Origin of the sequence: Pedobacter cryoconitis (assembly GCF_014207135.1) — a bacterium.
In the GTDB taxonomy this organism is placed as follows: domain Bacteria; phylum Bacteroidota; class Bacteroidia; order Sphingobacteriales; family Sphingobacteriaceae; genus Pedobacter; species Pedobacter cryoconitis_D.
The window spans coordinates 403,700-456,647 of sequence record NZ_JACHCC010000004.1 but is presented as its reverse complement, the minus strand read 5'-3'; the positions used below and the strand labels follow the sequence as shown (position 1 = coordinate 456,647).

The following is a 52,948-nucleotide window of genomic DNA, read 5'->3' as shown; positions in this document are numbered from 1 at the left end:
AAAACTGAATTTAAATGGAATGAGCCCGACGGAATATCGGGCTCATTATAACAAATCTAATAATTAAATTTGTCTAACTTTTTGGGGGCAGTCCAGTTTTTGAACATCCCTTTTTTTATATTTATGGAAAGAGATCTGGCTGTGCATCCTGTTTGTAGTAAAAAATAACACACACACAATGAGACAAAATTTAAAGAACTTCAGTACCAAACTAATTTTAACCCTGACATTTTTAACTGCTTTCACACTTTACAGCAAAGCAGAAGACATCCGAATGGTCATCAAAGAGGAACGGGCTAGCTGTACCGGTGTCGGTCCGCAAACCTGCTTCCTGGTGAAATATAACACCAGCACCGACTGGGAATATTTCTACAGTGGCATTTCCGGATTTAAATACCAGCCTGGTTACCGTTATACCCTTCTGGTTACCCGCACCAGAAGAACAAACGTTCCAGCCGACGCTTCCATCTATCTGTACAAACTTAAAAGGATCATCAAAAAGCAAAAAATAGCCTCTTCGCAGACTTCTGCGGCAATGAATTTTGTCTTTAATCATAAGTGGAAACTGATCCAGATGAACGGGATCACTCAGGAAGAATCTCCGGCTTATCTCGTATTCCATAAAGAAGACCAGAGGTTCAACGGATCTGCCGGATGTAATAACTTCTTTGGTGGATATGAACTCAGCAATAACACACTGACTTTTAAACAAGCCGGCAGTACCATGATGGCCTGTTCGGAAGAAGCAATGAAACTAGAAGCTACTTTTCTGAATATGATCAGTGACCGGACATTCAGGTATGACCTGGCCGATCAGACATTAAATCTTTACCAGGGTAATAAACTGGTACTCATGTTTGGCATGTCCCCTCTAGAAACTCAGCAAGAGTAATAGCAATATTAAACTGATAAGACAAAAGGTTATCCCGGATTTGGGATAACCTTTTTTATTGAATCGGGTAACATCTATCTCACAAATACTATGAATCCGCCTTGCCTTTATTATTTTAGCCGATCTAAATTTTCAACATGAAGAATCCTTTACTAATTAGTCTGGCCGTCGGGTTATGTTTCAGCATCAATCTGCAGGCTCAGCAGCGCAGACTTGATTTTGCGCAAACTCAGGGACGTGTCCCTTCACTAACCAACAGCCTGAATGCAGTTACAGGATGGAGTGATGAAAACCATTACATCATCAGCGAAGCTAAAACCCATCAGTTATACACTGTGGATATTAACTCGGGCGCACGCAGTCCTTACACTCCGCCGCCAAAAAGTAATGTCAACGTGATGGTCAGAGATAGTGATGTCTATATTCAGTATGGTAAAGACCAGCCAAAACGTTTAACCACTACACCCGGAGAAGAGAAAAACCCTACGCTTTCTCCAGACGGAAAATATGTTGCCTTTACCCGCAACAATGACCTTTATGCTGTGGATGTAACTACAGGTAAAGAAATCAGATATACGACAGATGCTACCGATGTGATCTATAATGGTTATTCTTCTTGGGTATATTTTGAAGAAATCCTGGGCCGTCCGACAAAATATAAAGCATTCTGGTGGGCACCGGACAGCAAACATCTTGCATTTATGCGGTTTGATGACACCAAAGTACCAATGTTCCCGATCAACGGATCGACCGGACAACACGGTTACGTAGAAAAAACACGCTATCCTAAAGCTGGTGACCCGAACCCTGAAGTAAAAATTGGTTTTGTACCTTCTGCCGGTGGTACAATTGTATGGGCAGATTTTAATGCAAAAGACGATCAGTATTTCGGTACACCTTACTGGAGCTATGACGGCAGTAATATGATGGTTCAATGGATGAACCGTGGTCAGGATAACCTGAAATTCTATGCGGTTAAACCCGAAACAGGTGCTAAAAAAGAAATCTATGATGAGAAACAGCCTTCATGGGTTGACCTGGATTACGATGGTCGCATTACCTATCTGGAGGATAAAAAACACTATATCCTGAAAAGCGACAGAACAGGCTGGGCACATTACTACCTGTATACGCTGGATGGAAAACTGGTTAACCCTTTAACAGGCGGCAAATGGCAGGTGACTAACCTGGTTAATGTAGATGAGAAGAACAAAGTAGTTTATTTCATGGCACGTAAAGAAGCTTCTACAAGAACCGATCTGTACCGTGTAAACTATAATGGTAAAGACCTGAAGAGACTGACTTTCGGTGAATATACCCATCAGGTACAAATGTCTCCTTCGGGCGATAAATTTATAACGACTTATTCCAATGTATCTACACCACAAAAGCAAACCCTGGTAGATCATAACGGAAAGATCATCAAAGAAATCGCGGATAGTAAATCGGCTGATTTTGCAAGTTATGACATTGGAAAAACTGAGATGATTACTATTCCTACAGATGATGGTTATAACCTCCCGGCTGTAATTACTTACCCTGTAGATTTCGACGTTAATAAACAATATCCTGTGGTTTTCAGTATTTACGGAGGTCCGAATGCTGGAACTGTAACCAACACCTGGAAAGGAACAGCAATACAATGGTGGGCAAACGAAGGAATTATCCAGATTGCTGTAGACCACCGTGCTTCGGGACAATTCGGTAAAGAAGGTGTAGCCTTAATGCACAGAAACCTGGGCAAATGGGAGATGAAAGATTACATCACTGCAGCCAAATGGTTAAAAGCAAAACCTTGGGTGAACAACAAAAAATTACTGATTACAGGACACAGCTACGGCGGATACATGACGACGATGGCTTTAACCTATGGTGCTGATTATTTTGATTACGGTTACGCAGGAGCACCGGTAACCAGCTGGGAACTGTATGACACCAATTATGCGGAACGTTTTATGGATACCCCACAGGAAAATCCTGAAGGTTACAAAAATGCTTCGGTATTAACCTATGTAGACAAGTACAAAGGTCTTTTACGTATTATGCATGGAGATATGGATGATAACGTACATATGCAAAATACCATCCAGTTAATCAACAAAATGGAAGATGCCAATAAACACTTTGAACTGATGATTTATCCTGGCGGCAGACACGGATGGACTTCAACTAAAGGAAAACACGATTTTACTGAACGTGCCCGTTTCTATTATACAAACCTGCTGGACAAACCAGCGCCGGCCGAAGTATTGAAATAGATCATCAACCAGTCTGATCCTAAATAAGTAAGAAAGTTCCGTTCTTTCTTACTTATTTAGTTTATGTGCAGTTTAATCCAATCTGTCATCACCTTCAGTGCTTCGGGAGAAAAGGTTTCTTCAATCGTCATATATTCACTGACAGCCCCGGTTTTCGCTGTTTGAAAAAGATGATTTAAGTCGGGTAACAATACTATTTTAAAGTCCTTATTACCCGCCTGCGTCAACAGGCGTTGAAATCCCGCCAGGTTTTCCTTTGCTGAAACCTGTACGTCTTTTCCGCCATTCATTGCTAAAAAAGGTACTTTCAATTTTCCTACTGTAGTTGCCGGATCATACTTCATAAAATAACGTGTCCAGGGAAGGAAAAACCGAGTCGCCATCGCATCGATGTTTTTATCAGAATCACCCCCGGTTAGCGCCGCCTTTTTCAAAAATTCTGGCGACTGTTTCGCCTTCCATGCTGCAAAAGATTTTCCGAATGCCGATCTGAATTCACCTTCATCCGGGTACTCATCACCAAGCCTGACCATCCTGTCAGTCAATTCCTGCATCCGCCCTATCTCTTCCTGATTGAAGCCTATTTTAACATATGCGTCATTCATTTGTTTATTGGTGATATCCATCCCCCTGACACCTACACCAGCCAGGCTAACAATAAATGCGACATCTTTAGATTGTACGGCAACTAACGGCCCGATCATCCCCCCTTCGCTATGCCCCACTAAACCAATCTGATGTACATCTATCTCTTTTCTTGTTTTTAAAAAATCAATTCCAACCAGCACATCTTTAGCAAAATCGGCTGAAGTTGCGCTCATCACATCTCCGGTAGTTTCACCAATACCTCTGTCGTCAACACGTAATACCGCAATGCCATTCCTGCTTAAATGATCAGCTATGATCCAGAAGGGTTTATGTCCAAAAAGGGTTTCATCCCTGTCTTCCTGTCCGGAGCCTGTGATTAAAATCACCACGGGTATTGGTTTATCTGATTTAGGCAAAGTTAGTGTTGCTCCATATTGAATAGACTTATCCTGATTAAAATAAATCAATTTTTGTTCCTCGTATGGAAACGGTGCTTTGGGTGTCTGTGGACGTAAATGTTCTATTTTATCCAGAGTTCTCTTAAAAATGAATGGAAATTCCTGCCCACGTTGTTTCCATATACCATTTATCTCTGATTTATCCTTGTTAAAGGCTCCTGAAAAACCACCACCAATTACGGTAGAATAAGCGCTCAAACTATCATTAGTGATTTTCAGCGAACTTACTTTCAGATCCAGTGCTCCCTGATCCGGGCTATCATAAGCACCGCTTGCCTGATGTGTGAGGCTATCGTTCTCTAACTTTAAAATTAACCTCACCCCTGTCAGCGTTCCCTCCCATGTGGTTTTAACCGGTAAATTCTGTGCTGAAAGCTTTATAGTAAAAGCAAATACTAACGCTAAAAGTAATAAAGGGCGCTTAATCATCATAAAACAAATATAAAAATTAATGCGAATTCAGATCAACAATCCAAACAGAATCAGGAACTTAAGTAAACCCGAACCAACCTAAGGGTTAACCTGTTTCCGCCGCCGTCTTGCTTCCCGTCTCTTTTCCCTGTCACTCTTCATCTTCTCAAATTTCACAATCTGCGCATCAATTTCAGCCTGTTTCTCCGGCGTCAGCCCGACTGTATATTTAATTCCCTGCAACAATGTTTGCCAGATAAAACTGAAGAAAGAACTGGTCGGGCTTCTCTGATAATAAAGGGAAGCAGCAATCATATTCCCTTTCGCATCTGGGTTATCCGGCCGGATAACTAATGAATTGGCCAGCATCGAGAACAAGCCCAGTTTAACCAGCCGGTTTTTACCCTCTACCTTTTTCATCAGACCTATCGAGAGATCTTTATAGGCAAAATTCAGATTGCCACTGGCTTTGGCTTCGTCTGCCACTACATTAAAATCTAGTTTTTTAACACGCCCGCTATTCACCTTCAACATCCCCAGTGGTTTGGTGATCCGGTTCAGATAACCACCATCCATATCCAATAACTGTCCTTTATAAGAAAAGGCCCCATTTTTAGCATTCAGATCAAATTTGAAATCAACCGTTAGTCTCCCCTGTCCCATCATATAGGTACTCAGGTTAGCCAGCATAAAAGGATTTATGGCTTTAACCTTTTCTTCATTCGTCACGTTTAGGATCGTCCCTGATGTCTTTTCAAAAGTAATCCTCCCCTTCTGCTCACTGTCGCTGTCATATTCAGCGTAACTGATATCCACGTCACTCAGGTTTAACTTTTTCACGGTAAGGGGGGCCTGAACCAACTGTAGCAACTGGTGCGGAAACTTACCCATTCTGGCAATCCCAAGTGATGGCAATGCATTATTATTGAACACTGAGACATAGCCATTGGTGATGTTCATCTCACTGGCAACCAGCTCCTGCTTTTTGACATACTGCGGAAGATCAATTCCATTCAGGCTGATATCACTTAACAGGATATTGTACCGCTCTTTAGAATAGCCTAGTTTCTTTCCAAAATCCATTTCTGAATATCTCGGAACCAGACCAAATTTTCTGATATTTAATTTTCCGGTAGAAGCGACAAAAGATAACTCATTCATCTGCACTTTATATAAGCTGTCAGGCGTAGCGTACTCATAATCATTCAGATTGATGAGTACATCTTTCAGTAAATAAAGACGGGTTGGATCTGTAGCCGAGTTTGCATCAATGAGCCAGTCCTTAAGGGTAATATCCAGTTTATTGACAGCAAATACTTCGGGTACCGGAACATTCCTGTTGATATACTGAAAACTCACATCCCTCAGGTCTATCGTATTTACACTTACCTCCTGCAGTAATTTTGAAATGTATTCGAAGGGTGATTTATTTGGTCTTGGCGGCTTGTTTTCATTAAATTCAAACTGCCTGTTAATCATCACAACTTTTGGATGCTCAAATAGTAACCTGCCTACATTGAGCCGTTTATCAAAGTAGATTCTGAAAGGATGAAAATTACGGATAGTGAGTTTCTTAAGACTCACCTCATAGATATTGTTTGGTGCACGTTTAAGCTTAATCAGCTTATTAAAAATATTGGTATCTGGAATAATCCGCACATCGCTGACAGAGGCATTACCCAGCAGGAAATTGGTGTTTACTTTGGAAAATTCAATCCGGTATAAACTGTCTGTAGAATTCAGTACCAGCTCCTTCAGTTCTTTCATAATAACAGGTCTCAGCTTTACGCTGAGATACCACGACATTGCATCCGCTATGACAAATAGCAGGAATACAATTCCGGCAACCCATTTCAATGCCTTTACTGTTTTTCGGGTCCTTTCAATCATGCATTACTCTATGAAAACCACAATATACTATTTTTAATAACGATTAGCGCTTGTTTATAGTTCATCAAATAAAACTAAACAGGACCGAGAGAAAATATTAATTATTTTCTCTTTTCGCAGCCCTGATCTTTTGTCTGTCATATTTATAATTTCTCGCTCTAATTACTCACAGATGCTTATACTATTTTCGATATTTGAATCAGGAATTTTAAATTCTGCCAATTTGTCATTTACAAATTAAATTTAGTATTTTTGTTCCCCTTAAGAATGTTACCCATTTATGATTGATTTACAGCTAACGGACAAGACACACGATGAAGAGCGCCAGGGTGAAGCCCTGATCATTGACGCACCTAAAATGCAAAATGCGAGAAAGCTATACATTGAAAGTTATGGTTGCCAGATGAACTTTGCTGATAGTGAAATTGTTGCTTCTATCCTGTTAGACCAGGGTTTTGAGACCACAGGTGACTATCATGAGGCTGATGCAATCTTTATCAATACCTGCTCTATCAGAGAAAATGCAGAGCAGCGTGTCCGTAACAGGTTATCACAGTTCGGTATTGAAAAACGTAGAAATCCTAAACTGATTGTAGGGGTTTTAGGCTGTATGGCTGAGCGTTTGAAATCAAAATTCCTGGAGGAAGAAAAGCTGGTGGATATGGTTGTAGGACCTGACGCTTACCGTGATTTACCTCAGCTGATCGAACAGGTTGGTGAAGGTCAGAAAGCGATTAACGTTTTGTTATCCAGAGAAGAAACATATGCAGATATCAGTCCGGTCCGCTTAAACGGGAATGGAATCACCGCATTTATTTCTATTATGCGTGGTTGTGATAACATGTGTTCATTCTGTGTGGTTCCTTTTACCAGGGGGCGCGAACGCAGCCGTGATCCGCATTCTATTCTGGCTGAAGCACAGGACTTACATGACCGCGGTTATAAAGAAGTTACTTTATTAGGTCAGAATGTAGACTCTTATAAATGGAAAGGAACAGAAGAAGCAGCTGATGGCGCTGAGATTATGGTTAATTTTGCCCAGTTATTGGAAAAAGTAGCCCTGATCAGCCCTGAATTACGTGTTCGTTTCTCTACTTCTCATCCAAAAGATATTACTGACGAAGTTTTATATACCATCAAAAAACACGATAACATCTGCAACAATATCCATTTGCCTGTACAATCAGGCAGCAGCAGGGTATTGGAGCTGATGAACCGTACTTATACCCGTGAATGGTATATCAATCGAATTGACGCCATCCGGAATATTATCCCGGACTGTGCAATTTCCACGGATATTATTGCAGGTTTCTGTACTGAAACAGAAGAGGAACACCAGGAAACCCTGAGTATGATGGATTATGTAGGCTATGATTTTGCCTTTACCTTCAGCTATTCGGAAAGACCCGGAACAATGGCAGCCAGGAAACTGGAAGACGATATTCCTGAAGAGGTAAAAAAACGCCGTCTGCAGGAGATATTGCTTAAACAACAGGATTCTTCCTATAAAAGGTTACAGGAATCGGTTGGTAAAAAGGTAAGGATACTGGTAGAAGGCTTCTCTAAGAAATCTGATAAAGACCTGTGCGGAAGAAATGATCAGAATGCAATGATCGTATTCCCTGCTGTGGAAAATATTAAACCAGGACAATATGTAAATGTCATCATTGAGCGTTGTACATCAGCGACACTGTTAGGCAGGATTACAGATTAAAAAAGACCCAATATTTAAAATATAATTATTTTGGACGTACAGGATATTAAAAACCGATTTGGAATTATTGGTGGATCTCCACTTTTAAACCGTGCTATTGATATTGCAAGGCAGGTAGCACCAACGGACATGTCAGTATTAATCACTGGGGAAAGTGGAAGTGGGAAAGAGGTTTTTTCTCATATCATCCATCAGATGAGTACCCGTAAACACGGTGCATTTATTGCTGTAAACTGTGGTGCGATCCCGGAAGGAACGATAGATTCAGAATTATTCGGACACGAGAAAGGGTCCTTTACCGGAGCTCATGAGGCACGTAAGGGATATTTTGAAGTGGCAAACGGAGGAACAATCTTCCTCGATGAGGTTGCTGAATTACCTTTGGGTACTCAGGCCCGTCTGTTAAGAATACTGGAAAGCGGAGAGTATTTACGTGTCGGTTCTTCTAAAGTACAGAAAACTGATGTACGTATTATTGCAGCTACGAATGTAGATGTATACAACAGGGTAAAATCGGGTAAATTCAGAGAGGATTTATATTACCGGTTAAATACCGTGCCTTTACGCATTCCGGCTTTACATGAACGGAAAGAGGATATTTTCCTGTTGTTCAGAAAGTTCTCTGCTGATTTCAGCGATAAATACCGCAGCCCGGGTATCCACCTGGAACCGGATGCAATACAAATGCTGAGCAACTACAGCTGGCCTGGAAATGTAAGACAGCTTAAAAATATAGCTGAACAGATCTGCGTACTGGAGAAAGACAGGAATGTAACGGCCAATGCTTTGTTAAGCTACATCCCTAATGAAGGCGGCAGTAACCTGCCAATGGCAATGAACGGAAATAACAAGGAAGATTTCTCTGAGCGTGATATTCTTTACAAAGTCCTTTTCGACATGAAAAAAGATATGATGGACCTTAAAAAACTGGTCGCTGAAATTATCCAGAGTGGTGGAAATACTTCTCATATCATGGCCGAAAACCCGCATTATATTAATCAGCTTTACCAGGAAGTAGATCAGACTGTTAGTAACGACTCTACTTTCACGATCAAGAAGTCTCCTCAGAACGCACCTGTTGATTACAACTATACACATGATGCCGAGGAGGTAGAAGAATCACTTTCGCTGATTGACAAAGAATCTGATTTAATCAAGAAAGCACTGAAAAAACACAAAGGCAAACGTAAATTTGCTGCCCAGGAACTGGGAATTTCTGAGCGTACCTTATATAGAAAAATCAAAGAACTAAATTTAAATTAGGCATGAAACGAATCTGTTTATTACTGCTTTTCCCTGTACTGACTTTACTAAATTCCTGTTCAGTAAAGCTAAGCGGGGCTTCTATTCCCCCGGAAATGAAATCGGTAACGGTCATGTTTTTCGAAAACAATGCCCCACTGGTTATCCCGACCTTAGCACAGGATTTTACGGAAGCTTTAAAACTACGTATTCGTAATCAAACCCGCCTGGCGGTTAGTCAGAGTAACGGTGATGCCGTATTCGAAGGAAGAATTACCGGCTATGATATCAAACCTATCGCCTTGCAGAACAATAATCAGCCAAGTGCAGGAGGAAACAGACTGACTATCAGGATAAGTGTAAAATACACAAATAACCTGAACCCTAAACAGAGTTTTGAAGAATCTTTTGAAAGGTTTAAGGATTTCAACATGGGCTCACAATCTCTGGAAGCGGTGCAGCCCCAGTTAAATAAAGATATTAATGCCATGCTTACAGAAGATATATTCAACCGGGCTTTTGCTCAGTGGTAGATAAATCTGACAGATTTTAGAGCTTATTTAAATTTAAACAAGCTCAATAAAAACCGAATTTCAATTATTAACTTAGTCTCGTGGAGCTGGATAAAGACATTAAACAACAAATCACTGAATTGATTGCGGACCCTCAAAAGGTTTCCCCGCAGGATACAGCTATGCTTGTTGATTTGTTAAAAGTGTACCCTTATTACCAACCTTTACATTTATTACTGGCTAAAGCTGATCCAAAGCTGGCAAAAGAAACAAACCAGCTGGCCAAGGCTGCTCTGTATTCAAACGGGATGACACTACACGGTTTTCTGTTCAGGAAAGAGAATATCCTGACGAATTTCCTGATTGTCAATGGATGTACAGGTATAAGAGAAGAAGTGGACGACCATGGCCCTGCGGATGATGCAGAAGAAATCTTTTATGATGAAGAGGTCTTTGAAGAAATCGCTGAGGTTGACCACACCAATTATCGTCCCTTTAAAAATTCGGACGATCAGTCGGAATCCGCAAAACCTCAGGAAAATCACGAAACCGTAGAACGTAAACATTCGCTCGGGGATAATTTCGTCTTTGAGAATATCGCCTCTACAGATTTCTTCGCTTTTGAACAAAACTTTAGTACTGAAGTAACCGAACCGCAGGAAAAACCCCAGGTAAATGAAGTTCCGGTTATCGAAGAGCATGAAGCTGTTGCCGCTGCTGAGGTCGAAAACAGTCAGGTGAGTAATTATCATGACGAGAAACTGCCTTATACTTTCTTATGGTGGCTGGCCAAAACCCGTAAAGAGCATCAGAGTATATTTCAGCCTTATGCGCTGCCGAAAACAAATACTAATTCACAGGAATTACAGCAACAGTATGTAGAGCATATTTTCCATATGCAAAGCCATCTGACCGGAAGTGAGACCTTACTGGATTCGGAAGAGTCTGCAAAGCCGGTAACGAAGGATTTTGAGATCATAGATAGTTTTATCAAAAATGATCCGCAGATCCTGCCACCTAAAGCTGAGCAGATCGATAATGAGAACAAGGCGAAGAAAAGTGCAGAAGATCAGAATGACCTGGTATCGGAGACACTGGCCAACATTTACATCGAGCAAATGCTTTACGACAAGGCTATAGATACTTATGAAAAATTAAGTTTGAAGTTTCCAGAAAAAAGACGTTACTTTGCCGACCTTATCCAATCTATAGAAAAGAAAATTTAACCATTTAACATACTATGCTTTTTTTAATTATTTTATTGATCATTATTTGTGTTGCATTAGGACTGTTTGTTTTAATACAAAACCCTAAGGGCGGTGGTCTGGCAACAGGCGGATCGGGTAGTAATATGTTCGGCGTACAACGTACGGGCGATGTACTTGAAAAAGGCACCTGGATACTTTTAACTTTAATCGTAGTAATTTCACTGGCTGTTACAGCTATTGGAAAAACAGGCGGAAAGAATGCAACTGGAAGCGGAGATTCTAAAATCCAGGAGCAACTGGACAAAACACCGACTCCTTCACCATTGGGCGGTGGCTTAAAACCAGCTACAACTCCTCCTCCTGCAACTCAGGAAAAACCAAAAAAATAAGCTTAATTAAATATTTTTCAAAAGCCCGTCCGGATAAATTCCTGACGGGCTTTCTGCTTTTATCCCTGCCAGTCTGACACAAAAAATTTAGGTGCATAATCTATTAGCTGACAAGGCTGTGTAAATTTGGCAAGCCTAAGGGCCTTGGCATAAAAACTGATGTGTCGTTAATGTTATTATACAATTTATACGTTAACCTTTAAATTAAAACAATAATTAAGTTATGGCTTTAAACATTAAACCCATCGCAGATAGAGTAGTTGTTGAAGCTGCTCCTGCCGAAGAAAAAACTGCTTCGGGTATTTATATTCCGGATACAGCTAAAGAAAAACCTCAGCAAGGAACAGTAGTTGCAGTTGGCCCGGGTAAATATGCCGAGTTAACTGGAAACTTAGTACCATTGAGCGTTAAAGTTGGTGATGTAGTTTTATATGGCAAATACGGGGGTACTGAAATTACTTTTGAAGGTAAAGAGTATCTTATTATGCGTGAAACTGATCTTTACGCAGTTCTTTAATTGCTGGTTTAATCCGGCTAATCCCACCAAATATTAAAAATTTTAAAAATGGCAAAACAAGTAAAATATAACGTAGAAGCCCGTGACGCCCTGAAAAGAGGTGTAGATACTTTGGCTAATGCAGTGAAAGTAACTCTAGGTCCAAAAGGACGTAACGTAATTATTGATAAAAAATTCGGTTCACCAGCAATCACTAAAGATGGTGTTACCGTTGCTAAAGAAATTGAATTAAAAGACCCAATCGAAAACATGGGTGCACAAATGGTTAAAGAAGTTGCTTCTAAAACTGCTGATATCGCAGGTGACGGAACAACAACTGCAACTGTATTGGCTCAGGCTATCGTTACTGCGGGTATTAAAAACGTTGCTGCTGGTGCAAATCCAATGGATTTGAAACGTGGTATCGATAAAGCTGTTACTGCAATTGTAGCTAACTTAAAATCACAGTCTCAGACTGTTGGTGAAGATAATAACAAAATCAAACAGGTTGCCTCTATCTCAGCAAACAATGACGAAGTTATTGGTGCACTGATTGCTGAAGCAATGGGTAAAGTTGGTAAAGATGGTGTAATCACTGTTGAAGAAGCAAAAGGTACTGAAACTGAAGTAAAAACAGTAGAAGGTATGCAATTTGACCGTGGTTATTTATCACCGTACTTTGTAACTAACGCGGATAAAATGGAAGCGGAATTAGAAAACCCTTACATTTTAATCTACGACAAAAAAATCAGCAACATGAAAGAATTGCTGCCGATTTTAGAAAAACAAGTTCAGACAGGTAAACCATTATTAATCATCGCTGAAGATTTAGATGGTGAAGCTTTAGCTACTTTGGTAGTGAACAAAATCCGTGGCTCTCTGAAAGTTGTTGCTGTTAAAGCTCCAGGTTTTGGTGATCGCAGAAAAGCTATGTTAGAAGATCTTGCGATCCTAACTGGTGGTACTGTAATCTCTGAAGAAAGAGGCTACAAATTAGAAAACGCTGATCTTACTTACTTAGGTACTGCCGAGAAAGTAATCGTTGATAAAGACAATACTACTGTAATTAACGGTGCTGGTTCATCTGATGATATCAAAGCACGTGTTAACCAGATCAAAGCGCAGATCGAAACTACAACTTCTGATTACGATAAAGAAAAATTACAGGAACGTCTGGCTAAATTAGCTGGCGGTGTTGCTGTTCTTTACGTAGGTGCTGCTTCTGAAGTGGAAATGAAAGAGAAAAAAGACCGCGTTGATGATGCTCTACATGCAACCCGTGCTGCGGTTGAAGAAGGTATCGTTGCTGGTGGTGGTGTTGCTTTCATCCGTGCTATCGAAGCTTTAGAAGGTATGAAAGGATCTAACGAGGACGAAACTACTGGTATCGCAATCGTTAAACGTGCTATCGAAGAACCATTACGTCAAATCTGCCAGAACGCAGGTATTGAAGGTTCTATCGTAGTTCAGAAAGTTAAAGAAGGAAAAGGTGATTTCGGTTACAATGCCCGTACTGATGTTTATGAAAACTTAATCAGTGCTGGTGTTATCGATCCAACTAAAGTTGGTCGTGTAGCTTTAGAAAATGCAGCTTCAATTGCAGCGATGTTGTTAACTACCGAGTGTGTGTTAGCTGATGATCCTGATGATAATGCTGGTGGTGCAGCTATGCCTCCTATGGGCGGCGGCGGTATGGGCGGAATGATGTAAGTCAATTTCGTTAACCACCAATTAAAACCCTCAATCTAAAAATTGAGGGTTTTTTATGTTATAGAAATTTTAAGTATTTGTATTGTAGTTGTTTGGAAAATGGGATTCTATTCTCTAAATTGATGTAACGATACGATATGAGGAATACTCTAAAGGTATGTTTCGCTCTCTTCCTTAATATTATATCCTTTCATTCCAATGCTCAGATTACTATTGGAATGGTGGATGGTGGACCTTATACGCCCGGTTCAACCATAGCAGCAACCTTCACCGCCAGCAGCACAAGCTGTATCAAAATTGGCAATTCTTATAACCTTTATTTAGTAGACCCTGCCGGAAATGAGCTCAACATTGGCAGCTACAGCGGCTTCTATGCCACTTTTGTGAATGGTATTATCCCCACGGGCACATTAGCCGGAGCTGGTTATAAAGTCAGAGTTAAATCTACTAATCCAGCCATGACCCCTGCAGACTCTGCGCCTTTTATAATTCAGGCCGGCAGTCCGGTAACCGCGGCTTTGAGTTCTGTCAGTCAGATCAGCACCAATCCGCTTACCTTCGGAAGTTGCAACAGCAGCCCTAACAGCAAGTTCAGTTTCACTAACGGGTCTACATCAGCCAATGTAACCGCAACTTTTAATAATGAACTGAACCCTGCACCCGTCACTACTTTAACCTATTCGGCGGCTACAACTACAAATCTCTTTACCGCAGATCAGGCTCATTATACCATTTTTGTGAAAGCCGTCATGCCGGATGGAACAGTAGGCACCCATGCTTATTTCCTAATCAACAACCTCGCAGTTACACCCTTCACAACAACGAACAGTAATACGGTCTGTTATCCTATCGGTGCTTTTGAATATACAGTTAATACCACTAGTCAGGGGATTCAGGCTAATTTTCCGGGAAATACTTACAGGATTGACTGGGGAGACGGGAATGCGAATGAATATACTTATTGTGATATCCAGACCAACAACAGCAAGGTACAGCATACTTATACCAGATCGTCTTGCGGTTTAACTTATACCACGGGTAACCAGACAACTTATAATGCTTTTGGGATTAACGTCGGGATCTACAGCCCTTACTGCGGCCCAATAGGTACACCGCTTTCCACTACTGCTAAAGTAGTAGGCAGGCCCATCAATAAATTCAATGCACCTCCTGTGATATGTGTGGGTGATCCTGTCGTTTTTCAAAACCAGTCTACGACCGGAGATAACCCAAATGCCAACTCTCCGGGCTGCACGCAGAACATAGCCTATTATACCTGGTCGGTAGATGGAACTGTAATCGCACCTAATGAGCCCCTGAGTTATAACCCATCCTATACTTTTACAACCAAAGGCCCACATCAGATACTGCTCTCCTCCTCAACCAACGGAAACTGCCAGGCCGATGATATTACCATGAATGTCTGTGTACAGGATCCGCCTAAACCTGCCTTTACGATTAGCACCCCGCTAATCTGCCTGAATCCGGGTACACTAACCACTGTCAATACTTCTGTACTGGACAATACCTGTTCGGCGGCTACACCTGCTTATACCTGGGCAGTCACGCCTTCAACCGGGGTTACTTTTAGTCCAAACAGTCCTGCACCGCAATTTAAATTCACTCAGCCGGGGATCTATAATATTACACTGACTGTTCAATCGGGAACATGTGCTGTGACCAGTGCTGCGCAACGGGTTGTAGTCAACACAGATCCGACCGCCACTTTATCTCCCGATGTCAACCTGTGTGCTACAGGAAACCTGACTTTTAATTCTGCAGCTGGCCCGACGCAGACAACGCTGAGCGGAACTTCGGATGAAATAGCGGGAACCTATAAATGGGATGTGACAGGTGGCCCGTTTTCCTTTGTCGCTCCTGACAATCAGAACACCAAGTATCCAACGATTAATTTCACGGATTATGCAACCTATACCATAACACTTACGCATCAGAACAACTGTAATACTGTAGTAAAGACGCAAAAAATCACTTTTTCACCTTCTCCCATCCCTAAAATAACCGTTGACCCTAATCCGATCTGTAATCAGGCAACAGTAAATTTACAGGGGACTATAACCAATGGGACTTATACTTCTTTTATATGGTCTGGCAATGGGGGGACATTCTCAGCTCCTGGCAGTTTAACAACAACTTATACACCTTCGGCTGCCGAGAGAAATGCAGGTAGTACAACAATCTTACTACAGGTAAACACGGGCCTTACAGGCAACTGTGCCCAGGTGCAAACCACCGCAGTAGTTCAGATTCTGCCGGCCAATACAGGAACAAATACCACGCAAAATATCTGCTCTGGCCAAAAGGCATTTTACAGCCCTGTTTCCAGCGTAACCGGAAGTACTTTCAGCTGGACAGCTGTCAATACAGATGGACTGGCAACCGGTTACACCGCAGCAGGAACCGGTGAGATCAATCAAACCCTCACCAATAGCAGTACTACTGCAAATGCTGTGGTCATTTATACTATTACACCTAAAAGTAATGGTTGTGATGGCACTCCTTTTACTTTTACAGCTACGGTTACACCAATACCTGTATTAACAGCGACTACAGCCCAACCGGTGATCTGCGGCAATGAGCCGGCCGGAATAACTTTAGCTTCAACAATAACCAATACACAATATACCTGGACAAGTACAGCCCCGGCGGGTATAACAGGAAATACCAATCAGGCAACGCCGGTTGCAGTGACCGCTATCAATGATATTTTGCTAAACAATAGTGCAGTACAGGGAACTGTAAGTTATACGATAACCCCTGTCTCTGCAACGGGTTGTACTGGTACGCCGGTAGTAGCAACAGTGAGTGTCGGCTCTGCGATTACTATTGCAAATGCCGGACCGGCTCAGACATTATGCGCGCAAAGCCAGACAGTACTCAGCGCGAATTCACCTAAAGCGGGCGAAACCGGCCAATGGTCTGTAGTTTCGGGGACCGCGACTGTCACTGATCCGGCAAACCCGGCAAGTACAGTAACAGGATTGACAGCAGGACAAAATTATATATTGAGATGGATGATCAAAGGAGCCGCGACCTGTGCCCCTACAACTGCCGATCTGACGATTACAGATTTACTACCTGTAACCAACACCATCAGTAATACCACACCAGTAGTTTGCTACGGGCAAACCATCACAGTTACTGGCAGCACCCCTACCGGCGGTGATGGCAACTACATTTATCTCTGGGAAAGTAGTACAGACAATGGGACTACCTGGACCGCAGTCAGTGGACAGACAGCCAAAGATCTGAGTTTTAAAATGCTGGCCAATCAGGTTTTCAGAAGGACAGTCATCAGTAACAGCTGTACGCAGTTAAGTAACCTTATCGGCATTACAGCCCAACCACCCATTGATAATAATACAATTGCTGCTGCGCAGACCATCTGTGCTGGTTTAATCCCTAATCCTTTAACTGGCAGCACCCCTACAGGAGGTGATGGTCAATATAGCTATCAATGGCAAAACAGCCCCGACAATACAAACTGGACAGATATCAGCGCTGCTGTCTTTTCTGGTTATACACCACCTGCGCTGAACACAACAACTTATTACAGGCGCCTGGTCAGTACGCAGGCTTGCAGCGGAGCTTTACAAAATATCAGCCCGGCTGTCACCATAACTGTTAAACCAAATGCAAAAGCCAACTATACTTATAGTACTGATCAGGGCTGTGTTCCATTAGTACTGGATGTAAAAGCAGTCCCTTATCCAGACCGAAATGATATTTATACCTGGTATGCAGATGGCGTACAAATTGGCACAGGAGTTAATTTTCCGGGATATACGATTAAAACCAGTAATGCCAGTGTAGTCATTAAGCTGGTTACAACCAGCAGTCAGGGTTGTTCATCGGATGAATTCAGTCACACTTTCACCACCGTTGATAATGTAGTCCCTGCATTTACACAAAACATTTTACAGGGATGCGGACCACTGACAGTCAGTTTTATCAATACTTCCAGTTCTTTAACGAATGCAACTTTTAAATGGGATTTCGGGAATGGGACCACTTCTTCTCTGATCATGCCTGGCCCGATAACCTTTCAGCCAAACCCACTGGGCAGGGATACAACCTATAACGTCTCTCTGACAGCAACAACGACCTGCGGGAAGACTATAATTACCTCGGGTGTGCTGGTTAAAGCAAAACCAATCTCAGTTTTTTCTCCGGATAAAACAGTCGGCTGCTCGCCAATGAAGGTCACTTTTACCAATACTTCTCCCGGAACTGCTGATACTTATTACTATGATTTCGGGGATGGGACATTGTTAACAAAGACAGATAAATCCAGCGTACAGCATACTTATACGACAGGAGCAGTCCAAAATTATGTCGTCAAGATGGTCGCGCAGAATGACTGCGGCAGAGACGAGAGTTCTTATACCATCCAGGTCTCACCAAACACGATCCTGCCGGAATTAGTGGTTAATGCACCGGAAAAACAGGGCTGCGCGCCGCTTAAAGTCAATTTTTACAACAACAGTAAGGGGGCAGGCTCCTTTAAATATGATTTTGGTGATGGAAGTACCATGGTTACCAGAACTGCACCAGAGGTTGTCACCCATACTTTCACCACCGCAGGCACCTTTACAGTAACGCTGACCGCATCAAACAGCTGCTCTGACACAACAGCCACCGAAACGATCCAGGTCCTTCCTCAGCCGTCTATAGCCTTTAGCGCTGATGTTACCCTGGGGTGTCCTGGCTTACCGGTACAATTTAAAAACACCAGTACCGGAGGTGTTGGTTATTTATGGGATTTCGGAGACGGGACTACCTCTGCCGAATTTGAACCGAAGCATATTTTTGATGGCAGTCAGGAGTTTTACACGGTTACCTTGCAGGGAACAAATAGTCTGGGCTGCACCAATTCGGTCTCTATGAATCAATATATTCATATTGTTCCTCCGCCAGTTGCCCAGTTCAGTGTATCTCCCTCTACGCTGATCAATATTCCTGATTATACCTTCCAGTTCCAGGACCAGAGTACCGGAAGTCCTGCAATCTGGAGCTGGGATTTTGGCGATAAGTCTTCTTCTTCCCTGCAAAGCCCTAAACATACTTATCCTGACACAGGAACCTATGTCGTGACCCTGAAAGTCACCAATCAGCAGGGATGTTTTACAACCACTTTTAAAAAGGTGACTATAGTAGGCGTACCTGGTTATCTGTATCTCCCTAATTCTTTTATGCCTGGAAGCCAGACACCCGAACTCAGGGTCTTCAAAGCTAAAGGTTCGGGTATCAAAAGCTGGAAAATGAGCATTTTCAATAAATGGGGACAGGATCTTTATGAAACAACTAAACTGGATGACGGCAGTCCGGCCGAGGGCTGGGATGGTATTTTAAACGGTGTCCCCGTCCCGCAGGATGTCTATTTCTGGAAAGTTGAAGTTGAATTTATTAATGGTACGGAATGGAAAGGCATGAGTTATGGTACTTCTGCACCGAAAAGAACCGGAGTTATCCACCTGATTAGATAATTGGAAAATGAAGCAATTTTTAAAATGTATATTATTCCTGAGCATTTCCATCGGTCCGGCCTATTTACACGCCCAGGATCATATTTATTCTCAGTTTTTCAATGCCCCATTATATCTTAACCCCTCTCTGACCGGACAGTTCGACGGGGATTTCAGGGTGAATATGATTTACCGGAACCAATGGACAGGACTTAGCGGTACCCTTTCTTATCTTCATGCCTCGGCCGACCTGAACATCCCGCGTCTGGAAGGTGGTTTAGGCCTGCAATTTAACCGCAGTACTGAAGGGACCGCCTATCTGTTGAAAAACAATGTCGCAGCTACTTATTCCTATAGCGTCGGGGGTGATAATTTTGTGCTGTCTTTTGGCATTCAGGCCGGATTCACCAACAGACAGATCGACTGGAGCAAACTGGTTTTCTCAGACCAGATAGATAACCGCCTGGGTTATATCCCCGGTAGTGTAAGCTCGGCCGAACCTCCTGCCCAGTCCCAAAAATTTTACTTTGATCCGGGCGGAGGTATAAACCTGGTCTTCCGGAACTTTATGGGTGGTATCGCGCTGCATCATATTAATCAGCCGGACGAATCTTTTAGCGGCGCCCAGGCTAAATTACCTATGCTGATTACAGGTAATGCCAGTTACCGGGTTCCGCTGACACAAAGTTATACCTATGGTGTGGACGAAGGCTCTTACCTGATTCCATCTATCGTTTATTACAAGCAGGGCAATGTATCCTCTATGAGTGCCGGGGCACAATATAAACGCAAAGGGGTAAATGCAGGGCTCTGGTACCGGACTGCAGGGGAAGGCGGCCCCGATGCTTTTGTAGTCTCATTGATCTTTGACATCTTCACCGGTTACCGGAACGGGGAAAAACTCAGGTTCGGGATCAGTCATGATGTGACCATCTCAAAAATCAATTACACTAATACCAACGGGACTACAGAAGCTAGCGTCGGATATCAGAAGTATTTTCAAAACAGCTCCAGTTATAACAAATTTAATGGGCTGAGGTGTTATGACTTCTACTAGTACAGGATAAAGACTCTGATATTCTTTCAGTATATTTATCTTTTTGATGAGAATGGAACAATTAATTGAAGGCAGTCACTTTATTACCCAGAGTGAAGTATATAAATTTTTACTTACTATAGTACTCTGCGGGCTCATTGGAACAGAACGTGAGTTAAGGGCTAAACAGGCAGGATTGAAAACCATGATTATGATTGGTCTGGGTTCTACCTTATTCACTATTTTATCTATTAAAATTGGTTCTGCGGGCACCCCCGACCGGATCGCGTCTAACATTGTGACAGGTATAGGTTTCCTTGGGGCTGGTGTCATTTTCAAAGAAGATAACCGGATTAAAGGTTTAACCACAGCCTGTGTGATCTGGATTGTTGCCGCTATTGGTATGGCTGTTGGAGCTGGTTATACAGAGCAGTCTATCGGGGTCACGATTGTGGTTTTGCTAGCCCTTATTTTCTTTCCTTATGTCGAAGAAATGGTACAGAACAGATCCACCTCAAGGGAATACAAAATCGTCAAAAAATATGAAAACGAAGGACTGGACGATTATGAAGAACACTTCAAAGTAGCTGGCTTAAAGTTAAACCGCGGACAGCAAAAGCTGTCGGATGGAATTATCAGCGGTAGCTGGACAGCCGTTGGCAGCCCTGAAAATCATAAATTATTTGTCGATCACATCCTTCAGGATGAAAAAATCCTCGAATTTCAGTTTTAACCTCCCTTTATTCATCATAACTATTTAGCTTTGCATTATGCATAGAGAACAAATCTCCGTATTTGATATTTTTAAAATTGGGATAGGCCCGTCAAGTTCACATACTCTCGGACCATGGAGAGCCGCCCAACAGTTTACCGCTTCCTTAAACAGTCACCATTTATTGAATGAGGTGGAACAAATAAAAATATTGTTATATGGTTCTCTTGCAAAAACTGGTCATGGCCACGGTACTGACATCGCTATTCTGTTAGGAATGGTAGGAGCTGACCCAGTCACATTTGATGTCAATGCCATTGACTCTACCATCGAATCAATTAAAACAGAACAACATTTATTACTGGGTGGCATCCGTCCTATAACTTTCAGCTATACAGAGGACCTCATTTTCTTATTTAATGAAAGCCTGCCTTTCCATCCCAATGCTGTTACCTTTCAGGCATTCCTGAATAATGGTAAAGCATTTTCTGAAACGTATTACTCTATCGGTGGCGGCTTCGTCGTAAAAGAAGGCGAAAACGGAGGAGATAAAGAACAGGTGGAACTACCCTTTCCTGTTGAGGTTGCAGGAGACCTGTTACACTGGTGTCTGACTACAGGCCTGAAAGTCTCTGAAGTAGTCATGGAAAATGAACTGATGTGGCGTCCGGAAGCAGAGACCAAACGCGGGATCCTCGAGCATTTCAAAGTTATGAAAGAATGTACTTTCCGTGGCTGTCATACAGGGGGCTTTTTACCAGGCGGATTAAACGTTGGCCGCAGGGCTGCTTCACTAAATAAAAAATTAATTGCCGACAGGCCCTATACAGATTATGAAAGCTGGATTGAAGCAATCCGGGCTGGCGGAAACAGTTTTAACTATACGCTCGACTGGGTAAGTTGTTTTGCTTTGGCAGTCAATGAAGAGAATGCTTCATTCGGCCGGGTAGTTACAGCACCTACCAATGGAGCAGCAGGGGTTATCCCAGCTGTACTGCAATACTATATTGCTTTCTGCGATGGTTTCCATGAAGCAAAAATCATACAATTTATAGCCTGCGCTTCTGAAATCGGAAGTATTTTCAAAAAAGGGGCAACTATATCTGCCGCGATGGGTGGCTGTCAGGCTGAAATCGGCGTATCTTCTGCAATGGCTGCCGCAGCATTAACTGAATGTATGGGCGGTTCTCAGCGACAAGTAATGATGGCCGCAGAAATAGCTATGGAACATCATTTAGGCTTAACCTGTGACCCTATCGGTGGACTGGTTCAGATCCCTTGTATTGAAAGGAACACAATGGGCGCGATTAAAGCGATCACTGCAAGTCAGCTGGCGCTTCAGAGTAACCCGGATAAAGCAAAAGTAAGTTTGGGTGCAGTTGTCAACACCATGTGGGAAACCGCACTGGATATGAATTCTAAATATAAAGAAACTTCGGACGGCGGACTGGCGACTAATATCCCGATCAGCTTACCTGAATGTTAATCCTTATTTAAAACTCGAAATAACGACCGGAATAAGGTTATTTGCCCAGTTTTTATACATATTTCCCGAAGGATGGAGCCCGTCAGAAGCAACCAGTAAAGGGTTAGCTGATGCATCTCTTGAACCAGGGGTAATATCTGTGAAGCTGGCTCCGGCATCTAGTGCTTCCTCTTTACCCACAGCATTAAATGCATCAATTTCACTGGAGGTGGCACCGAGGTCTCTTCCGCTTTGTTTACCAAATGGCGTGGCTCCCCAATCTGGTATAGAGACTACAAATACATGTGTTTTATCTCCCCCGGCAAAAGAGATCGCAGTTTGTAGCAGTTCCCGGAACTCTGTACGGTAGGTATCTATCGGGTATCCCCTGTATTGATTATTCACGCCAATGAGTAAGGTGACAAAGTCAAATTTTGCACTCAGGCCTTCAGCCTTTATAGCCGCTTGCAACTCGTCTGTAGTCCATCCTGTTTTGGCTATAATTTCAGGCACAGCTACATTTAATCCTTGTTTACTCAAACCTGCACTCAGCTGGTAAGGGAAACTCTGATCCTGGCTTACTGCTTCTCCGATCGTATAGGAATCTCCAAGAGCCAGGTAGGTCAGTTGCTTTGTCTTTACTGGGGGTATGTTAGTGTTATTCATGCCATTCATTGTGCTTTTTTCACATCCCAGCAGAAAAATCAGCAAGACAAAAATTGTCGTTAACTTCATTTAGAAATCTACGGGAATAATGAGTTATTGGATGTTGAAGTTACTGATTTCAGGAGTTCTCAATGAACAACAGGCGTAAAAATTTTAAACAGATAACTGATCATAATGATTGATCCTGTAATCATAAACAGCACATTAATCAGTATTTTACTTTTCGACCCCCAGAAATAGTTGGCGGACAGACCAATGATCAGGGTCAGCAGGATAGGAACTGTCGGGGGATACAAATGAAAACTTTCCTGAAAATTTCCTTTGAGTAAGGCCAGTAAAGAACGCTGGAAACCACAGCCGGGACAATCATAACCGGTAAGATACTTAAAAGGACAGGGAAGCAGATAATGATCCGCTTTCTCCAGTAAAAAAGAGAAAGCGGATAATATAAATATTTTAGGCATACTAAATTTAAGCCTCTGGTGGAGTCGGAGGTTGATTAAAAGGATTGTTGCCAAAAGGGTTATTTTGTCCGAATGGGTTATTCGGGCCAAAACCTTGTGCTTCTCTAGCAGATGGGCCAAGGTACCTGGCATCGGTAAATCCTAATAAAGGATAAAATATAAATGGCAGAATTACCAGCCCAACAGTAAATCCTTCGGTTTTACCAAAACTTTTAGCCAGAAGGTTAAGAGACCAGATATAAAAAACGATGTTCGTACATGGAAGGATTAACCATAAAATCCAGATGGTAGGTTTGCCGATAATCTCCAATATGATAATCAGATTGTAAATTGGTATGATGGCTGCCCATCCCGGTTTTCCGGCTTTCTCAAAGGTTTTCCACATACCAGCTACAGCCAGTACGATAAAAACCAGATACATTGTTCCTCCGAATATGCCTACGCCGGCTGATACTGCAGAAGATGCTGAAGAGTTATAATCCATAATTTATTTTTTTAGTTTATGGTAAGATAAGGAAAAAATAAATTATTTGTTTTAGAAAAATTAATTGGATAACAATTACTTAACGTAGATCCATTTGAAATAAAGCAGCAATATGTTTTTTGAGCACATTTTTCACTTCAGACAATTTTAATTCGTGACCAAGCTCACGCTGCATAGAGGTTACATCCTTATCATCTATCCCACAGGGAATTATATTTTTAAAATAATCCAGGTCTGCATTTACGTTAAAGGCAAAGCCATGCATAGTGACCCACCGGCTGCAACGTACGCCTAAAGCACATATTTTCCTGGCTTTTTCGTTATCTGCATCGAGCCACACACCGGTAAATCCCGGATATCTGCCCGCAGCAATCCCATAATCATTTAAAGTCAGGATCACCGCTTCTTCAAGCGTTCTCAGATATAAATGGATATCGGTAAAAAAATTATCCAGGTCAAGGATAGGATAACCCACTATCTGACCAGGCCCGTGATAGGTAATATCCCCGCCCCTGTTAGTTTTATAAAATGTAGCATGTTTTTCTTCCAGTCCTTTTTCATCCAGTAAAAGATATTCCTGATGACCACTTTTCCCCAGAGTATAAACATGCGGATGTTCACAGAACACGAGGAAATTTGGTGTTTCTTCGGTTGTTTCATTCGTACGGTTACTTGTTTTAATAGCAATAGTATCCTTAAAAATAAGTTCCTGACTGTTCCATGCCTCCTGATAATCCACTAACCCCCAATCAACAAATTTTACTTTTTTATTCATTTCTATTCAAATTAAGCAACTACGTAACCTAACATATACCCATCTGCCGTTTTAAAATAATTGGCCTCCAGGCTTTTTGTTCCCTCAGGCAAATCCACGCTGGCCGTCAGCGATCCTTCTTCTTTCAGATCAAATGGCTGTATATGGATGTCCCTTCTGAATTCCAGTCCTTTTTTACCATACCATTTATAAATAGCTTCTTTTACACACCAGCAAGCATACAATGCATCGGTATCGTCTTTGACATGGGCCAGTTCGGGTGCTGACAGGAACTTATGGCTGATACGATGGATCTTGGGCTTGATCAGTTCAATATCTACCCCTACCGCTCTGTTTTTGCTGATCATTACAGCGGCGTAATCAAAAGAATGACTCAGCGAAATACTGGAAGCAGAATTAACCAGATAAGGTTTCCCATGTTCGTCCATCCGGCAGTCGATATAATCTGCTGTATTCAGCATCGTCCGTAAAAGCAACCTGGTACTCAGCCAGTGCAGCAGGCGTTTACCATTATTCAGGGTAGCCAGAAAATCAAGCTCATGAGCCTTTAACTGCAGGCCGGAGATCAGGTCTTCTTCCCGTTCTTCGATTTTCCACACCGCAAGTGTAGTCTGATCGTCAACATCTTTATTATAGATTACAGGCATCGTATTTAAAAAATCAATGCAAAAGTATCTTAAATTAATCATAATTTCGCCCAAAGACTTTACGAGCTATTACAAATGATACTTTCCGATAAGCGTATTCTAGAAGAAATTGACAGGGGAACAATAATTATTGAGCCCTTTAACCCCAACTGTTTAGGCACAAATTCCTACGATGTTCATCTTGGGAAATACCTGGCAACCTATACTGACAGGGTACTTGACGCCAAAGCGCATAATAAAATTCAGCATTTTGAAATCCCTAAAGATGGTTTTGTTTTACAGCCGGGTACTTTATATCTGGGCGTAACACTTGAATATACGGAGACGCATGCCCATGTTCCTTTCCTTGAAGGAAAATCAAGTACCGGACGTTTAGGAATCGATATCCACGCTACGGCCGGAAAAGGGGATGTAGGCTTTTGCAATACCTGGACACTGGAAATTTCGTGTGCACAGCCTGTAAGGATTTATGCAGGTATGCCTATCGGACAATTGATCTATTTTGCAGTAGAAGGAGATATTGAGAAAATGTACAACGCAAAAGACGATGCAAAATATAGCAACAAAACTACCAAGCCTGTAGAGAGCATGATGTGGAAGAACAGCTTTTAAAATTGCATGAATTGATATAGCATTTGAGCCTCAATATCCCTATATTGAGGCTCTATTCTTTTGCTATATTTATGAAAACCAAATTACTGTATGTATCTGTCCTGCTACTGGCATGTGCTTCTTTTTTCGCATTCCGCTTAGCAGATGACCCTTTCGAGGCCCTTCTGAAAAAACTTACTGATTATAGTAACGATCACCCGGTGGAAAAAGTCCATCTGCATCTGGACAAACCGTATTATGCAATCGGGGATAATATCTGGTTTAAAGCCTATGTGACCGACGGCCGGACTGATGAACTTTCCAAAATCAGTAACATTTTATATGTAGAACTGATTAATGAAAATGACTCTGTCAAGAAACAGATTAAACTTCCGCTGGAATCCGGTCTGAGCTGGGGTGATTTCAAATTAGCGGATACGCTAGCCGAGGGAAATTACAGGATCAGGGCTTATACGCAATGGATGAGAAATGCCGGTCCTGATTATTTCTATGATAAAACGATTAAAATAGGCAATGCCTGGTCAAACAAAGTTTTAGTCAATACCAATTATACATACAACAAAAAAGATAATGAAGAAAATGTAAATGCTGCAATTACATTCAAAGACAAACAGGGAAATCCTTATGCAAACCTTCCTGTTGCTTATAGTGTGCAGCTGAATGATAAAACGGTAGAAAGAGGAAAAGCGACAACCAACGCACAGGGCGAGGTTAGCCTTTCTTTTAATAATCCTAAAAAAACTCCGCTGATCAAAGGACAGATCACTGCCACACTAACTTTAGCCAGCAAAGAAAAGGTAGTTAAAACTATTCCGGTTAAGACACTGTCATCTGCTGTTTCTGTCCAGTTTTTCCCTGAAAGCGGAAACCTCGTTCAGGAACTTCCTTCAAGGATTGGTATCAAAGCTATTAATTCGTCCGGCCTGGGAGAAGATGTTACAGGGACTATAATGGACAATGATAACGCAGAAATTCTTTCTTTCAGCACAACTCATCAGGGAATGGGTAGTTTGATCTTAAATCCACAGCCTGGTAAAAGTTATACCGCCAGAATTAAGTTAAAAGATGGTTCAGCGCAGACCGTTGCCTTACCCCAGGTATTGCCTGCGGGTTATGTGCTGACAGTAAATAATACGGATACGACTAAACTCAATGCGAAATTGATTGTCAGTGAATCTTTGTTAAATAAAGGAGAGCTGAAATTGGTTATCCAGCATAATAATACTGTTCTCTCGGTATTAAAAACAAATACCTCAAAACAACTGACCACATTTTCACTGAATAAAAAAGACCTGCCTTCGGGTATCATCCATTTCACTTTATTTAATACGGAAAATATTCCGGTTTGTGAACGCCTGGCTTTTGTCACTAATCCCGTTGAACAAATAGAGCTGAATGTACAGAACCTGAAAGATTCTTACGGCATAAGACAAAATGTGCCTTTGGAGTTCAGGGCTACTGACGGAGGGAAACCCAGTATCGGCAGCTTTTCTATTGCAGTTACCAATTCTAATATTGTTACCCCTGATCCTGACAATGAGAGTAATATCCTGACTTCTTTATTACTGACTGCTGATTTAAAGGGATATATCGAAAAACCCAACCAATATTTCAGGGATAATACGAAGGAAACACGGGAGAATTTAGAGCTATTGATGCTGACGCAAGGCTGGAGCAGGTTATTGTGGAAAGACATCATGGGAAATACTGCCGCGCAACCACCTGTATTTCAGGCCGAAAAATCTTTAAAGATCAGTGGCATGGTCACCACCCCGGGTGGAAAACCAATAGTAAAAGGTAAGGTTTCTCTATTTTCAAGTGCCGGTGGTTTCTTTATGATTGATACCTTAACTGATGACAAAGGCCGCTTTAATTTTGATAACCTGGCTTTTGGGGATAGTACAAAGTTTATTGTTCAGGCCCGCAATGCGAAAGACAAGAAATTTGTGGAGATCAAACTGGATCAGGTTGCCGGACAGATCGTTACTAAAAATAAAAATACTGGCGATATTGAGGTTAATGTCAATGAGGCTATACAAGGTTATATCCTGAAAAGTGAAGGTTATTTTAATGACCTGATGAAAAGAGGTTTACTGGAACGTAGTTTCACGCTTGACCAGGTAAATATTACGCAAAAGAAAATCCAGGCAAAGAATTCAGCCAATTTAAATGGGGCCGGACATGCAGACTTTATTCTCAAAGCCTCTGACCTGTCTTATTGTATTAACTTATCCCAGTGTCTCCAAGGCAGGGTAGCAGGTTTAAGTATCCGTGACGGAAAAGCATACTTGTTGAGGAATAATGGTACCCCGATGCAGATCATTATAGACGGAACAAATGTCGGGGATGATTTTCTGGACAATATACAACCAATGGATGTGGAAACTATAGAGGTTCTGAAAAGCATTGGTAATACTGCAATATATGGCATGCGCGGAGGCGGGGGAATACTCGTCATTACCACTAAAAGAGGTGGAGGAGCCGCCATTACAAGATATGCACCCGGAATTATCACTACTACGGCTTCCGGGTATTATCCTGTACGACAGTTTTACTCTCCTAAATATGATACCGGGCAGGCAATCAGGGCAGCAGATCTGCGAACTACCGTGTACTGGAACCCTCATCTGATCACAGATGCTAATGGGTCTGGTAAATTTAATTTCTACAATACAGACGAACCGGGCACTTATAGAGTTGTTATAGAAGGAATCAATGTTGAAGGCCATCTGGCCAGAAAAGTATTTACTTACGACGTAAAATAAAAAAGATATGAATACCATAAATGTGACCATCAAAGATCGTTTAGCACTGATCACACTAAACCGCGGAAAGTCTAATGCCCTGAACAGGGAAATGATCACCGAGCTGAATGATATACTGCATAATATCTCCAATGATGACAATATTGGCGGAGTGATCATTACAGGAAGAGAGCACTTCTTTTCAGCCGGACTGGACCTGATCGAGCTCTTTGGTTATAATGAAGAAGAGATCAAATCTTTCTGGCACCTGTTCCTGGATTTCACAGCTAAAATCACTGCTTTTAAAAAACCACTGGTGGCTGCAATCAATGGTCACTCCCCTGCTGGCGGATGTGTTATTGCGCTGGCCTGTGATGCCAGGGTTATGGCCGAAGGGAAATATATCATCGGACTGAATGAAGTTCCTGTAGGGATCATTGTACCGCAAAGTATTTTTGACCTGTACGCCTTCTGGTTAGGTAAAGGTAATGCGACAAGAAGTTTACTGGAAGGTAAACTGTTTAGTCCGGAAGAAGCTTTAAATATTGGCCTGGTTGACGAACTGGTTAATCCGGATAGTATTATGACTGCTGCTGAACGCAGGATAAGAAAATACATGGCGCTGGAACCGAATACCTGGCAACAGAGTAAATTGAATATCCGCAAGGAACTGATCGCCGGAACAGCTGCTGATCAGACGGAAACACTTGAAGTTATGCTCGCTCAATGGTGGTCGCCGGCTACCAGAAATATTTTGAAAATGATTATTGATAACCTTCAAAAGAAATAAGTTATGTACAATCAACCGATGTTAAGAGATGATGCTTTAAAGGGCAAAACAATTGTAGTTACCGGAGGCGGTACCGGTTTGGGTAAAGCTATGGGTACTTACTTCCTGAAATTGGGTGCAAATTTAGTGATCACGAGCAGAAAAGCTGATGTATTGCAAAAAACTGCCGAAGAACTGGAAAAAGAAACAGGTGGAAAGGTACTTGCAGTAACCTGCGATGTCCGTGACTATGAGCAGGTCGAACATGTATTGGCCGAAACACTCAAAACTTTTGGCAGGGTGGACAGTCTGCTGAACAACGCAGCAGGAAATTTCATCTCTCCGACGGAACGTCTGTCGGCGAATGCTTTTTCTACGGTAATTGACATCGTTTTAAAAGGATCGGTAAACTGTACACTGGCATTTGGCAAACACTGGATCAAGGAAAAACAGGCTGCCAGCATTTTAAATATTGTCACTACTTATGCTTTCACAGGATCTGCCTTTGTCGTGCCCTCAGCCTGTGCTAAAGGAGGGGTTTTAGCAATGACACGCTCTCTTGCGGTAGAATGGGGAAAATATGGGATCAGGACGAATGCCATTGCGCCGGGACCTTTTCCAACTAAAGGGGCATGGGAACGTTTACTTCCGGGAGACCTGGCAGAAAAATTTGATTTTAAAAACCGTGTTCCACTGAAACGTGTGGGTGAACATCAGGAACTGGCGAACCTTGCAGCATTTTTAGTGAGTGATTTTTCTGGCTATATCAACGGCGAGGTAATTAGCATTGACGGAGGTGAATGGCTACAGGGAGCCGGACAATTTAATGGTCTGGAAGCTATTCCTACAGAGATGTGGGATGCTTTTGAGCAAATGACCAGATCGGCTAAGGGCAGCTAATCAAACCCTTTCAGCAAAAATAATTTTAAAGCTGAATTATTTTTAATAATAGCTTATTTTTGTATCATGTCAACACAAACAAAAGAAGAAACATTTACGCTGGAAGAGATCTTAACCTCTCTTAAAACCTCCCACAGGCTCATTTTATGGAATGATGATGTAAATACCTTTGACCATGTGATCTTTTGTATGACAAAATATCTTGACTATACAGACTCTCAGGCAGAGAAAATTGCCTGGGAAGTACATAATAAAGGCAAATGTGCAGTATTGGAAGGTTCTTTCACCGAAATGGAAGTTTACCGGAAAATACTTCAGCAGGAAGGATTAACTGTAACTGTGGATTAACCTTCGAGGTTATTAAACAGTACAGCTAATTCTTCCTGGGTTGTCTGGGTTCTGTCCCTGGCATACCACAGATGCAGCCGCTCTGCAAGTTCAAACATATCAGAGATTTCCATTTTCCATTCTCCTAAAAGGTGTTGAAGCACCTCAGGTCTCGGCCCCCATTTCGCCAGGAGTTCTCCCTGAGCATCGAGCACCAACAGAACCGGGATGGCTCTGCCACCATTAGTCAGATGTGCATCAATCAAAGGCAGGTTTTTATCTCTGAGTACAAAACGTAAAGAGAATTTATCAGGCGCAAGTTGTGTCATTTTATCAAACAACGGAACAATCTGCGCTGCGTCCCCACACCATCCTTCAGAAATCACGAGTAAAGATAGCTTGTTATTTAATTTATTAATGGCCTGTACAAAGTGTTCATTGAGGACAGCAGTCTTGTCTACTCTGTTCATCCGCTGCACATTCATCTTGCTGTAATGCAGCATGGCTTCACTATGATCATCTCCTGTTGTCTGTCCGTTTTTAAGCAGAGAATCAATTAAATCCCGGTACTGGACATAGCTTAATCCTTCATTCACAAAAATATTACTGTAATTACCCATAATCGCGCTGTAATAAAATAGTTACCCCCCGTTTTTTTCAGTTCAGAGGCCGTTACTTTGCCGCTACAAAAACACACCTAAAACGTTATTACCTAAAAATGAAGCAATACCTTAATAAATTTCTGTTTGCAACAATCCTCATTTGTACTACAATCTTTCAACTCCACGCACAAAATCCGACTACCGGTAAACTTACTGGAAAAGTTGTAGACATCCAAACGCAAGAAACAGTTCCTTTCGCTACGGCGGTATTAATTAATAAAAAAACAAAGGCAACCGTAAAGGTAGCTCAGACTGATGTAAACGGGATGCTGGTCATGAATGACCTCCCCACTGGTGTATTTACATTTAAAGTGAGTTATGTAGGTTATCAGACTATGGTAAGGGACTCCATCTCAATTACCAAGAGCCAGCAGTCGGTAAATCTGGGCATAATTAAAATGAAAGCATCTAAAGGAAATATCCTGAGTGAGGTAACCATTACCAGCCAGAAAAGTCCTATACAGCTGGGCATTGACAAAAAAGTTTTCGCAGTAGATCAAAGTCTGGTCAGCGAAGGCGGATCTGCAGGTGACTTACTGCAAAACGTTCCTTCGGTACAAACAGATGTGGACGGTAATGTGAGCCTGAGAGGATCGACGGGTGTAAAGGTACTGATCGATGGTAAACCTTCTTTAATTGCCGGAGGTAATATCGCACAGGTGCTGGCATCTATCCCAGCCAGTTCTATCGAAACTGTAGAGGTAATAACTAATCCTTCTTCAAAGTATGATGCTGAAGGGAATTCGGGGATTATTAATATCGTCCTGAAAAAGAATACGAAACTGGGCTTCAACGGAAACGTAGCGCTGACAGCAGGAAACAGGGATAATTATAATGGAAACCTGGCGCTGAGTTTCCAGAATAAAAAAATCAATATTTACGGAAATTATGGCTATCGCTATGGTAACCGTCCGGGTGGTGGTTATAATAATATCAGATACCTGACACCCAGGGATTCATTGACTTCTGCAGATCAGCTGAGCCACATCACATCGGTGGATAAAAGTCATAACCTGAAAGCGGGACTGGATTATTATCTGACGGATAAGGATATCTTAAGTTTTTCAGGTGGTTTTAATACCAGGGATAATGACCGTACGGAGAACCTGAATATCAATAAATATATGCAACAAAGGGTTCCCCTGGAATTCAGCGACAGGATAAATACAACCAATGGCAGTGGACATAGCTATGATTTAAACTTTGACTATAGCCATAAGTTCAAGCCAAGCCAGGAACTGACTTTTAACTTTGGCTATTCGGATGGAACAAATGACAATTTCCAACTTTATAATACCTCGGTTTATAGTGTGAATGGTCAACCGGTAAGTTCGCCCGCCGAAATACTGAATAATACGAATGACGGAACGAATAGGAATTATAATATCCAGCTTGATTATACCATGCCTTTAGGTAAACTGGGTAAAATCGAAACTGGTTACCGGAGCCAGATCAGGTATTCTGATGCGAATACTGTAGCAATGAAACTGAATAATGCGACGGGACAGTATGAGGATAATTTCTTATTGTCGAATACATTCACGAGTAAAGATCAGGTACATGCCTTATATTTTAATTACCAGAACCAGATTAAGAATTTTGGCTACCAGATTGGTCTGAGGGCAGAGGATGCATCATTAGATACTAAATCAGGTGGATATGACCAAAATAACCAGCCGGTTTCAGCTCCTGCACGTATTTCTTATAAAAGACTGTACCCAAGTATATTCCTGACGCAGAAATTTACGGGTGAACAGCAATTACAACTGAGTTATACAAGAAGGGTAAACAGACCAAGACCATGGGATACTAATCCTTTCATAGATTACTCTGACCCGCTGAACTGGCGCAAGGGTAACCCGAATTTGTTACCTGAGGATGTTCACTCTTTTGAATTGAGTTACAGCAAATTCTGGCCAAAGGTAACGCTGATCTCGAGTGCTTATATACGCCAGACCAATGACCTGATTCAAAGGGTACGCTCTGTTCCTGATGCGGATGGTGTGGTTATAACTACACCGCTTAACCTAACTAAAGACCTTTCGAGCGGATTGGAATTTATTGCTAAGGTTGATGTAGTGAAAGCCTGGAATTTTACAGCGAATGTGAATGTCTATCATAGTAAAATTGATGCTGTTCCGGCTTATAATATTGCCGGTAACTCGGGCTTCAGCTGGAACGCCAACCTGACGAATAATTTTGTGCTTCCTTATAATATTACGCTGCAAATCAGAGGGGACTATAGTTCTTCACAGGTACAGGCACAGGGTACACGTAAAGCAATGTACGGAATTGATGGCGGCGCAAAGTATGACTTCAAGAATAAGAAGGCTTCTCTGAGCTTAAATGTGAGGGATATCTTTAATACACGGAAATGGGGATCGACTACGCAAGACGCAAATACAATTGTTGACTTCCAGAGATATCAGCAAGGCCCTGTCGGAAACCTGACCTTTTCTTACCGTTTTGGAAAAACTAGTTTTATGAAAAAACCTAAGAAAACAGAACAACCTGAGGGCAAACCAGACGAAGGTTCCTTTTAAGGAACCTTCGTCTGAAAGGTATCCAGGGATGGTTAAAATATAAAGCTCTGCTTTTTTTGCCCGGATTCATGAAAAATGAATATGGCAAAAAAAACAGAGCTTTATATTTTAAGGCCATTGGATACAGCCAGATCAAATTCACCCTTAATGCGGTTATCCAAAAAAAGATATCCGATCTGACGCTTTATATCCCCCGACTACTTATGCTGATTTACCAGGTACAATTTGTTTAATTGCTCTTCGAGCTTACCCAGTCTATCCTCCTGCCTGGACAAAGCCTCCTGCTGCTCCCTGACTTCCTTATCTTTCGCTATCAGATATAAGGTCAACTCCTCCACTTTCTGAACAAGTAACCTATTCATCTCGCCAAGATTCAATCCGTTCTGACCCACATCCTGCGCTGAAGGCATACCTGGCAAATGCTGGTTCTGATCTATATAAGATTTGACCTCAGCGATAGGTAAAAGGTTATAGGATGGTTTAAAAACATAATCAGGCCAGGTACTCTTTAATTTCACATTCACTTCCTCAGCAATAAATTTCCCGGCAACTGCCAGTTTATAATTTGCCGTTGCCAGATTAAAGTTTACCTGATCATCCGTACCAATGCCTACATTACCGTTTGACAGAATAGTTAATCGCCTGCTACCTCCTAAATAAGTAGTCAGGTAATCATCTCCTGCCTCAATACTCGTCGCAGACGTCACACCCTGGAAAATAAGGGCAGGAATATGGGTAGAGTTCTTTTGAAGGGTCAAAGTACCCCCGCTTATATTATTTATTATTGCAGAACCATCGTTTCCTATAAATAACAATGGCCTGGTAGGGAAATCAGTCCAGTTATACAAGGCAAATCCATGTTCAGTAATCATATTCGCTCCGGCACTAAGCGCCCAGTTTTTCCCTTCCCCATAATTGTTTCTTATAAATAGCTTGGTGGTATTACTGTTTACAGCACTTCCTCCAACCTGCAATGGGCCAGTAAAATTACCACTCCCGTTCACGTCCAGTTTTGCAGCAGGGCTTGTTATCCCTATACCTATATTACCGGATGGATCAGTTGTAATTTGTGCCTGGGAATAACATACAAATGCGAAAACAGCAGTCAGGCTTAAGTAGACTTTTTTCATAAAAAGAGATTATTTAAATGGAATTTGCTTAAATAAACAAACCTAAGTAAATAACCCTACTATTTTTTATAAAGACTCAGATCCACAAAATGGATCGATGTATCATCCTTTTGTGGAGCCGACTTTTTACTGATACTCTGATCTCCGACCGAAATAACGGATTTGACATTCTGCAAAGGACCGGATACTGAAATTGCCAGCCTGGCTGTATCTAAATCCATAGCTTTAACCTCCTGTAACCATTTACCAACTACTGTCGTCTGCTCATCCTTATCATTCGAGGTACTATATTTTACCTGGCAATTATTGCACTCTACTTCGTATTTTATAACTAACTCTTTGGGAACAGCTGATTCACCTGGACTCCCAGACTGATGTTTAGCGCAACTCGTAAACGCAAGGACCGGAAGGATAAATAATATTAATTTTGCACGCATAGCCGTAAAGGTAAGGTCATTAGCAGCTGAAAATACATTAGAAGTACTTAATCTGGACAATACACGATTCCTGTATCAATATACAATTTCGTTTTTTTAGAAATTTTGTACCTTGCAGACATGGAAAATACAAATCCCTGGACTATTATAGACAGCCGGAAAATTTATGAAAATAACTGGATCGGACTAACTGAATATAATGTCATTAACCCATCGGGTGGAAAGGGAATTTATGGAGAAGTCCACTTCAGGAATTACGCCATCGGCATCCTGCCGCTGGATGAGGAAATGAATACCTGGCTGGTTGGACAATATCGCTTTCCACTCAAGGCTTACAGCTGGGAGATCCCTGAAGGTGGAGGCCCCCTTGAGCTACCACCACTGGATAGTGCCAAACGTGAGCTTCAGGAAGAAACGGGCCTGATCGCAACTGACTGGACAGAGATCCAAAGGATGCACCTGTCTAATTCTGTCAGCAACGAACTGGCGATTATTTATGTGGCAAAAGGGCTAACTATGGGGATTGCTGAACCGGAAGAGACTGAAGAACTGGTGATCCGTAAGCTACCATTTGAGGAGGCTTATCAAATGGCTATGGACGGAAGGATCACGGACAGCATGAGTGTAGCCGCACTGTTAAAAACCAAAATATTATTACTCGAAGGCAAATTATAATAGTCATATGAACAAATTCCTGGGATATATCTTTACTCCTGTCTTTTACATTTTCTTTCTTTTAACACTGATTGTTTTTCAACCTATCCAATGGATATGTTTTCACCTGTTCGGTTATAAAGCGCATAAGGTCTCGGTAGACTGCCTGAATTTCTTCCTCACCTACTGCCAGATATTTCTGGGGAACTCAACGACTTTCATCAATCACCAGGATCTACCTGTCGGTCAGCCCATCATCTTTGTAGCAAATCACCAGAGTATGTATGATATCCCGGCACTGATCTATTTCTTAAGAAACTATCATGTTAAGTTCATCTCAAAAATTGAGCTTACCAAAGGTATACCATCCATATCTTTTAACCTGAAACATGGTGGCGGTGCTAATATTAACCGTAAGGACAGCAAACAGGCGGTATCCGAGATCATCAAACTGGGCCGCAGGATGAAAGAGCATAACTGGTCAACGATGATTTTCGCAGAAGGTACGCGTGCTAAGGACGGAAAGATGAAACCCTTCCAGGTCGGAGGAATTGCAACTTTACTCAAAGCAGTGCCTAATGCACTGATCGTACCTGTTGCTATCGAGAATTCATGGAAAATTGTTCAATATGGTACCTTTCCTCTGACTTGCGGTATAAAGATCAGATGGACAGTACTGCCCCCAATTCCAACAGCTGGCCAGAATCCGGAAGAACTGACCCTGGCTGCTGAACAAGCTATCAGGAAAGCTCTGAACCAATAATTAAATATTTTTGTTTTCTATGCGTTTAAAGAACTCATCTCTATAGGTATCACCTATAGGAATGATCTTACCGCAAATCGTAATCCGGCTTCTCTCAATACTCTCTATTTTATCCAATGCGATAATATAGGATTTATGAACTCTGATGAATTGGGCAGATGGCAATGTTTCTTCCATCTTTTTCATATTCTGCAAGGTGATTACTCTCTCCGCCTTGGTAAAAATGGAGATATAATCTTTCAGCCCTTCTATATAGAGAATATCATCCAGCTCAATCTTCTGGATCTTATGTTCTGTCTTCACAAAAATAAAGTCCTGAACCGACTGAACTGGATTAACAGGTGCCGCAACAGGTGCCGGAACGACCGCTGCAACAGGCTCTGAATTATTATTTTTATGCTGATTGTGTACCTTTTCCACTGCTTTATAAAACCTGTCAAATGCAATCGGTTTCAATAAATAATCGGATACGTTTAAATCATAACTTTCCAATGCATATTGTGAATAAGCTGTAGTCAGAATATAACTCGCTTTATTATTAGCAATTTTAAGAAACTGTATCCCTGTCAGATCAGGCATCTGGATATCCAGAAATACCAGATCTATCCCACCAGCCTGAACAAGCTGCAAAGCTTCGATCGCATTTTCTGTTCTTTTCACCAGTTCCAGGAAAGGCACTTTTGAAACATAATCTTCAATGATATCAAGCGCCAATGGCTCGTCATCTACTGCTATACATTTTAGTGTCATTGTATTTGTTTTAGCGTTTAGGATTTTTATATATCAAGCATCAGCTCGCTTGTATAATGGGTAGCCGAATTTACAATATTTAACTTATACCTTTCCGGATAAAGTAACTGCAGACGGCGTTCAACGTTATTTAAGCCTACTCCCCCCATTTGATCCTTATTGGAATTATTTTTTCTATTGGTAATGCTGAAATGCAATATCTTCTGGTTAGCGATGATGTTTATCCGGATAGGATCCTTTGGATCGTTTGCCACACCGTGTTTAAAGGCATTTTCCACAAAAGAGATCAGGATTAAAGGGATAATCTGCTGATCGTCAATTTCACCGTTAAGTGTCATTTCAACAGCTGCACCATCCTTGAACCTTAATTTTTGCAACTCTACATAACTTTTCAAATATTCAATCTCCTTACTCAAAGCTACCCAGCTGTCGTTACTCTCATAGATCATATACCGCATAATTTCGGATAGTTTTAATATCGCATCAGCTGCTTTATCAGACTTCTGATAGGCCAGGGAATAAATGTTATTTAAGGAATTAAACAGAAAATGTGGATTTAACTGTGATTTCAGGAATTGTAATTCCATATCTTTTTTCTCTGTTTCCAGACTGCGCTGGATACGGATATTACTAAACCAGTCAAGCATAAACTTAATCAGACAACTGGAGATGATAAAAAAGCCGGACGTAAATATCGTCCCTACCATATATAAAGTAATATCTCTGTATTTAATTACCCCTGTTTTGGGATCGTTATACTGAAGGATTACATCTCGGTAAAGAACAGCCATAATTGTCTTTACAGCTGCCATAACAGCAATCAGTATAATAATAGACAAGATGTAATACCAGTATTTTTTGAGGAGCTGGGGAATAAGCAGGGTATAATTAATATAAAATATAGATATATTAATGATCGAAAAATAGCCAAAACTTACGAGCAGCTCACCAGAAGTAAACGATTTTTTTTCCCCAAAGAGCAAGATCAGTAAAATCATTCCTCCAATAAATGCCCAGTATATGAAGTGCGCTAATAACTCTCTTTTGTCTTTCATTAGTATATATATTGTTTTTTATCGGTGATGAGGCTATAGCTGTTAACCCAATTCGGGAGCCAGTTTATGCCCGCGAACCAAAGTAATGAAAGTAACGTTTTTCGACCACTGGTTTCGACAAACTGGCTTTTTTTTTCTACCAACAGGAAAAAACAGGGTAATATCCTGTTTAACCATCAAAAACCCCGTTGATCTAGGATTTTATCCACTTGGTATAAAACATTTTAGCCTGATTATTTTTATAGCTCTATTTGTTTCATCAAAACGAAACGATTATGAAAACTGCATCTGTTCAACACCTGAATACTACAATCAACAATGAATTATATGCTTCATATCAATCGGGAGTAACTAAACTGACTAATATAAATACCTATATCATGAATAAATTAACGAATGTCTCTCCATTTCTACTATTGTTAATCCCGGTCTTTGTAATGATGGTTTTTACAATCACCACAAGCACAACTTTAAATAACAGCAGCGAAGTAGCCATGAAAGCTGCACCTGCTACTGAAATGGCAAAACTTACTACTTACCAGGCTAAATAAAGCCTGTCTCTATATATATTTTACCAGATCCTTCACCGGTGACGGTTTCACCCCAAAATTTAGTTTTTAGTTAATAGTTATATGGCAGCTGGATGGCTGCCATATTTTTTTTGCCCGAAAACGACCCAGCTCTCTCTAAACGGAACGTTACTCATATTTCTTGAAATTTATTTTGAAACTAAATAATTAGTTTATACATTTATATAACTACAAAATTAGTTATCAGCTTAAACCAAAGAATACCAGCCTTATGGAAATAAAAGATTTAACGAAAGCCGAAGAACAACTCATGCAGATTGTCTGGCAAATAGAAAAAGGATTCGTCAAGGATGTGATGGATTTCCTACCTGAACCTAAACCAGCTTACAATACGGTATCGACTATAATCCGGATACTGGAAGTTAAAGGATTTATTGGTCATGAGGCCTTTGGTAAGGCTCATCAATATTATCCACTGATTTCTAAAGAGGACTACAAGCGCCACGCTACAGAAAAACTATTGGGTGGTTACTTTGAGAACTCTGTAGAGAGCATGTTTTCCTTTTTTGTGAAGGAGGAGAAAATGGAACTCAGTGATGTGGATGAGATTCTTAAAATGATCAGCAAACTTAAAAATAAATCAAGATGACCTGGGCGCATTATCTTCTGCAAGTAAACATATACCTGGTTATATTTTACGCATTCTATAAATTGTTACTGGATAAAGAGACCTACTTTATGCTGAACAGAATCTACCTGATTGCAGCGGGAATGCTGTCATTGGTTATTCCTTTCTTAAGACCAGAATGGTTTATCAGACAACCGGCCACACAGCAGATCAAAATCAGTGTGGACCAGTTAAATATGATGATGGCACAGGGAACGGTATCCCCTGATGAAGGTTTAAATCTCAACCCGGTTCAAATACTGGTAGGGATCTATCTGATAGGTATCCTGTTTTTTCTCGGCCGGTTCATCTTTCAACTATTCGCTGTTAGAAAACTAGTGAGAACCAAGCCCTCAGGCTCTGCTTTTTCCTTCTTCAGTAAGAAAATAATTGATCCGGAAATCCAGGAGTTCGAAACTATTCAGACGCATGAGGAAATTCATGTGCGTCAGTATCATACTGCCGATGTACTATTTTTTGAGTTATTGGGCATCCTGGTATGGTGTAATCCGATCATCTATTTCTATAAAACTACTGTAAAAAACATTCATGAGTACCTGGCAGATGAAGAGGCAGTACGCATCCAGGGGGATGCTGAGAGTTATTCTATACTGTTATTAAGTCAGGCACTCGGAGTTGATCAGCACATACTGACCAACAGGTTTTTCAACAAATCTTTAATTAAAAAACGAATTTTTATGCTACATAAACAACGCTCCAGAAAAATAGCAATACTGAAGTACGGCTTATTTTTACCCCTGTTCGCAGTTACTTTGCTGCTTTCTTCAGCAACAATCAGCAAAAATGAAAATTTAAAAGCAGTAGCCGAAGAAATAACGGTACCAGTTGCTCAGGCCGCATCTTCCATCCAGCTCTTTAAACCGAAAGCTATTATCCAACCTGAAAACAAAGGAGGATGGAATAAATTTTACAATTATCTATCAAGAACAGTTAAATACCCTAAACTCGCGTATCAGTATCAGCTACAAGGCAATGTGCTGATCAAATTCACACTGACCAGCGGAGTTGTAAGTGGGATCAGTACAGGAGCTCTTTTAGGCCAGGGATGCGATGCTGAGGTAATGAGAACTATAATGAATTTTGACGATTTCAAATCCGTTGACAATGGACACTACACCATTAAGGTAGCTTTCCGTTTACCAGGCGTGAACACAAGGGTAAAAAACAACGTTTCCAGTACGCCAAAGGGCTATACTGCTTTAAACACGATCACCATTACCAGCTCAGCTAAATCAGGAGAGATCGCCGAATTACCACAGGACCAGCGGATCTACGATTTTGTTTCTCTCGATAAACAACCTGGTTTTCCTGGTGGGATGGATAAATTCTATACTTATATTAAAGCAGGTATCAGATACCCTAAGGAAGCAATAGAAAAAAATATACAGGGAAAAGTCTTTTTATCATTTATAGTAGAGGACGATGGTCAGTTGAGTGACATCAAAGTAACAAGAGGTATCGGAGGCGGAGCAGATGAAGAAGCGGTGAGGTTATTAAGTGCTTCTCCCAAATGGACTCCAGGTACCGCCGAAGGTCATCCGGTGAAGGTAAAATATAACATCCCTATTACCTTCGCCTTAAATAACGGATCGGGCTCTTCAGTTACCGCCATACAAATCACCCCTAAACCACTTTATGTAATAGATGGTAAAATAGTTTCTGACCAGGAGGATTTTAAACTCAAGAACATAAATCCAAACGATATTGAGTCCATGTCCATACTGAAAGATGAAGAAGCTATAAAGAAATTCGGTGATGCCGCAAAAAACGGGGTAATCCTGATTACCACCAAGAAGAAAAACTAAGTTATACCCTGCGAGGTATACACCAGATACTAAATAGGTAGTATTGTTAAGAATTCCCGTTGGCGTATCGCTGGCGGGATTTTCTTTTTTACGCAAAAACCCCAGCCAAATAGCCGGGGTCTTTGCATAAAATCCTTGTCTCGTTATCTAAATTTATTAAACTTCTTCCTCAGATACAAATTTTGCGGAATAAAAGTCTCTATTCATTCTGGCAATATTCTCTAAAGAAATTCCTTTAGGACATTCTGCTTCACAAGCACCGGTATTGGTACAGTTACCAAAACCTTCAGCATCCATTTGAGCCACCATACTCTGTACACGACGGTAACGTTCTGGCTGACCCTGGGGCAATAATGCCAGCTGAGAAATCTTAGCTGAAGTGAACAGCATTGCTGATGCATTTTTACAGGTCGCAACACAAGCTCCACACCCAATACAAGCTGCAGCCTCGAATGATGCATCTGCCTGTAATTTAGGGATCGGCAAATTATTCGCATCCTGGGCATTTCCTGTATTCACAGATATAAATCCACCCGCAGCAATAATTCTGTCAAATGCAGTACGGTCTACAGTTAAATCTTTGATTACCGGAAAAGCTTTCGCTCTCCATGGTTCAACGACAATAGTATCTCCATCTTTGAAAGAACGCATGTGCAGCTGACAGGTAGTAATACCTTCTTTTGGTCCGTGTGGTCTTCCGTTAATATACATTGAACATGCACCGCAAATACCTTCCCTGCAATCATGATCGAAAACGATTGGTTCATCTCCCTTATTGATCAGCTGTTCATTTAAAACATCGAACATTTCTAAGAAAGACATATCAGGAGAAATCTCCGATAATTTGTAGTCTACCAAATTACCTTTGGCTTTGTTATTCTTCTGACGCCAAACTTTCAGCGTTAAATTCATATTTCCTGTACTCATGGTATTGAGATTTTAGTACTAGATTATTTATAACTTCTTTGTGCAATTTTGATATTCTCGAACTTCAGCTCTTCTTTGTGAAGTTCAAAAGATATACCTTCCTTGAATTCCCATGCAGATACGTAAGCATAGTTTACATCGTCTCTCAGCGCTTCTCCTTCTTCAGTCTGATATTCTTCTCTGAAGTGACCACCGCAAGATTCGTTTCTGTTCAATGCATCCATACACATTAATTCACCTAACTCGATAAAGTCAGCCACACGGCCTGCTTTCTCCAGTTCAGGGTTGAATTCATCTGTTGAACCAGGAACACGTACGTCCGACCAGAAGTCTTTACGTAATTGCTGTATCTCTGAAATTGCTTCTGTTAACCCTTTTGCATTACGGGCCATTCCGCATTTCTCCCACATGATCTTACCTAATTTCTTGTGGAAATGGTCTACAGATTTAGTTCCTTTAATCGCAATGAATTTATCTAAAATAGATTTAACACTTGCCTCAGCCTCCACAAATGCAGGATGATCTAAAGGAATTGGTTTAGTAGCCAGTTCTTTCGACAAATAAGAACCAATAGTGTAAGGAATTACAAAGTAACCATCGGCCAGTCCCTGCATTAATGCAGAAGCTCCTAAACGGTTAGCACCATGGTCTGAGAAGTTAGCTTCACCTAAAGCATATAAGCCCGGTACAGTTGTCATCAGGTTATAATCTACCCATAATCCGCCCATTGTATAGTGAACTGCAGGATAAATACGCATTGGCAATTCATAAGGATCTTCACCGGTAATCTGTTTATACATATCAAACAGGTTTCCGTATTTCTCTTTCACCACCTCACGGCCTAAACGCATGCAGGTTTCTTTATCCGGGTTATGAATATTATGTTTCGTCGCTTCAATACGTCCGTAACGTTCTGTATTTGCAGCAAAATCAAGATAAACAGCCAGTTTAGATACACCGACACCATAACCAGCATCACAACGCTCTTTAGCAGCTCTTGAAGCCACATCACGTGGTACAAGATTACCGAAAGCAGGATAACGACGCTCTAAATAATAATCTCTTTCGTCCTCTGGAATATCTGTTGCCTTACGGGGATCATCTTTTTTCTTAGGAACCCAGATACGTCCGTCATTACGTAATGACTCGGACATCAGGGTTAATTTTGACTGGTGATCTCCTGATACCGGGATACACGTAGGGTGAATCTGGGTAAAACAAGGATTACCAAAGAAAGCTCCTTTTTTGTGTGCCTTCCAGGCTGCAGTAACGTTACTTCCCATTGCATTGGTAGAAAGATAGAATACGTTTCCGTAACCACCGGTTCCTAATAATACAGCGTGACCAAAATGACGTTCCAGTTCACCAGTGATTAAGTTACGGGCGATAATACCACGTGCTTTACCTTCTATCACCACTACATCAAGCATTTCATGACGGGTAAACATCTCTACCTTACCCATACCAATCTGACGCTCTAAAGCACTATATGCACCTAACAGCAATTGCTGACCAGTCTGACCAGCGGCATAAAATGTACGTTGAACCTGTGTACCACCAAAAGAGCGGTTATCCAGTAAACCACCATACTCTCTTGCCAGAGGAACTCCCTGGGCAACACACTGATCAATGATGTTTGCACTTACCTCAGCTAAACGGTGTACGTTAGCTTCACGGGCACGGTAATCACCACCTTTAATGGTATCATAAAATAAACGGTAAACACTGTCACCGTCATTCTGATAGTTTTTAGCTGCATTGATACCACCCTGAGCAGCAATAGAATGCGCTCTTCTTGGTGAATCCTGGAAGCAAAAACATTTAACTTTATATCCCATTTCGGCCAGGGTCGCTGCTGCCGAAGCACCTGCAAGTCCTGAACCTACTACTACTATTTCTATACTTCTTTTATTCGCCGGATTAACCAGAGGCATTGAAGACCTCAGTTTAGTCCATTTTACGGTCAGTTCCCCTTCCGGTATATTTGCATTAAAATCTGCCATTTTATTTAGCGTTTGATACGTTCGAAATTCTAATTAATAAGCCCTATGTGCATTGCGATAGGCATAGCTGCAAAAAGTAAGGCGATGATAATCGAATACCATACTCCGAATCCTTTGATCAGGGGAGTGTATTTTCTGTGATTCCATCCTAATGTCTGAAATGCAGAAGCAAAACCATGTAATAAATGGTAAGCCAGTGATACCATGGCAAGGACATATAAAACCACGATCCAAACATTCTTGAAAGTTTCTTTCATCACTGCGAATAAATCTTCATGACCATTTGCATCCTGAGTCGGAATCCCTGTAAAACGTGATACTACCCAGAAATTTGATAAATGCACAATCAGGAAGATCAGCAATAAAGTACCTAATAAACCCATTGAGCGGGAATACCATTTACTATTTGCATTTCCATCATTCACTGCATATTTTACCGGACGTGAAGCCTGATTTAAAAATGTCAGGCGAAGTCCCTGTACAACATGTAATAGCAAACCAACCATCAAAATTACCTCAGAACCTCTGATTAACCAGTTAGTAGCCATAAAATGAGCACCAATGTTGAATGTTAATCCACCGTCATTCAGAAATATCAATGAATTGATAAAGCAATGCACAATGAGAAATAAAATAAGAAACAGGCCGGTGATACCCATTATTAATTTTTTTCCTATAGACGAGGAAAAAGCGTTTCCGAAACTAGCCATTAGATTTATATTTTTGAGTTCTATTCCTGCAAAAGTATTTAATAAATGACTTAATTTATACAAGAATTACAGTAAAAATCAATAAATAAACTATTTAGAAACGTTCTACGTTTAGCCTTTTTCGAAGTCTTCCGGCCAAAATACCGCAATTACAGGGCATAAAAAAAACGGGAAACGATTGTCATCGCTTCCCGTTAAATTTGCTTAAATGCTAATTATTAATTAAAACTGAAGGTGTAATTTCCATTAGGTCCTATTCCTGATACAGTTGTTTTTCCATTTTTAGAAGTTGGCAATGCAGCTTCCACATCTTTTGCCGTATTAACTGGTTTACCGTTGATGGTGGTCACCAATAATCCTTTTGGAATATCAAGGTTATCAAAAGCCTTACCTGGCTCAACCGAAGTTACAACAACTCCACTTTTAACCCCATACTTCGCTTTGGTAGCAGGGGAAGCCGGCGCAAATGACGCACCCAGTTTGCCCATTGTTGTTCCGGTTGTTCTGCCTGCATAAACCTCTTTCGGTTTGGCAACGCTTTCATCCCCTTTTAAAGTTACATTCAGGTTCTGCTCTTTTCCGTCTCTTGAAATAGTCAGCTGAACTTTATCTCCAGGGCTCAAACGGCCAATTCTCTCCTGCAGATCAGGTGAAGCGAATACTTCTTTACCTTCAACCCTTTTGATAATATCTCCTTTTTTGATACCCGCAGCAGCACCGCCCCCATTTGGCATTACATCATTCACATACAGACCGGAAACATCATTAATTTTAAGGCTTTCTGCTACATCAGCATTTAGTTCCTGAAAAGTAACGCCTACATAACCGCGTTTTACACTACCGTATTTCTTAAAATCTTCCAATATTTTTTTAGCCAGGTTAACAGGAATCGCAAAACCGTATCCTTCATTCGTACCAGTCTGAGAAGCTATGGCAGCATTGATGCCAATCAGCTCTCCACTGGCATTAACTAATGCACCACCACTGTTTCCAGGATTAATTGCAGCATCAGTTTGAATATAGGATTCTATTGCACTATTTGTTTTCGTAGGGGCTTTACCGGTACGCTGAAATTCTTCGTACTCTTCTTCAGTTGGCTGCTGATCTCTGTTTAAAATACCGATTGCGCGTGATTTAGCACTGACAATACCAGCAGTAACTGTTGTTTGCAGATCCAGAGGAAACCCAACTGCCAATACCCACTCTCCTACCTGAACATTATCAGAATTTCCCATTTTTACGACCGGAAGGTCTGTTGCATCAACTTTGATTAAAGCCAGATCTGTATTAGGATCTTTACCAATTACTTTGGCTTCTACTTTACGGCGGTCTGATAAGATTACCTGTATTTTATCTGCATTATCCACGACATGGTTATTCGTTACAATATATCCGTCCGGGGTCAGAATTACCCCTGATCCAGATGCTGCCCTTGGAATACGCATTCTTTTACCACGGCCTCCAAAAAATTCTTCCATCATATCCATTGGAGAACCGGAGCCTCCATCTGAATTATCCGATTTAAAAGTGGTTTTTATATGTACTACCGCCGGGGAAACTGCCGCTGCCGCCTGAACGAAGTCGATTGCTCCTGTTGAGGAAATTTTAGATGGGTTACTGGCAAAAAGAACATTCTGCTTTTCAGCCAGCGTCATTCCGTTGGCATTTCGCTCCAACATTTTATAACCGCCAATTGCTACTGCACCTCCAATGAATGCAGCTAAAACTATTAATGCTATTTTTTTCATTAGTTTGTATATTTATATGGTTAAAGATAATGAAGACTACGGAATCTTGTTTCCTAAATCAGAAAACTAATTCATGCAGGCCTCACATTTGTGTGCATATTTAATTTCTTTTATCAAACTATTCAAAGTTAATACCAATACGACGATATTTGTGTCACCAAGGCATCCCTTAATTGTTAAAAAATGTTAAATACTAAACCAGCGGATTCATTAAAGACCCATTTCTATAAATACCAGGGAGCGGGCAATGATTTCGTTTTAATAGACAACCGCAAACAAACGTTTGAAGATATAGATAGTAATCTTGTACACCAGCTGTGTGACAGGCGTTTTGGTGTTGGAGCTGACGGCCTGATGTTATTGCAGAACCATGCTGAATATGATTTTGAAATGCTTTATTTTAATGCTGACGGACAACCGGGCAGTATGTGTGGAAACGGAGGGAGATGTATAGTCGCTTTCGCTAAATACCTGGGAATAATTGGCAATCAAACGAACTTTCTGGCAGTTGATGGTCCTCATCATGCCAAAATTACAGCCAAAGGCGACTGGGTTGATTTACAAATGATTGATGTTAGTAAAATTGAAAGGGACGGGAACGCTTATGTGCTCAATACCGGCTCTCCGCATTATGTACAACAGGTGACTGGATTGAAAGCAATGGATGTCTTTAAAACCGGAGAAAAAATCCGCAATAATTCTACTTACAAAAAGGATGGAATTAATGTGAATTTTGTCGAAGACAAGGGTGATCATCTGTTTGTCCGTACTTTCGAACGTGGTGTGGAGGATGAAACCTATGCGTGTGGAACGGGTGTGACCGCTGTGGCCCTCGCAATGGCTAAACATCATGGTAAAACAGGAAATCAGACTACTGAGATTGAAGTACTGGGTGGAAACCTGCGCATAGGCTTTAACTATGACGGAGAGAAATTCACCAGCGTATTTCTATGCGGCCCGGCTGAACTGGTATTTGAAGGAAATATTAAAGCTTAGAGTCTGTTTAATTTTCAGCAAGATGGGCAGCAATGCCTATCTTGATTTCGCCGAAAGTAAAACTCTTCCCTAAATGCTCCCTGATAGGGTTTAAACTCATAGTCTGTAATTCTTTGATAGCCTCAAGAATCTTATTCAGCTTCTTACTGCCCAGAATATCTTTCGCAGAAATCTCCTGTAAAGCTACGTAATGTGCCAGGTGCCCTTCTATAGTACCAACCACCATTTTTCGCTCTGCTGCAATTTCAGTAATACTTTTGCCATTCTGGAAGAGCTCCAGAGAAACAACTTTAGTATCTTCTTTTGGCTTCTTAGGCGCGGCAGTTTTTTTAGTCCTCTCCTTTTTAGCAGTGAAATCCAGTTGATTAGGCATCGCGTAAACCGTCTTCATCTGCGCTTCACGTTCGGCCTGGTTCAACAATGAACCTACATCAGTCTTCGTAAAATCAGTTCCATTGATCGTTGCCTGCAACAATCCAGTGGCTTTTCTTATCTTTTTAAACTGCTCGTAAAAAAGGGATTCCATTTCCAGCAGCTCGGTCAGGAAAGCGGTAACCTGTTTATCCTGTTTAACTAACTCCATCCGTTCGAAAATACGGCGTGAAAGTGCCAGCAACAAAGGGTTAAAGTAGTTCTCAGCAGCAGTTGTCCTGACCAGTAAATTCGCCAGGCCTTCGGGCGTCTGATCATGGCTTAAACGCTGGATCTGTGCAAGGAATTTATTAGCATTAGCTTTAATTTCACTCAGATCTTTTAATAATTGCTGCGCCCATTTGACGTGTTTCTGCTTGGCTGATTTATTAATATCCTTACTGTAGGAATGCACATGCTCATAAACATAGTTATCCAGGGTATTTAAATCGAAACAAGTCAGAAGATAACTTCTCAGGAAGACTTCACTCTCCAATTTGATCTGGTTGTTCAGTTCTTCTTCCTGCTGCTTATTCTTTGAGAAATGGGCTACATTCTGATCCTGCCTGATACCAGTTCCTGAGATCTGGGAAGTTAACACCAGTCCGTCGAGTGAACGCAAACGGGAAAGTGCCACATAAATCTGACCGGGAGCAAAGGCGTTACCAATATCAATAATTGCTTTATCAAAGGTCAGGCCCTGACTTTTATGGACTGTAATTGCCCAGGCCAGTTTGATCGGGTACTGGATAAACTTACCTATTACTTCTTCTTCAATCTCATTGGTAACCTTATGATTGCTATACCTGATATTTTTCCAGGTATACTTCTCCAGGATAATCTTTTCTCTTTCCCCTTCTGTCTCTACCTCTATAGCGTCCTGCTGAAGACGGATCACCGTAGCTATCTTTCCATTAAAATAACGGCGGTCACCACTCTGATCATTTTTAATAAACATAATCTGAGCTCCCAGTTTCAGTTCCAGAATATGTTCTGCCGGATAAGAATTTTCGGAAAACTCGTCCTCTACGGTAGCCTTAAAGAAGTAGGACTGACCACCAAGTTCTTCCAGGCTTTTTTTATTTAAAGTATCTGCGCGCTGATTATGTGTAGTCAGTGTGATGTACTTATCGTCTTTTGCCGGCTCAAAACCAGCCTTATAATATTTATCAAGCAGCTTAATATCTTCTGCTGTAATTTCATTATTTCTCAGGTTATTCAACAGATTAATGAATACCGAGTCAGCCTGTCTGTATATTTTCTCGAGCTCTATATATACGGGTGGATTTTGTTGCAGGGCATGGGCATCAAAGAAATATACACTATTGTAGAATTCTCCTAAAAGCTGCCATTCATTAGATTTGACTACCGGGGGCAACTGGTGCAGGTCTCCGATAAACAAAACCTGTACCCCACCAAAACTATTATTGTTTCTTCTGATATAACGCAACACCATATCGATTGCATCCAGCAAATCTGCCCTTAGCATACTGACCTCATCAATGATCAGTAGTTCCAGGTCCTGGAATATCCTTCTTTTTGTCGTGTTCATCTGTAAATGACGAACTATGGATCTTGGCGTATTGTACTGCTGATTAACAGGCTCTACAGTAGGTTGTTTTGGCAGATAGGTTCCAAATGGCAACTGAAAAAGCGAGTGGACAGTAACCCCTGCGGCATTAATTGCCGCAATACCTGTCGGTGCAACAATAACTGCCTTTTTATGAGTCAGCTCAATTAAATTTCTCAAAAAAGTAGTCTTCCCGGTTCCGGCCTTCCCGGTCAGAAAAATGTGCCTGGAAGTATAATTGATAAATTTAGCCGCTATCTCAGCAGGATTGTATTCAGACATAGATTACACCAGTTTTTGAAAAACAAAGGTACTAAAGCTTTTCATCAGAGTGTATATTTGTTTTTTATCGGTGATGAAGCTATCATGATTTTATCTTCATTTCGTTGTGTGATTTGAAAAATCATGATGGTTTCAGAAACTAATTAATCAAAAGTTTGTAGCCCTTACCATGTACATTCAGGATCTCTACGTTCGGGTCTTCTTTTAAGTACTTCCGGAGTTTGCTCAGAAATACATCCATGCTTCTTCCATTAAAGTAATTGTCATCATGCCAGATACTTAACAAAGCTTCTTCACGGGTAAGCACTGCATTCTGCTTTAAACAAAGTAATTGCAACAATTCTGCTTCTTTAGTAGAAAGTTTCTGCTGCTGTCCGTTATGCTGAATCAGCTGAGTGGTATAATCAAAAGTATAACTGCCAATCTGAAATTGTGACTGAACCGGCTCTGCAGGTTTAGTTTCTTTAGCAGATACACGTTTAAGTAACGCGTTTATTCTAAGCAGTAATTCTTCAATACGAAAAGGTTTGGTAATATAATCATCACCTCCAAGATCATAAGCCGAAGCCTTGTCTTCCATCATTGCTTTTGCAGTTGCAAAAATAATCGGAACGCTCTCATTGACCTTTCTGATCTCTTTACCTAATGCAAACCCATCCTTTTTCGGCATCATCACATCCAGGATACATAAATCGAAAGTGTGTTTGTTAAAGGCTCTCAAACCTTCTTCACCGTCCACGCATAGTACGACGTCAAACTTACCCTTCAGCTGCAAATAATCTTGCAGCAACATTCCAAGATTAGGATCATCTTCCACCAATAGAATTTTCTTCATGTTATTTTAGGGGTATAATTATTTCAAACAGGGTTCCTTTTTCCTTTTCACTTTTCACCTTAATTGTACCGTTCATCTGTGTGACAATATCCAGTACATAGTTTAATCCAAGACCAAATCCTTTGACATCATGCAGATTCCCAGTAGGGACTCTGTAAAACTGATCAAATGCCCGTTTACTTTGTTCCTTGGTCATCCCGATTCCTTTATCCTCTATCTCTATAATGAGATTATTACCAGAGTTCTTTGTATTAATGGTTATCTGAGGCGGGTCAATACTGTATTTATTGGCATTATCTATTAAGTTATAAATTACATTTGACAAATGCAGCTCATCGCCTACAACTACTGGATAAACAGCATTAAGATTTAAAATCAATGTCGCTTCTTTCTTTTGCAGCTGAAGGCTCATGCTATCTGCCACCGCAGCAATAAGCTCATTCATATCCACGTCTTCCGTTTCCAGTTTTAATTCCTTCTTGTCCAGTCTTGCAATACTAAGCACCCTTTCAATATGGTTACCCAAACGCACATTTTCATCATAAATGATTCCGGCAAGACGGCCAATTCTCTTTTTATCTTCGAGAATTTCAGGGTCTCTGAGTGCTTCGCTGGCAATCATAATTGTAGAAACAGGAGTTTTGAATTCGTGCGTCATATTATTGATGAAATCTGTCTTCATCTCTGCAATTTTTTTCTGTCTCAATATCGCATAAAGTGTGTAAGAGAAGATCGAAATCAGCACCAGCAGTAATCCCGCTGAAGAAGCCATCGTCACACTCAGATTACTGAAAATCAACGAATTTTTATGCGGAAAATTAATATAAAGCATTCCCGGGTCTCTGATCACGTCATTACTGAAAAGTGTAGTTTTATAAGTATTAGCTGGCAAAATTTCACCGGTAACTGCAGAGACTTTACGGAATAATACAGAATCACTGGTCATACTTTTCAACCAGAAATCATAATTAAGATTGATATTTTTATTAATCAGCTCTGCCCGTAGCAGTGTATCCAGCTCCGCTTTAGAAATACGTTTATTTAATGGAACATCCACCTGGCTCATTTCCTTAGCCGCCTCTTCCAGTACATTAAAGCTATTTTCATTAATCAGACGGACAGTGTCTGCCCGTAACTCCTTTAATTCATTATGTCTTCTTCTTGCGGCAATTTCATCTTCTATTTTGAATTTCGCACGCATATCCCCGTTAAGACTAGGCAGAGAAACCCTTAAAGGCTGACTATCATAACGGCTATACACTAAATACCTGATACTGTCCGGCAACTTTTTAGGTTCCACAGTAAAGGTTTTAGCTGATCCAATTTTAAAGGTTTTTTTGACATCGCTTCCGATCACATTCAGATTTGCATCAAACCCTACGTTCACATCCACATTCAGCGGGGTAGTAGCCTGATTAGCCAAAGCGTAGAAATCTGCTTCAGAAATTATAGTTGGGCTCAGGTAAATTTTTCTGATCATCCCATCCTGATAATTGAGCTCATCAATCATCTGTTTCTGTTGTTCGTATTTTCTTTTCCGTTCTTCCTCTTTGAACTTCTGATCCAGGCCGATCAGTCTCCTGGTTCTGTCACG

44 protein-coding genes (1 of these 44 only partly in view) are annotated in these 52,948 nt (G+C 41.1%); 25 read left to right on the top strand and 19 right to left on the bottom strand.

Annotated elements, in window-relative coordinates:
• The first annotated feature begins 178 nt into the window (after window positions 1-178).
• Entirely contained in the window at window positions 179-892 is a 714-nt protein-coding gene (locus HDF25_RS09650) for a DUF4377 domain-containing protein (RefSeq protein ID WP_184624534.1), read from the top strand.
• A 137-nt stretch (window positions 893-1,029) separates the two neighbouring features.
• Window positions 1,030-3,150: a S9 family peptidase gene (locus HDF25_RS09645; protein WP_184624533.1), complete on the top strand. Its 2,121-nt coding sequence runs from the start codon at window positions 1,030-1,032 to the stop codon at window positions 3,148-3,150.
• Between the two features lie 56 nt (window positions 3,151-3,206).
• On the opposite strand, the gene HDF25_RS09640 is transcribed toward HDF25_RS09645, so the two are convergent.
• Both HDF25_RS09640 and HDF25_RS09635 read right to left on the bottom strand, forming a co-directional pair.
• A complete protein-coding gene (locus HDF25_RS09640) occupies window positions 3,207-4,628 on the bottom strand; it encodes an alpha/beta hydrolase family protein (RefSeq protein WP_184624532.1) in 1,422 nt (473 codons plus the stop codon).
• A 78-nt stretch (window positions 4,629-4,706) separates the two neighbouring features.
• Window positions 4,707-6,497 (bottom strand): hypothetical protein, encoded by a 1,791-nt coding sequence (locus HDF25_RS09635; RefSeq protein ID WP_184624531.1) that lies wholly within the window; start codon window positions 6,495-6,497, stop codon window positions 4,707-4,709.
• A 280-nt stretch (window positions 6,498-6,777) separates the two neighbouring features.
• Between HDF25_RS09635 and miaB the strand changes: the two genes are divergently transcribed.
• The 11 genes from miaB to HDF25_RS09580 all read left to right on the top strand — a co-directional run bounded on the left by miaB (window position 6,778) and on the right by HDF25_RS09580 (window position 22,488).
• Window positions 6,778-8,211, top strand: a complete 1,434-nt coding sequence (gene miaB, locus HDF25_RS09630) for a tRNA (N6-isopentenyl adenosine(37)-C2)-methylthiotransferase MiaB (protein WP_184624530.1) — start codon at window positions 6,778-6,780, stop codon at window positions 8,209-8,211.
• A gap of 30 nt (window positions 8,212-8,241) precedes the next feature.
• On the top strand, window positions 8,242-9,474 hold the full coding sequence (locus HDF25_RS09625) for a sigma-54 interaction domain-containing protein (protein ID WP_184624529.1): 1,233 nt from the start codon (window positions 8,242-8,244) through the stop codon (window positions 9,472-9,474).
• Between the two features lie 2 nt (window positions 9,475-9,476).
• On the top strand, window positions 9,477-9,986 hold the full coding sequence (locus HDF25_RS09620) for an LptE family protein (protein ID WP_184624528.1): 510 nt from the start codon (window positions 9,477-9,479) through the stop codon (window positions 9,984-9,986).
• 80 nt (window positions 9,987-10,066) lie between these two features.
• Window positions 10,067-11,191: a hypothetical protein gene (locus tag HDF25_RS09615; protein ID WP_184624527.1), complete on the top strand. Its 1,125-nt coding sequence runs from the start codon at window positions 10,067-10,069 to the stop codon at window positions 11,189-11,191.
• A gap of 14 nt (window positions 11,192-11,205) precedes the next feature.
• Window positions 11,206-11,562, top strand: coding sequence for a preprotein translocase subunit SecG (gene secG, locus HDF25_RS09610; RefSeq protein WP_184624526.1), 357 nt, complete (start codon window positions 11,206-11,208; stop codon window positions 11,560-11,562).
• Between the two features lie 223 nt (window positions 11,563-11,785).
• Window positions 11,786-12,079, top strand: a complete 294-nt coding sequence (gene groES, locus HDF25_RS09605) for a co-chaperone GroES (RefSeq protein ID WP_041878207.1) — start codon at window positions 11,786-11,788, stop codon at window positions 12,077-12,079.
• Window positions 12,080-12,127: 48 nt separating this feature from the next.
• The gene (groL, locus tag HDF25_RS09600; RefSeq protein WP_184624525.1) at window positions 12,128-13,768 is read left to right on the top strand and encodes a chaperonin GroEL; all 1,641 of its coding nucleotides are present in this window, start codon (window positions 12,128-12,130) and stop codon (window positions 13,766-13,768) included.
• Between the two features lie 137 nt (window positions 13,769-13,905).
• The gene (locus HDF25_RS09595; RefSeq protein WP_184624524.1) at window positions 13,906-19,275 is read left to right on the top strand and encodes a PKD domain-containing protein; all 5,370 of its coding nucleotides are present in this window, start codon (window positions 13,906-13,908) and stop codon (window positions 19,273-19,275) included.
• A 7-nt stretch (window positions 19,276-19,282) separates the two neighbouring features.
• A complete protein-coding gene (locus tag HDF25_RS09590) occupies window positions 19,283-20,311 on the top strand; it encodes a PorP/SprF family type IX secretion system membrane protein (protein ID WP_184624523.1) in 1,029 nt (342 codons plus the stop codon).
• A 52-nt stretch (window positions 20,312-20,363) separates the two neighbouring features.
• Entirely contained in the window at window positions 20,364-21,023 is a 660-nt protein-coding gene (locus HDF25_RS09585; RefSeq protein WP_184624522.1) for an MgtC/SapB family protein, read from the top strand.
• Window positions 21,024-21,060: 37 nt separating this feature from the next.
• Window positions 21,061-22,488, top strand: a complete 1,428-nt coding sequence (locus tag HDF25_RS09580) for an L-serine ammonia-lyase (RefSeq protein WP_184624521.1) — start codon at window positions 21,061-21,063, stop codon at window positions 22,486-22,488.
• Between the two features lie 3 nt (window positions 22,489-22,491).
• Here HDF25_RS09580 and HDF25_RS09575 read toward each other — a convergent pair whose 3' ends face one another.
• The 5 genes from HDF25_RS09575 to HDF25_RS09555 form a co-directional block, all read right to left on the bottom strand.
• Window positions 22,492-23,202 carry an SGNH/GDSL hydrolase family protein gene (locus tag HDF25_RS09575; protein ID WP_184624520.1) on the bottom strand — a complete coding sequence of 237 codons (711 nt, stop codon included), beginning with the start codon at window positions 23,200-23,202 and terminating at the stop codon, window positions 22,492-22,494.
• Window positions 23,203-23,261: 59 nt separating this feature from the next.
• Entirely contained in the window at window positions 23,262-23,597 is a 336-nt protein-coding gene (locus HDF25_RS09570) for a DUF2752 domain-containing protein (protein ID WP_184624519.1), read from the bottom strand.
• 7 nt (window positions 23,598-23,604) lie between these two features.
• Complete coding sequence (locus HDF25_RS09565) at window positions 23,605-24,081, bottom strand: DUF5684 domain-containing protein (RefSeq protein WP_184624518.1); 477 nt, start codon at window positions 24,079-24,081, stop codon at window positions 23,605-23,607.
• A gap of 79 nt (window positions 24,082-24,160) precedes the next feature.
• Window positions 24,161-24,856 carry a lipoyl(octanoyl) transferase LipB gene (gene lipB, locus HDF25_RS09560; protein WP_184624517.1) on the bottom strand — a complete coding sequence of 232 codons (696 nt, stop codon included), beginning with the start codon at window positions 24,854-24,856 and terminating at the stop codon, window positions 24,161-24,163.
• Window positions 24,857-24,867: 11 nt separating this feature from the next.
• Window positions 24,868-25,545, bottom strand: coding sequence for a 4'-phosphopantetheinyl transferase family protein (locus HDF25_RS09555; protein ID WP_317618197.1), 678 nt, complete (start codon window positions 25,543-25,545; stop codon window positions 24,868-24,870).
• Between the two features lie 33 nt (window positions 25,546-25,578).
• Between HDF25_RS09555 and dcd the strand changes: the two genes are divergently transcribed.
• The 5 genes from dcd (at window position 25,579) to HDF25_RS09530 (ending at window position 30,876) form a co-directional block, all read left to right on the top strand.
• Window positions 25,579-26,115 carry a dCTP deaminase gene (gene dcd / locus HDF25_RS09550; protein ID WP_184624515.1) on the top strand — a complete coding sequence of 179 codons (537 nt, stop codon included), beginning with the start codon at window positions 25,579-25,581 and terminating at the stop codon, window positions 26,113-26,115.
• Between the two features lie 71 nt (window positions 26,116-26,186).
• Entirely contained in the window at window positions 26,187-28,880 is a 2,694-nt protein-coding gene (locus HDF25_RS09545; protein WP_184624514.1) for a TonB-dependent receptor, read from the top strand.
• Window positions 28,881-28,887: 7 nt separating this feature from the next.
• Entirely contained in the window at window positions 28,888-29,649 is a 762-nt protein-coding gene (locus tag HDF25_RS09540) for an enoyl-CoA hydratase/isomerase family protein (RefSeq protein ID WP_184624513.1), read from the top strand.
• A 3-nt stretch (window positions 29,650-29,652) separates the two neighbouring features.
• Complete coding sequence (locus HDF25_RS09535; protein WP_184624512.1) at window positions 29,653-30,528, top strand: SDR family oxidoreductase; 876 nt, start codon at window positions 29,653-29,655, stop codon at window positions 30,526-30,528.
• 66 nt (window positions 30,529-30,594) lie between these two features.
• The gene (locus HDF25_RS09530; protein WP_184624511.1) at window positions 30,595-30,876 is read left to right on the top strand and encodes an ATP-dependent Clp protease adaptor ClpS; all 282 of its coding nucleotides are present in this window, start codon (window positions 30,595-30,597) and stop codon (window positions 30,874-30,876) included.
• Here the strand turns inward: HDF25_RS09530 and HDF25_RS09525 are convergent.
• Window positions 30,873-31,475 (bottom strand): thioredoxin family protein, encoded by a 603-nt coding sequence (locus HDF25_RS09525; protein WP_184624510.1) that lies wholly within the window; start codon window positions 31,473-31,475, stop codon window positions 30,873-30,875. The two genes, HDF25_RS09530 and HDF25_RS09525, sit on opposite strands and share 4 nt — an antisense overlap.
• A 98-nt stretch (window positions 31,476-31,573) precedes the next feature.
• On the opposite strand from HDF25_RS09525, the gene HDF25_RS09520 reads away from it, so the two are divergent.
• Window positions 31,574-34,060: a TonB-dependent receptor domain-containing protein gene (locus tag HDF25_RS09520; protein WP_184624509.1), complete on the top strand. Its 2,487-nt coding sequence runs from the start codon at window positions 31,574-31,576 to the stop codon at window positions 34,058-34,060.
• A gap of 197 nt (window positions 34,061-34,257) precedes the next feature.
• Here HDF25_RS09520 and HDF25_RS09515 read toward each other — a convergent pair whose 3' ends face one another.
• Window positions 34,258-35,190 (bottom strand): hypothetical protein, encoded by a 933-nt coding sequence (locus HDF25_RS09515; RefSeq protein ID WP_184624508.1) that lies wholly within the window; start codon window positions 35,188-35,190, stop codon window positions 34,258-34,260.
• A 59-nt stretch (window positions 35,191-35,249) separates the two neighbouring features.
• Entirely contained in the window at window positions 35,250-35,627 is a 378-nt protein-coding gene (locus tag HDF25_RS09510) for a hypothetical protein (RefSeq protein WP_184624507.1), read from the bottom strand.
• A 120-nt stretch (window positions 35,628-35,747) separates the two neighbouring features.
• Here HDF25_RS09510 and HDF25_RS09505 point away from each other — a divergent pair, with 120 nt between their 5' ends.
• Window positions 35,748-36,302: an NUDIX domain-containing protein gene (locus tag HDF25_RS09505; protein ID WP_184624506.1), complete on the top strand. Its 555-nt coding sequence runs from the start codon at window positions 35,748-35,750 to the stop codon at window positions 36,300-36,302.
• A 7-nt stretch (window positions 36,303-36,309) separates the two neighbouring features.
• Window positions 36,310-37,044 carry a lysophospholipid acyltransferase family protein gene (locus tag HDF25_RS09500; RefSeq protein WP_184624505.1) on the top strand — a complete coding sequence of 245 codons (735 nt, stop codon included), beginning with the start codon at window positions 36,310-36,312 and terminating at the stop codon, window positions 37,042-37,044.
• Here HDF25_RS09500 and HDF25_RS09495 read toward each other — a convergent pair whose 3' ends face one another.
• Both HDF25_RS09495 and HDF25_RS09490 read right to left on the bottom strand, forming a co-directional pair.
• Window positions 37,045-37,794, bottom strand: a complete 750-nt coding sequence (locus HDF25_RS09495) for a LytR/AlgR family response regulator transcription factor (protein WP_184624504.1) — start codon at window positions 37,792-37,794, stop codon at window positions 37,045-37,047.
• Window positions 37,795-37,820: 26 nt separating this feature from the next.
• Entirely contained in the window at window positions 37,821-38,849 is a 1,029-nt protein-coding gene (locus HDF25_RS09490; RefSeq protein ID WP_184624503.1) for a sensor histidine kinase, read from the bottom strand.
• Window positions 38,850-39,124: 275 nt separating this feature from the next.
• Here HDF25_RS09490 and HDF25_RS09485 point away from each other — a divergent pair, with 275 nt between their 5' ends.
• The 3 genes from HDF25_RS09485 to HDF25_RS09475 all read left to right on the top strand — a co-directional run bounded on the left by HDF25_RS09485 (window position 39,125) and on the right by HDF25_RS09475 (window position 41,872).
• On the top strand, window positions 39,125-39,400 hold the full coding sequence (locus HDF25_RS09485; protein WP_184624502.1) for a hypothetical protein: 276 nt from the start codon (window positions 39,125-39,127) through the stop codon (window positions 39,398-39,400).
• A gap of 250 nt (window positions 39,401-39,650) precedes the next feature.
• Complete coding sequence (locus HDF25_RS09480; protein WP_184624501.1) at window positions 39,651-40,028, top strand: BlaI/MecI/CopY family transcriptional regulator; 378 nt, start codon at window positions 39,651-39,653, stop codon at window positions 40,026-40,028.
• The gene (locus tag HDF25_RS09475; RefSeq protein ID WP_184624500.1) at window positions 40,025-41,872 is read left to right on the top strand and encodes a M56 family metallopeptidase; all 1,848 of its coding nucleotides are present in this window, start codon (window positions 40,025-40,027) and stop codon (window positions 41,870-41,872) included. The genes HDF25_RS09480 and HDF25_RS09475 overlap by 4 nt, the downstream gene beginning before the upstream one ends.
• A 156-nt stretch (window positions 41,873-42,028) precedes the next feature.
• Here the strand turns inward: HDF25_RS09475 and HDF25_RS09470 are convergent, their stop codons facing one another.
• The 4 genes from HDF25_RS09470 to HDF25_RS09455 all read right to left on the bottom strand — a co-directional run bounded on the left by HDF25_RS09470 (window position 42,029) and on the right by HDF25_RS09455 (window position 47,260).
• Window positions 42,029-42,799, bottom strand: coding sequence for a succinate dehydrogenase/fumarate reductase iron-sulfur subunit (locus tag HDF25_RS09470; protein ID WP_184624499.1), 771 nt, complete (start codon window positions 42,797-42,799; stop codon window positions 42,029-42,031).
• Window positions 42,800-42,822: 23 nt separating this feature from the next.
• Window positions 42,823-44,802 carry a fumarate reductase/succinate dehydrogenase flavoprotein subunit gene (locus HDF25_RS09465; RefSeq protein WP_184624498.1) on the bottom strand — a complete coding sequence of 660 codons (1,980 nt, stop codon included), beginning with the start codon at window positions 44,800-44,802 and terminating at the stop codon, window positions 42,823-42,825.
• Window positions 44,803-44,831: 29 nt separating this feature from the next.
• Window positions 44,832-45,512: a succinate dehydrogenase cytochrome b subunit gene (locus tag HDF25_RS09460; protein ID WP_184624497.1), complete on the bottom strand. Its 681-nt coding sequence runs from the start codon at window positions 45,510-45,512 to the stop codon at window positions 44,832-44,834.
• A 218-nt stretch (window positions 45,513-45,730) separates the two neighbouring features.
• A complete protein-coding gene (locus HDF25_RS09455) occupies window positions 45,731-47,260 on the bottom strand; it encodes a Do family serine endopeptidase (protein ID WP_184624496.1) in 1,530 nt (509 codons plus the stop codon).
• A 183-nt stretch (window positions 47,261-47,443) separates the two neighbouring features.
• Here HDF25_RS09455 and dapF point away from each other — a divergent pair, with 183 nt between their 5' ends.
• Window positions 47,444-48,256 (top strand): diaminopimelate epimerase, encoded by an 813-nt coding sequence (gene dapF / locus HDF25_RS09450; protein WP_184624495.1) that lies wholly within the window; start codon window positions 47,444-47,446, stop codon window positions 48,254-48,256.
• Window positions 48,257-48,263: 7 nt separating this feature from the next.
• Here dapF and HDF25_RS09445 read toward each other — a convergent pair whose 3' ends face one another.
• The 3 genes from HDF25_RS09445 to HDF25_RS09435 all read right to left on the bottom strand — a co-directional run.
• Window positions 48,264-50,519, bottom strand: coding sequence for a helix-turn-helix domain-containing protein (locus tag HDF25_RS09445; RefSeq protein WP_184624494.1), 2,256 nt, complete (start codon window positions 50,517-50,519; stop codon window positions 48,264-48,266).
• Between the two features lie 139 nt (window positions 50,520-50,658).
• Window positions 50,659-51,354 (bottom strand): response regulator transcription factor, encoded by a 696-nt coding sequence (locus HDF25_RS09440; protein ID WP_184624493.1) that lies wholly within the window; start codon window positions 51,352-51,354, stop codon window positions 50,659-50,661.
• A gap of 1 nt (window position 51,355) precedes the next feature.
• Window positions 51,356-52,948, bottom strand: partial view of a sensor histidine kinase gene (locus HDF25_RS09435; RefSeq protein WP_184624492.1) — the 3' portion only. Its footprint extends 234 nt past the window's final position; the window shows 1,593 of its 1,827 coding nt (coding positions 235-1,827); the start codon falls outside the window, past its right edge — the gene reads right to left on this strand; the stop codon is at window positions 51,356-51,358.

Coding starts and splice junctions, on each gene's coding strand:
- HDF25_RS09650 (WP_184624534.1), top strand. CDS start 179: ATGAGACAAAATTTAAAGAACTTCAGTACCAAACTAATTTTAACCCTG.
- HDF25_RS09645 (WP_184624533.1), top strand. CDS start 1,030: ATGAAGAATCCTTTACTAATTAGTCTGGCCGTCGGGTTATGTTTCAGC.
- HDF25_RS09640 (WP_184624532.1), bottom strand. CDS start 4,628: ATGATGATTAAGCGCCCTTTATTACTTTTAGCGTTAGTATTTGCTTTT.
- HDF25_RS09635 (WP_184624531.1), bottom strand. CDS start 6,497: ATGATTGAAAGGACCCGAAAAACAGTAAAGGCATTGAAATGGGTTGCC.
- miaB (WP_184624530.1), top strand. CDS start 6,778: ATGATTGATTTACAGCTAACGGACAAGACACACGATGAAGAGCGCCAG.
- HDF25_RS09620 (WP_184624528.1), top strand. CDS start 9,477: ATGAAACGAATCTGTTTATTACTGCTTTTCCCTGTACTGACTTTACTA.
- secG (WP_184624526.1), top strand. CDS start 11,206: ATGCTTTTTTTAATTATTTTATTGATCATTATTTGTGTTGCATTAGGA.
- groES (WP_041878207.1), top strand. CDS start 11,786: ATGGCTTTAAACATTAAACCCATCGCAGATAGAGTAGTTGTTGAAGCT.
- groL (WP_184624525.1), top strand. CDS start 12,128: ATGGCAAAACAAGTAAAATATAACGTAGAAGCCCGTGACGCCCTGAAA.
- HDF25_RS09595 (WP_184624524.1), top strand. CDS start 13,906: ATGAGGAATACTCTAAAGGTATGTTTCGCTCTCTTCCTTAATATTATA.
- HDF25_RS09590 (WP_184624523.1), top strand. CDS start 19,283: ATGAAGCAATTTTTAAAATGTATATTATTCCTGAGCATTTCCATCGGT.
- HDF25_RS09585 (WP_184624522.1), top strand. CDS start 20,364: ATGGAACAATTAATTGAAGGCAGTCACTTTATTACCCAGAGTGAAGTA.
- HDF25_RS09580 (WP_184624521.1), top strand. CDS start 21,061: ATGCATAGAGAACAAATCTCCGTATTTGATATTTTTAAAATTGGGATA.
- HDF25_RS09575 (WP_184624520.1), bottom strand. CDS start 23,202: ATGAAGTTAACGACAATTTTTGTCTTGCTGATTTTTCTGCTGGGATGT.
- HDF25_RS09570 (WP_184624519.1), bottom strand. CDS start 23,597: ATGCCTAAAATATTTATATTATCCGCTTTCTCTTTTTTACTGGAGAAA.
- HDF25_RS09565 (WP_184624518.1), bottom strand. CDS start 24,081: ATGGATTATAACTCTTCAGCATCTTCTGCAGTATCAGCCGGCGTAGGC.
- lipB (WP_184624517.1), bottom strand. CDS start 24,856: ATGAATAAAAAAGTAAAATTTGTTGATTGGGGGTTAGTGGATTATCAG.
- HDF25_RS09555 (WP_317618197.1), bottom strand. CDS start 25,545: ATGATTAATTTAAGATACTTTTGCATTGATTTTTTAAATACGATGCCT.
- dcd (WP_184624515.1), top strand. CDS start 25,579: ATGATACTTTCCGATAAGCGTATTCTAGAAGAAATTGACAGGGGAACA.
- HDF25_RS09545 (WP_184624514.1), top strand. CDS start 26,187: ATGAAAACCAAATTACTGTATGTATCTGTCCTGCTACTGGCATGTGCT.
- HDF25_RS09540 (WP_184624513.1), top strand. CDS start 28,888: ATGAATACCATAAATGTGACCATCAAAGATCGTTTAGCACTGATCACA.
- HDF25_RS09535 (WP_184624512.1), top strand. CDS start 29,653: ATGTACAATCAACCGATGTTAAGAGATGATGCTTTAAAGGGCAAAACA.
- HDF25_RS09530 (WP_184624511.1), top strand. CDS start 30,595: ATGTCAACACAAACAAAAGAAGAAACATTTACGCTGGAAGAGATCTTA.
- HDF25_RS09525 (WP_184624510.1), bottom strand. CDS start 31,475: ATGGGTAATTACAGTAATATTTTTGTGAATGAAGGATTAAGCTATGTC.
- HDF25_RS09520 (WP_184624509.1), top strand. CDS start 31,574: ATGAAGCAATACCTTAATAAATTTCTGTTTGCAACAATCCTCATTTGT.
- HDF25_RS09515 (WP_184624508.1), bottom strand. CDS start 35,190: ATGAAAAAAGTCTACTTAAGCCTGACTGCTGTTTTCGCATTTGTATGT.
- HDF25_RS09510 (WP_184624507.1), bottom strand. CDS start 35,627: ATGCGTGCAAAATTAATATTATTTATCCTTCCGGTCCTTGCGTTTACG.
- HDF25_RS09505 (WP_184624506.1), top strand. CDS start 35,748: ATGGAAAATACAAATCCCTGGACTATTATAGACAGCCGGAAAATTTAT.
- HDF25_RS09500 (WP_184624505.1), top strand. CDS start 36,310: ATGAACAAATTCCTGGGATATATCTTTACTCCTGTCTTTTACATTTTC.
- HDF25_RS09495 (WP_184624504.1), bottom strand. CDS start 37,794: ATGACACTAAAATGTATAGCAGTAGATGACGAGCCATTGGCGCTTGAT.
- HDF25_RS09490 (WP_184624503.1), bottom strand. CDS start 38,849: ATGAAAGACAAAAGAGAGTTATTAGCGCACTTCATATACTGGGCATTT.
- HDF25_RS09485 (WP_184624502.1), top strand. CDS start 39,125: ATGAAAACTGCATCTGTTCAACACCTGAATACTACAATCAACAATGAA.
- HDF25_RS09480 (WP_184624501.1), top strand. CDS start 39,651: ATGGAAATAAAAGATTTAACGAAAGCCGAAGAACAACTCATGCAGATT.
- HDF25_RS09475 (WP_184624500.1), top strand. CDS start 40,025: ATGACCTGGGCGCATTATCTTCTGCAAGTAAACATATACCTGGTTATA.
- HDF25_RS09470 (WP_184624499.1), bottom strand. CDS start 42,799: ATGAGTACAGGAAATATGAATTTAACGCTGAAAGTTTGGCGTCAGAAG.
- HDF25_RS09465 (WP_184624498.1), bottom strand. CDS start 44,802: ATGGCAGATTTTAATGCAAATATACCGGAAGGGGAACTGACCGTAAAA.
- HDF25_RS09460 (WP_184624497.1), bottom strand. CDS start 45,512: ATGGCTAGTTTCGGAAACGCTTTTTCCTCGTCTATAGGAAAAAAATTA.
- HDF25_RS09455 (WP_184624496.1), bottom strand. CDS start 47,260: ATGAAAAAAATAGCATTAATAGTTTTAGCTGCATTCATTGGAGGTGCA.
- dapF (WP_184624495.1), top strand. CDS start 47,444: ATGTTAAATACTAAACCAGCGGATTCATTAAAGACCCATTTCTATAAA.
- HDF25_RS09445 (WP_184624494.1), bottom strand. CDS start 50,519: ATGTCTGAATACAATCCTGCTGAGATAGCGGCTAAATTTATCAATTAT.
- HDF25_RS09440 (WP_184624493.1), bottom strand. CDS start 51,354: ATGAAGAAAATTCTATTGGTGGAAGATGATCCTAATCTTGGAATGTTG.